General features: G+C 40.5%; 56 protein-coding genes (2 of these 56 running past the window's edge). 49 read left to right on the top strand and 7 right to left on the bottom strand.

The features are described from left to right. Both nrdE and nrdH read right to left on the bottom strand, forming a co-directional pair. Window positions 1–1,050: the 5' portion of a class 1b ribonucleoside-diphosphate reductase subunit alpha gene (nrdE, locus tag H7T99_RS01530; RefSeq protein ID WP_002890676.1), read on the bottom strand. The gene continues 1,110 nt to the left of window position 1, outside the view; the window shows 1,050 of its 2,160 coding nt (coding positions 1–1,050); its start codon is at window positions 1,048–1,050; its stop codon lies off the left edge, out of view. A gap of 90 nt (window positions 1,051–1,140) precedes the next feature. After that, on the bottom strand, window positions 1,141–1,365 hold the full coding sequence (nrdH, locus tag H7T99_RS01525) for a glutaredoxin-like protein NrdH (RefSeq protein WP_004182714.1): 225 nt from the start codon (window positions 1,363–1,365) through the stop codon (window positions 1,141–1,143). A 333-nt stretch (window positions 1,366–1,698) separates the two neighbouring features. Between nrdH and acnA the strand changes: the two genes are divergently transcribed. The 9 genes from acnA to H7T99_RS01480 all read left to right on the top strand — a co-directional run bounded on the left by acnA (window position 1,699) and on the right by H7T99_RS01480 (window position 13,532). Next, window positions 1,699–4,362 carry an aconitate hydratase AcnA gene (gene acnA, locus H7T99_RS01520; RefSeq protein ID WP_037600946.1) on the top strand — a complete coding sequence of 888 codons (2,664 nt, stop codon included), beginning with the start codon at window positions 1,699–1,701 and terminating at the stop codon, window positions 4,360–4,362. 1 nt (window position 4,363) lies between these two features. After that, window positions 4,364–5,488 (top strand): citrate synthase, encoded by a 1,125-nt coding sequence (locus tag H7T99_RS01515; RefSeq protein WP_002890679.1) that lies wholly within the window; start codon window positions 4,364–4,366, stop codon window positions 5,486–5,488. 13 nt (window positions 5,489–5,501) lie between these two features. Then, complete coding sequence (gene icd, locus H7T99_RS01510; protein WP_037600949.1) at window positions 5,502–6,677, top strand: NADP-dependent isocitrate dehydrogenase; 1,176 nt, start codon at window positions 5,502–5,504, stop codon at window positions 6,675–6,677. 261 nt (window positions 6,678–6,938) lie between these two features. Further along, window positions 6,939–7,202: a phosphocarrier protein HPr gene (locus H7T99_RS01505; RefSeq protein ID WP_002884015.1), complete on the top strand. Its 264-nt coding sequence runs from the start codon at window positions 6,939–6,941 to the stop codon at window positions 7,200–7,202. Window positions 7,203–7,206: 4 nt separating this feature from the next. Beyond that, window positions 7,207–8,940, top strand: a complete 1,734-nt coding sequence (gene ptsP, locus H7T99_RS01500) for a phosphoenolpyruvate--protein phosphotransferase (protein ID WP_037600952.1) — start codon at window positions 7,207–7,209, stop codon at window positions 8,938–8,940. Window positions 8,941–9,158: 218 nt separating this feature from the next. Further along, on the top strand, window positions 9,159–10,592 hold the full coding sequence (locus H7T99_RS01495) for an NADP-dependent glyceraldehyde-3-phosphate dehydrogenase (RefSeq protein ID WP_002890682.1): 1,434 nt from the start codon (window positions 9,159–9,161) through the stop codon (window positions 10,590–10,592). A 115-nt stretch (window positions 10,593–10,707) separates the two neighbouring features. Further along, entirely contained in the window at window positions 10,708–11,535 is an 828-nt protein-coding gene (locus H7T99_RS01490; RefSeq protein ID WP_004182709.1) for an alpha/beta hydrolase, read from the top strand. Window positions 11,536–11,581: 46 nt separating this feature from the next. Then, the gene (locus H7T99_RS01485; protein WP_002884014.1) at window positions 11,582–12,322 is read left to right on the top strand and encodes an esterase family protein; all 741 of its coding nucleotides are present in this window, start codon (window positions 11,582–11,584) and stop codon (window positions 12,320–12,322) included. 46 nt (window positions 12,323–12,368) lie between these two features. Beyond that, window positions 12,369–13,532, top strand: a complete 1,164-nt coding sequence (locus H7T99_RS01480) for an ATP-grasp domain-containing protein (RefSeq protein WP_037600955.1) — start codon at window positions 12,369–12,371, stop codon at window positions 13,530–13,532. A gap of 52 nt (window positions 13,533–13,584) precedes the next feature. Here the strand turns inward: H7T99_RS01480 and H7T99_RS01475 are convergent, their stop codons facing one another. Beyond that, window positions 13,585–14,667, bottom strand: coding sequence for a DEAD/DEAH box helicase (locus H7T99_RS01475; RefSeq protein WP_037600958.1), 1,083 nt, complete (start codon window positions 14,665–14,667; stop codon window positions 13,585–13,587). Window positions 14,668–14,758: 91 nt separating this feature from the next. Here H7T99_RS01475 and udk point away from each other — a divergent pair, with 91 nt between their 5' ends. The 6 genes from udk (at window position 14,759) to mprF (ending at window position 22,650) form a co-directional block, all read left to right on the top strand. Continuing rightward, window positions 14,759–15,394 (top strand): uridine kinase, encoded by a 636-nt coding sequence (gene udk, locus H7T99_RS01470; RefSeq protein WP_037600961.1) that lies wholly within the window; start codon window positions 14,759–14,761, stop codon window positions 15,392–15,394. Window positions 15,395–15,430: 36 nt separating this feature from the next. Beyond that, window positions 15,431–17,350: an ABC-F family ATP-binding cassette domain-containing protein gene (locus H7T99_RS01465; RefSeq protein WP_037600964.1), complete on the top strand. Its 1,920-nt coding sequence runs from the start codon at window positions 15,431–15,433 to the stop codon at window positions 17,348–17,350. Window positions 17,351–17,439: 89 nt separating this feature from the next. After that, window positions 17,440–17,700 carry a YiaA/YiaB family inner membrane protein gene (locus H7T99_RS01460; protein WP_002883990.1) on the top strand — a complete coding sequence of 87 codons (261 nt, stop codon included), beginning with the start codon at window positions 17,440–17,442 and terminating at the stop codon, window positions 17,698–17,700. Window positions 17,701–17,891: 191 nt separating this feature from the next. Then, window positions 17,892–18,923, top strand: a complete 1,032-nt coding sequence (locus H7T99_RS01455; RefSeq protein WP_037600513.1) for a hypothetical protein — start codon at window positions 17,892–17,894, stop codon at window positions 18,921–18,923. A gap of 455 nt (window positions 18,924–19,378) precedes the next feature. Then, complete coding sequence (locus H7T99_RS01450; protein ID WP_037600967.1) at window positions 19,379–20,098, top strand: alpha/beta fold hydrolase; 720 nt, start codon at window positions 19,379–19,381, stop codon at window positions 20,096–20,098. Further along, a complete protein-coding gene (mprF, locus tag H7T99_RS01445; RefSeq protein WP_037600970.1) occupies window positions 20,095–22,650 on the top strand; it encodes a bifunctional lysylphosphatidylglycerol flippase/synthetase MprF in 2,556 nt (851 codons plus the stop codon). Before H7T99_RS01450 ends, mprF begins: the two co-directional genes overlap by 4 nt. A 54-nt stretch (window positions 22,651–22,704) precedes the next feature. On the opposite strand, the gene gatD is transcribed toward mprF, so the two are convergent. Further along, on the bottom strand, window positions 22,705–23,493 hold the full coding sequence (gene gatD, locus H7T99_RS01440; RefSeq protein WP_037600973.1) for a lipid II isoglutaminyl synthase subunit GatD: 789 nt from the start codon (window positions 23,491–23,493) through the stop codon (window positions 22,705–22,707). After that, on the bottom strand, window positions 23,493–24,836 hold the full coding sequence (murT, locus tag H7T99_RS01435) for a lipid II isoglutaminyl synthase subunit MurT (RefSeq protein ID WP_037600975.1): 1,344 nt from the start codon (window positions 24,834–24,836) through the stop codon (window positions 23,493–23,495). The genes gatD and murT overlap by 1 nt, the downstream gene beginning before the upstream one ends. 101 nt (window positions 24,837–24,937) lie before the next feature. Between murT and cdaA the strand changes: the two genes are divergently transcribed. The 32 genes from cdaA (at window position 24,938) to H7T99_RS01275 (ending at window position 53,532) form a co-directional block, all read left to right on the top strand. Continuing rightward, complete coding sequence (gene cdaA / locus H7T99_RS01430) at window positions 24,938–25,789, top strand: diadenylate cyclase CdaA (RefSeq protein ID WP_037600978.1); 852 nt, start codon at window positions 24,938–24,940, stop codon at window positions 25,787–25,789. Then, window positions 25,786–26,751, top strand: a complete 966-nt coding sequence (locus H7T99_RS01425; RefSeq protein ID WP_002890696.1) for a YbbR-like domain-containing protein — start codon at window positions 25,786–25,788, stop codon at window positions 26,749–26,751. Before cdaA ends, H7T99_RS01425 begins: the two co-directional genes overlap by 4 nt. Window positions 26,752–26,971: 220 nt before the next feature. After that, window positions 26,972–28,324: a phosphoglucosamine mutase gene (gene glmM, locus H7T99_RS01420; protein ID WP_037600981.1), complete on the top strand. Its 1,353-nt coding sequence runs from the start codon at window positions 26,972–26,974 to the stop codon at window positions 28,322–28,324. Between the two features lie 2 nt (window positions 28,325–28,326). After that, window positions 28,327–28,767: a GtrA family protein gene (locus H7T99_RS01415; RefSeq protein WP_013990768.1), complete on the top strand. Its 441-nt coding sequence runs from the start codon at window positions 28,327–28,329 to the stop codon at window positions 28,765–28,767. Window positions 28,768–28,865: 98 nt separating this feature from the next. Next, on the top strand, window positions 28,866–29,552 hold the full coding sequence (locus tag H7T99_RS01410) for a tRNA (adenine(22)-N(1))-methyltransferase (protein WP_037600982.1): 687 nt from the start codon (window positions 28,866–28,868) through the stop codon (window positions 29,550–29,552). Beyond that, a complete protein-coding gene (locus tag H7T99_RS01405) occupies window positions 29,542–30,330 on the top strand; it encodes a Nif3-like dinuclear metal center hexameric protein (protein ID WP_037600985.1) in 789 nt (262 codons plus the stop codon). Before H7T99_RS01410 ends, H7T99_RS01405 begins: the two co-directional genes overlap by 11 nt. 12 nt (window positions 30,331–30,342) lie before the next feature. Further along, a complete protein-coding gene (locus H7T99_RS01400; protein WP_037600988.1) occupies window positions 30,343–31,170 on the top strand; it encodes a ZIP family metal transporter in 828 nt (275 codons plus the stop codon). A gap of 66 nt (window positions 31,171–31,236) precedes the next feature. Continuing rightward, window positions 31,237–32,325, top strand: a complete 1,089-nt coding sequence (locus H7T99_RS01395; RefSeq protein ID WP_037600990.1) for an NAD(P)/FAD-dependent oxidoreductase — start codon at window positions 31,237–31,239, stop codon at window positions 32,323–32,325. A 188-nt stretch (window positions 32,326–32,513) separates the two neighbouring features. Further along, window positions 32,514–33,860: an acyl-CoA thioester hydrolase/BAAT C-terminal domain-containing protein gene (locus H7T99_RS01390; RefSeq protein ID WP_037600993.1), complete on the top strand. Its 1,347-nt coding sequence runs from the start codon at window positions 32,514–32,516 to the stop codon at window positions 33,858–33,860. Between the two features lie 213 nt (window positions 33,861–34,073). Next, window positions 34,074–34,943 (top strand): glucose-1-phosphate thymidylyltransferase RfbA, encoded by an 870-nt coding sequence (gene rfbA, locus H7T99_RS01385; RefSeq protein ID WP_002883992.1) that lies wholly within the window; start codon window positions 34,074–34,076, stop codon window positions 34,941–34,943. Next, window positions 34,943–35,536, top strand: a complete 594-nt coding sequence (locus H7T99_RS01380; RefSeq protein ID WP_037600997.1) for a dTDP-4-dehydrorhamnose 3,5-epimerase family protein — start codon at window positions 34,943–34,945, stop codon at window positions 35,534–35,536. Before rfbA ends, H7T99_RS01380 begins: the two co-directional genes overlap by 1 nt. A 202-nt stretch (window positions 35,537–35,738) precedes the next feature. Beyond that, window positions 35,739–36,785, top strand: coding sequence for a dTDP-glucose 4,6-dehydratase (gene rfbB, locus H7T99_RS01375; RefSeq protein WP_037601000.1), 1,047 nt, complete (start codon window positions 35,739–35,741; stop codon window positions 36,783–36,785). 64 nt (window positions 36,786–36,849) lie between these two features. Beyond that, on the top strand, window positions 36,850–37,926 hold the full coding sequence (locus H7T99_RS01370) for a hypothetical protein (RefSeq protein WP_037601002.1): 1,077 nt from the start codon (window positions 36,850–36,852) through the stop codon (window positions 37,924–37,926). A gap of 201 nt (window positions 37,927–38,127) precedes the next feature. Beyond that, on the top strand, window positions 38,128–38,868 hold the full coding sequence (locus H7T99_RS01365; protein WP_037601005.1) for a hypothetical protein: 741 nt from the start codon (window positions 38,128–38,130) through the stop codon (window positions 38,866–38,868). 95 nt (window positions 38,869–38,963) lie between these two features. Then, window positions 38,964–40,100, top strand: a complete 1,137-nt coding sequence (gene hemW, locus H7T99_RS01360) for a radical SAM family heme chaperone HemW (RefSeq protein WP_013990758.1) — start codon at window positions 38,964–38,966, stop codon at window positions 40,098–40,100. Continuing rightward, window positions 40,101–40,844, top strand: coding sequence for an acyl-ACP thioesterase domain-containing protein (locus tag H7T99_RS01355; protein ID WP_037601009.1), 744 nt, complete (start codon window positions 40,101–40,103; stop codon window positions 40,842–40,844). It abuts the gene before it with no gap. 1 nt (window position 40,845) lies between these two features. After that, entirely contained in the window at window positions 40,846–41,619 is a 774-nt protein-coding gene (locus tag H7T99_RS01350; protein ID WP_037601011.1) for a TIGR01457 family HAD-type hydrolase, read from the top strand. Next, entirely contained in the window at window positions 41,609–42,253 is a 645-nt protein-coding gene (locus tag H7T99_RS01345; RefSeq protein WP_037601014.1) for a TIGR01906 family membrane protein, read from the top strand. The genes H7T99_RS01350 and H7T99_RS01345 overlap by 11 nt, the downstream gene beginning before the upstream one ends. Before the next feature lie 8 nt (window positions 42,254–42,261). Continuing rightward, a complete protein-coding gene (locus tag H7T99_RS01340; RefSeq protein ID WP_037601184.1) occupies window positions 42,262–42,996 on the top strand; it encodes a PHP domain-containing protein in 735 nt (244 codons plus the stop codon). A 161-nt stretch (window positions 42,997–43,157) separates the two neighbouring features. After that, the gene (locus tag H7T99_RS01335; RefSeq protein ID WP_037601015.1) at window positions 43,158–44,081 is read left to right on the top strand and encodes a phosphodiester glycosidase family protein; all 924 of its coding nucleotides are present in this window, start codon (window positions 43,158–43,160) and stop codon (window positions 44,079–44,081) included. Next, entirely contained in the window at window positions 44,062–44,451 is a 390-nt protein-coding gene (locus H7T99_RS01330; RefSeq protein WP_037601018.1) for a hypothetical protein, read from the top strand. The genes H7T99_RS01335 and H7T99_RS01330 overlap by 20 nt, the downstream gene beginning before the upstream one ends. Before the next feature lie 750 nt (window positions 44,452–45,201). Next, entirely contained in the window at window positions 45,202–46,254 is a 1,053-nt protein-coding gene (gene hisC / locus H7T99_RS01325; protein ID WP_037601020.1) for a histidinol-phosphate transaminase, read from the top strand. After that, on the top strand, window positions 46,251–47,231 hold the full coding sequence (locus H7T99_RS01320) for an ATP phosphoribosyltransferase regulatory subunit (protein ID WP_037601023.1): 981 nt from the start codon (window positions 46,251–46,253) through the stop codon (window positions 47,229–47,231). The genes hisC and H7T99_RS01320 overlap by 4 nt, the downstream gene beginning before the upstream one ends. Further along, window positions 47,224–47,874, top strand: coding sequence for an ATP phosphoribosyltransferase (hisG, locus tag H7T99_RS01315; protein WP_037601026.1), 651 nt, complete (start codon window positions 47,224–47,226; stop codon window positions 47,872–47,874). Before H7T99_RS01320 ends, hisG begins: the two co-directional genes overlap by 8 nt. Next, window positions 47,871–49,154, top strand: coding sequence for a histidinol dehydrogenase (gene hisD / locus H7T99_RS01310; RefSeq protein ID WP_037601029.1), 1,284 nt, complete (start codon window positions 47,871–47,873; stop codon window positions 49,152–49,154). Before hisG ends, hisD begins: the two co-directional genes overlap by 4 nt. Before the next feature lie 19 nt (window positions 49,155–49,173). Further along, window positions 49,174–49,758: an imidazoleglycerol-phosphate dehydratase HisB gene (gene hisB / locus H7T99_RS01305; RefSeq protein ID WP_008534357.1), complete on the top strand. Its 585-nt coding sequence runs from the start codon at window positions 49,174–49,176 to the stop codon at window positions 49,756–49,758. Beyond that, window positions 49,755–50,363, top strand: a complete 609-nt coding sequence (gene hisH / locus H7T99_RS01300; protein ID WP_008534358.1) for an imidazole glycerol phosphate synthase subunit HisH — start codon at window positions 49,755–49,757, stop codon at window positions 50,361–50,363. Before hisB ends, hisH begins: the two co-directional genes overlap by 4 nt. Window positions 50,364–50,410: 47 nt before the next feature. Then, entirely contained in the window at window positions 50,411–51,130 is a 720-nt protein-coding gene (hisA, locus tag H7T99_RS01295; protein ID WP_037601187.1) for a 1-(5-phosphoribosyl)-5-[(5-phosphoribosylamino)methylideneamino]imidazole-4-carboxamide isomerase, read from the top strand. 1 nt (window position 51,131) lies between these two features. Further along, window positions 51,132–51,890, top strand: a complete 759-nt coding sequence (gene hisF / locus H7T99_RS01290; RefSeq protein WP_037601033.1) for an imidazole glycerol phosphate synthase subunit HisF — start codon at window positions 51,132–51,134, stop codon at window positions 51,888–51,890. Continuing rightward, window positions 51,887–52,225, top strand: coding sequence for a phosphoribosyl-AMP cyclohydrolase (gene hisI / locus H7T99_RS01285; protein WP_037601036.1), 339 nt, complete (start codon window positions 51,887–51,889; stop codon window positions 52,223–52,225). Before hisF ends, hisI begins: the two co-directional genes overlap by 4 nt. Before the next feature lie 8 nt (window positions 52,226–52,233). Further along, on the top strand, window positions 52,234–52,548 hold the full coding sequence (hisE, locus tag H7T99_RS01280; protein ID WP_002884043.1) for a phosphoribosyl-ATP diphosphatase: 315 nt from the start codon (window positions 52,234–52,236) through the stop codon (window positions 52,546–52,548). A 207-nt stretch (window positions 52,549–52,755) separates the two neighbouring features. Then, window positions 52,756–53,532 (top strand): hypothetical protein, encoded by a 777-nt coding sequence (locus H7T99_RS01275; RefSeq protein WP_080702555.1) that lies wholly within the window; start codon window positions 52,756–52,758, stop codon window positions 53,530–53,532. Between the two features lie 135 nt (window positions 53,533–53,667). Here H7T99_RS01275 and H7T99_RS01270 read toward each other — a convergent pair whose 3' ends face one another. Then, a complete protein-coding gene (locus H7T99_RS01270; RefSeq protein WP_037601039.1) occupies window positions 53,668–54,351 on the bottom strand; it encodes a DUF4956 domain-containing protein in 684 nt (227 codons plus the stop codon). Beyond that, complete coding sequence (locus H7T99_RS01265; RefSeq protein ID WP_037601043.1) at window positions 54,344–55,123, bottom strand: polyphosphate polymerase domain-containing protein; 780 nt, start codon at window positions 55,121–55,123, stop codon at window positions 54,344–54,346. Before H7T99_RS01265 ends, H7T99_RS01270 begins: the two co-directional genes overlap by 8 nt. Window positions 55,124–55,446: 323 nt before the next feature. Here H7T99_RS01265 and H7T99_RS01260 point away from each other — a divergent pair, with 323 nt between their 5' ends. Both H7T99_RS01260 and H7T99_RS01255 read left to right on the top strand, forming a co-directional pair. Next, complete coding sequence (locus H7T99_RS01260; RefSeq protein WP_037601045.1) at window positions 55,447–56,745, top strand: carbohydrate-binding domain-containing protein; 1,299 nt, start codon at window positions 55,447–55,449, stop codon at window positions 56,743–56,745. 33 nt (window positions 56,746–56,778) lie between these two features. After that, window positions 56,779–57,671 carry the 5' portion of a glycosyltransferase gene (locus H7T99_RS01255; protein ID WP_037601048.1) on the top strand. 130 nt of this gene lie beyond the right edge of the window, so only the first 893 of its 1,023 coding nucleotides appear in the window; its start codon is at window positions 56,779–56,781; its stop codon lies beyond the right edge, outside the window.

The raw sequence follows: 57,671 nt of genomic DNA, 5'->3' as shown, positions 1-57,671 counted from the left end.
TTTAGAAATTTCAGTTTCTAGCTCACGTGCATTAATCTTGGTTTTTGTAATATTGGGATTGGCAACCAACTCATCATACATAGCTGTAATATCAATGTAGTTATATGGTTTACCATACTCTTTTTCGACTGAGTAAGGGCTGAAGAGGTACATATCTTCATTATTACGTGCCAACTCGTAGAATTTATCTGGAACTGTAACACCAAGTGATAGTGTCTTAACACGCACCTTCTCATCGGCATTCTCTTTCTTAGTAGAAAGGAAGGCAAGGATATCTGGGTGGAAAACATCCAGGTAAACAACACCAGCACCTTGACGTTGGCCAAGTTGGTTTGAGTAAGAGAAGCTATCTTCGAAAAGCTTCATAACAGGTACGACACCAGAGGCTGCCCCAGCATAACCTTTGATAGGAGCACCAGCTTCACGTAGGTTAGATAGGCTAATACCTACCCCACCACCAATACGTGATAACTGGAGGGCCGAGTTGATAGAACGTCCGATAGAATTCATGTCATCAGTTACTTGAATAAGGAAACATGACACGAGTTCACCACGACGGCTACGTCCAGCATTTAGAAATGAAGGAGTAGCAGGTTGGTAACGTTGATGAATCATTTCGTTAGCAAGGTCACTAGCAAGGTTTTCATCACCATCAGCAAAGTAAAGGGCGTTGAAAAGAACGCGATCTTCAATACTTTCGAGGTAAGACTCGCCATCGTTTGTTTTGAGAGCATATTGTTGGTAGAACTTGTAGGCTGCCATGAAAGATTGGAAGCGGAATTTTTGAGAATGAATTTCTGCAGACAACTTTTCGATGAAAGCAGGTTCGTATTTACCGATGAATTCAGACTCGATATAATCGTTCTCAATCAAATAATTAATTTTATCTGTGATGCTGTTGAATGCCATTGAATTTGGCTTAACGTTTTCAAGGAAGAAGGCACGAAGTGCTTCTTTGTCCTTATGCAAAGGAATTTGACCGTTAACAGGACGGTTAATTTCGTTGTTGAGGCGGAAGTATGAGACATCGCCAAGATTTTTTAAAGACATAATACAGATACCAGGCTCAGTTTAATAGTATATTAAGGTTAAAATATTAAACTAAGCAAACAAGTTCCTTTCTATTTAAAAACTTGATAATTAAAGGATTTCTTTAAGTTTAGTCGGTTGAAAACCTGAAAAGACGATATCGCCTGCTTCAATAACTGGAGCAGCAGTGAAACCAAGACTTTTTACGTAATCGATTTTTTCTGGTTGTTCATCAATGTTGATTTCTTCGAAATCAGCACCTTCCTTTTCCAAGAATTTTTTAGTCATTTTACACTGCATGCAGTTGTTTTTAGAAAACAATGTAATCTTTGCCATTGCAAATACTCCTTTATAAAAAGATTTTAAGTGGCCAAGAGAGCCACTTTTTCAACTCTAATAGAATACCCAAAATATTGGGAAAAATCAAGCTAAATATCTTAAGGAAATACAATATTTTGTGTTTAGTATTGAAACACAACCCTATATCTTGTGTTTCAAAGGCTTTTTTAAGTTCTCTAAATTGAATAGAATTTGTTTATGAAAATGGCTAAAAAAGAAATATCTCACTATAAATGTTATGTAATATAACATCAAAATGCCGATTCTATTTGTTTTTTCAAAAATAACAGTGTAGAATAAAGAAAATTTTTAACTAATGGAGGTTCAAGTATGCAAGAATACTGTTCAAATCTAACTGTAAATGGTAAGACATTCTCTTTCTATGATCTCGAAAAAGCAGCAAAATCTCATGATGTTAAGGTCGGAGAACTACCTTATAGCATTCGAATACTACTTGAAAGTCTCCTTCGAAAAAAAGATGGTGTCGATGTTAAGGAATCTCACATTTCTGATCTAATAAAATTTCCGAATTTTCCAACAGTTTCTGAAGTACCTTTTAAACCAAGTCGTGTTATCTTACAGGATTTTACAGGGGTTCCTGTTGTTGTTGATTTAGCTTCCATGCGTGATGCTATAGTGGCTAATGGTGGTAAAGCCGAATTTATTAATCCCGAGATTCCAGTAGATTTGGTCATCGACCACTCTGTCCAAGTTGATTCATATGGATGTGATACTGCTCTTGAAGATAATATCAATCTAGAGTTTAAACGTAATAACGAGCGCTATGAGTTTCTTAAGTGGGCCGAACAGTCTTTTGAAAATTACCGTGCTGTTCCACCAGCAACAGGTATTATTCATCAGGTTAATATTGAATTTTTGAGTGATGTCATTATTGAAAATGATGGGCTCCTATATCCTGACTCTATGTTTGGTACAGATAGTCACACGACTATGATTAATGGTATTGGCGTTCTTGGTTGGGGTGTTGGTGGAATTGAAGCTGAAGCAGCTATGCTAGGTGAAGCGTCTTATTTCCCAATTCCAGAGGTTATTGGTGTACATCTGACAGGAGAGCTGCCTAAAATTGCCACAGCAACAGATTTGGCTCTCAAGATTACTCAGGTGCTTCGTTCTGAAAATGTGGTTGGTAAATTTGTTGAGTATTTTGGACCTGGCTTGAAGAGTTTATCTCTAGCTGACCGTGCTACTGTCGCTAATATGGCACCGGAATATGGTGCGACTTGTGGTTATTTTCCTATTGATGACGAGACTCTTAACTACATGCGTTTAACTAATCGTGATGAGGAACATATCCAAGTCACTAAAGCCTATACAAAAGCCAATCATCTTTTCTATGATCCAAGTAAAGAAGCCAAGTATACTAAGATTGTTGAAGTCGATTTGTCATCTATTAAACCTTCTATCTCAGGTCCTAAACGTCCACAAGATTTGATTCTCTTATCTGATGCTAAGCAAGAATTTCAAGATGCAGTGGTACGTGAAGCAGGTGTCCGTGGTTTCGGTTTGGATAATGAAGAGTTAGCAAAAACTGCAAAAGTTGATTTTGAGGATCATTCAGAAACAATTCAAACAGGTCATGTTGCCATTGCAGCAATCACATCATGTACCAATACCTCAAATCCTTACGTTCTTATGGCAGCCGGTCTTTTAGCCAAAAAAGCGGTTGAGAAAGGATTAAAAGTATCTCCAACAGTCAAGACATCTTTGGCACCGGGTTCTAAGGTTGTTACTGGTTATCTCAAAGCTTCAGGCTTGCAAACCTATCTAGATAAGCTTGGCTTTAACTTGGTAGGTTATGGTTGCACAACTTGTATTGGTAACTCAGGAGATTTACGTCCTGAAGTGGCTAAGGCTATTGTAGACAATGATCTCTTAGCGAGTGCTGTGTTATCAGGAAATCGTAATTTTGAAGGGCGTATTAATCCACTTGTTAAAGCGAATTTCTTGGCTAGTCCACCATTGGTTGTTGCTTATGCCTTGGCTGGTAACACGAATATTGATTTGACAACTGAGCCTCTAGGCTTTGACGACAATGGTCAAGCTGTTTATTTAGAGGAGATTATGCCATCTCGTGATGACATTGAGACTTATGTTGATAAATACGTCACCCGTCAACTCTTCCAAGATGAATATGCCAGTGTCTTTTCTGATAGCGAGAAGTGGAATGCGATTCCTACTGAACAAAGTCAAAATTATAAATGGAATCAAAACTCTACCTATATTCAAAACCCACCTTACTTTGATGCTTTAGGAGATGATTTGAGTATTAAACCATTGAATGATTTGAAGGTTTTGGCTAAATTTGGAGATACGGTTACAACAGACCATATTTCTCCAGCGGGTAATATTGCCAGAAATAGTCCAGCAGCTCGTTATTTGACTGAGAATGGTGTTGATTATCAAGAATTTAATTCTTATGGTAGCCGTCGTGGAAATCACGAAGTCATGATGCGAGGAACTTTTGCTAATATTCGTATCAAGAATGAGCTAGCAGATGGAAAAATTGGTGGATATACTAAATATGATGGTGATATTCTACCTATATATAATGCTGCTATGAAATATAAAGAAGCTAATCAAGATACGCTTGTAATTGCTGGTAAGGATTATGGTATGGGCTCTAGTCGTGACTGGGCTGCTAAAGGTGCAAATCTCCTTGGTGTAAAAGTAGTGCTTGCTGAGAGTTTTGAGCGTATTCACCGTTCAAATCTAGTTATGATGGGAATTTTACCAGTACAATTTATGGAAGGGGAAAATGCTGAAAGTCTTGGATTGACAGGACATGAGACCTTTAGCTTTGATCTTTCAGAAAAACCAGGTGTTCATGATGTTATCACTGTTACAGCTTCAACACCTGAACAAACCAAAACCTTTAAAGCCTTGGTACGCTTCGATGCAGATGCTGATATTCGCTACTATAAAAATGGTGGTATCTTACCAATGGTTGTAAGAAAAAAATTGAAGGGAGCCTAATATGACAACAGTTGAAATTAATGGACTTAAGGATATGATTGCCTGTAATACTAGGATTTCATCTATTATTGATGACCATTTATCCTATGCAGGATATGATATTTCCGAGTTTATGGAAAATAAAGCGTCTTTTGAGGAAGTGATTTATCTCTTATGGAATGGCCATCTTCCTACGCAAATGGAACTCAAGTATTTTGAAGCTGAGTTGCGTAAGAACTATGACATTTCAGATGCTGTAGAACAATGTATTCTTATCCAATCTCGTCCACATTTGCACCCAATGAGTGTTTTACGTTCAACAGTTTCACTTCTTGGGGTATACAATGTGGATGCTGAGGAGAAATCCATGGAAGCCGTTTATCAGCAAAGTATTGAATTGATGGCTAAATTGCCAACAATTATTACGACTTTTGCACGCTTACGCACTGGTAAAATGCCCCTCAAACCAAGAGAAGATTTAGGTTTTGCTGCTAATTTTCTTTACATGCTGAATGGTGTTGAACCTTCTGAAATTGAAGTTGAGGCTATGAATAAGGCCTTAATTTTACATGCTGATCATGAGTTGAATGCTTCAACTTTTGCAGCGCGTGTTTGTGCTTCGACTCTGACAGATATTTATTCTTGTGTTACAACAGCTATTGGTGCTCTAAAAGGTCCTCTGCATGGTGGGGCTAATGAACGCGTCTTTGATATGCTTAAAGAAATCCGCGAATCAGGTGATGTTTATGCTTACTTGCAGGAAAAACTTGACTCTAAAGAGAAAATCATGGGATTTGGGCACCGTGTATACAAGAAACAGGATCCTCGTGAAATTTTCTTAAGAGATATGGCTAAAAAGTTGACAGAGGGTACCGAGAATGAAGAATTCTTTAATATGTCTCAAGAAATTGAAGAGTTCATGAAAGATAAGAAGGGATTAATTCCCAATGTAGACTTCTATTCAGCCACCGTATACCATACTCTAGGAATTGACAGCGATATCTTCACACTTATCTTTGCAATGAGTCGTGTTGCCGGCTGGATTGCTCATATTCAAGAGCAGCAAAAAAATAACAAATTGATTCGTCCTCGCTCACAGTATATTGGACAAGAAAATATGACCTATATTCCTTTAGAAAAACGCTAGGGAGGAAAGCTATATGGCAGAAAAAATCGTAATGACAAATGGACAACTTCAAGTTTCTGATAGTCCAATTATCCCTTTTATTGAAGGGGATGGTGTTGGACATGATATCTGGAAGAATGCCCAAGCAATCTTTGATAAAGCAGTAGAAGTAGCCTATGAAGGAAAGCGTCATATTGAGTGGCAAGAGCTCCTAGCTGGTAAGAAGGCTTATGATAAAACAGGAGAATGGTTGCCGAAAAAAACATTGGAGACTATTCGAGAAAGTTTAGTTGCTATTAAGGGTCCGCTTGAGACGCCAGTAGGTGGAGGGATTCGTTCTTTAAATGTAGCTTTACGTCAAGAACTTGATCTCTACGCTTGTGTTAGACCGGTTCGTTACTTTGAAGGAGTAGCAAGTCCGCTTAAGGAACCAGAAAAAACGAATATTACTATTTTTCGTGAAAATACTGAAGATATTTATGCGGGAATTGAATGGGAAGCGGGAACAGCAGATGTTAAGCGCGTGATTGAGTTTCTCCAAACAGAAATGAATGTTAGTAAAATTCGCTTCCCAGAATCAAGTAGCATCGGAATCAAGCCGATTTCAATAGAAGGAAGTAAACGTCTCATTCGCTCGGCTATTGACTATGCTCTCAAGAACAATCTAAAAAAAGTGACCTTGGTTCATAAGGGGAATATTCAAAAATTTACAGAAGGTGGCTTCCGTAAATGGGGTTATGAAGTGGCTCAGGAAGAATATAAAGAAGAATTGCTGACTGGTCGTTTAGAGATTAATGATATAATCGCGGATAACTTTCTACAACAGATTCTTTTAAATCCAGAAAAATTTGATGTTGTTGCCTTAACCAACTTGAATGGTGATTATGCCAGTGACGCCTTAGCTGCACAAGTTGGCGGTATCGGCATTTCCCCTGGAGCCAACATTAACTATCAAACAGGCCATGCTATTTTTGAAGCAACACATGGAACAGCTCCGGATATCGCAGATCAAGATAAGGCTAATCCTTGCTCAGTTCTATTATCTGGCTGCATGCTTCTAGATTATATTGGTTGGACTGAGGCAGCTCAACTGATTACAAGTACTATTGAAAAGACATTTAAAGCTGATATCTTTACAGCTGACTTAGCATTTGGAAAACAAGCTTATTCAACGAGTGCCTTTAGCAATCAAATTCTTTCAATTATGTGATTGTTTTTGCTCGAAAATGAAAATTAACGATTGAAAACACCATGAAAGAAATTTTCTGAAAATGTTGTAAATAACTAGAGACTAGTATTTGCTTATGTTTTAAAAAATGAAAATGAGCAGTAAAATGAGAGACAGGCTTTTGAAAAACTTGTAGAAAGTACGTTTTAACCTTGATAATCTCAATTAGCTATGTTATAATTCTAAATTGTAAGGGTTATCATTGATAACTCAAATATTCCAAACTAAGAAGGAGAATCCATTATGGCTTCTAAAGATTTCCACATTGTTGCAGAAACAGGTATCCACGCACGTCCAGCTACTTTGCTTGTTCAAACAGCTAGCAAATTTGCTTCAGATATCACTCTTGACTACAAAGGTAAAGCAGTTAACCTTAAATCAATCATGGGTGTTATGAGCCTTGGTGTTGGTCAAGGTGCTGACGTAACTATCTCTGCAGAAGGTGCTGATGCTGATGATGCAATCGCAGCAATCGCAGAAACAATGACAAAAGAAGGATTGGCATAAGAATATGACAGAAATGCTAAAAGGAATCGCAGCATCTGATGGTGTTGCAGTTGCTAAGGCATATCTGCTTGTTCAACCGGACTTGTCATTTGAAACTGTAACAGTTGAAGATACAAGTGCAGAAGAGGCTCGTCTAGATGCTGCTCTAGCGGCGTCACAAGACGAGCTTTCTGTTATCCGTGAAAAAGCAGTTGAAAGCCTTGGTGAAGAAGCGGCAGCCGTTTTTGACGCTCACTTGATGGTTCTTGCTGACCCAGAAATGACTGGTCAAATTAAAGAAACTATCCGTGCTAAACAAGTTAATGCTGAAGCTGCTTTGACAGAAGTAACAGACATGTTTATCGCTATTTTTGAAGGTATGGAAGACAACCCATACATGCAAGAACGTGCAGCGGATATTCGTGACGTTACAAAACGTGTGCTTGCTAACTTGCTTGGTAAGAAATTGCCTAACCCAGCAACAATCAACGAAGAATCAATCGTTGTTGCTCATGACTTGACACCATCTGATACAGCTCAGTTGAACAAAAAGTACGTAAAAGCCTTTGTTACTAACATCGGTGGACGTACAAGTCACTCAGCTATCATGGCGCGTACACTTGAAATCGCAGCCGTTCTTGGAACAAATAACATCACAGAACTTGTCAAAGATGGTGATGTTTTGGCTGTTTCAGGTATTACTGGCGAAGTTGTTATCAACCCAACTGAAGAGCAAATTGCTGAGTTCAAAGCAGCTGGTGAAGCTTACGCTAAACAAAAAGCTGAATGGGCTCTCCTTAAAGATGCTCAAACAGTTACTGCTGATGGAAAACATTTCGAATTGGCTGCTAACATCGGTACACCTAAAGACGTTGAAGGTGTAAATGATAACGGTGCAGAAGCTGTTGGTCTCTATCGTACAGAATTCTTGTATATGGATTCTCAAGATTTCCCAACTGAAGATGACCAATATGAAGCATACAAAGCAGTTCTTGAAGGTATGAACGGTAAACCTGTTGTCGTTCGTACAATGGATATCGGTGGGGATAAAGAACTCCCTTACTTCGATCTTCCTAAAGAAATGAACCCATTCTTGGGTTACCGTGCTTTGCGTATTTCTATCTCTGAAACTGGTAATCAAATGTTCCGTACACAATTGCGTGCATTGCTTCGTGCATCTGTTCACGGTAAATTGCGTATCATGTTCCCAATGGTTGCTTTGTTGACGGAGTTCCGTACTGCTAAAGGTATTCTTGAAGAAGAAAAAGCTAAATTGGTTGCTGAAGGTGTTGCCGTTGCAGACGATATCGAAGTAGGTATCATGATTGAAATCCCAGCTGCAGCTATGCTTGCTGACCAATTTGCTAAGGAAGTTGATTTCTTCTCAATCGGTACAAACGACCTTATCCAATACACAATGGCTGCTGACCGTATGAACGAACAAGTTTCATACCTTTACCAACCGTATAACCCATCAATCCTTCGTTTGATTAACAATGTTATCAAAGCGGCTCATGCTGAAGGTAAATGGGCTGGTATGTGTGGTGAAATGGCCGGTGACCAAACTTCTGTTCCACTTCTTGTTGGAATGGGCTTGGATGAGTTCTCAATGTCAGCGACATCTGTTCTTCGTACACGTAGCTTGATGAAGAAACTTGACACAGCTAAAATGGAAGAATACGCTAACCGTGCTCTTACTGAATGTGCAACAATGGAAGAAGTTCTTGAACTTTCAAAAGAATACGTTAACGTAGACTAATCATAAAAAGTGGAGGCTTAGGCTTTCACTTTTTTTATATCTAAACGGAGACAAAATAATTGACTCATTCTTTAGTTAGGAGTAGAATACGGCTAACCTAGGTTAATAATTTTAACTATTTTTTGTCAAAATTTTCTGAATAATTCTCGTTTAAATCTTGGAATATTTCTAAAAAAATGATAAAATAGGTCTTATAATAGATAAAAGGAGTTACTATCTTGGCTAAACAATACAAAAACTATGTCAATGGTGAGTGGAAAACATCTGAAAACGAAATTACTATCTATGCACCTGCAAACGGTGAGGAACTTGGATCAGTTCCAGCAATGAGTCAAGCTGAAGTAGACGAAGTCTACGCAGCAGCTAAAGCAGCACTCCCAGCATGGCGTGCGCTTTCATATGCTGAACGTGCAGCATACCTTCATAAAGCAGCAGATATCTTGGAACGTGATGCAGAAAAGATCGGTCAAGTTCTTTCTAAAGAAATCTCTAAAGGTTTGAAATCAGCAATCGGTGAAGTTGTTCGTACTGCTGAAATCATCCACTATGCAGCTGAAGAAGGTTTGCGTTTAGAAGGTGAAGTACTTGAAGGTGGTGCCTTTGACGCTGGTAGCAAGAAAAAAATCGCTGTTGTTCGTCGCGAACCAGTAGGTCTTGTCCTTGCTATTTCACCATTTAACTATCCAGTAAACTTGGCTGGTTCTAAAATTGCTCCTGCCTTGATTGCTGGTGACGTTGTTGCCTTCAAACCACCAACACAAGGTTCTATCTCAGGTCTTCTTTTGGTTGAAGCATTTGTTGAAGCTGGTATCCCTGCAGGTGTCTTGAACTCTATCACAGGTCGTGGTTCTGTTATCGGTGACTACATCGTTGAACACAAAGCAGTTGATTTCATCAACTTCACAGGTTCAACACCAGTTGGTGAAAACATCGGTCGTTTGGCAGCTATGCGTCCAATCATGCTTGAACTTGGTGGTAAAGATGCCGCTATCGTTCTTGAAGATGCTGATCTTGACTTGACTGCTAAAAACATTGTTGCTGGTGCCTTTGACTATTCAGGTCAACGTTGTACAGCTATCAAACGTGTCCTTGTAATGGATAGCGTTGCAGATGAATTGGTAGAAAAAGTAACTGCTTTGGTAGGTAATATCACTGTTGGTATGCCTGAAGAAAGCGCAAGCGTTACACCGCTTATCGATACAAAAGCTGCTGATTTCGTTCAAGGTTTGATTGATGATGCCGTTGAACAAGGTGCTACTGCTAAAACTGAATTGAAACGTGAAGGTAACCTTATTTACCCAGCAGTCTTTGACCATGTAACAACTGATATGCGTCTTGCTTGGGAAGAACCATTTGGTCCAGTATTGCCATTCATCCGTGTATCTTCAGTTGAAGAAGCAATCAAGATTTCTAACGAATCTGAATTTGGACTTCAAGGTGCTGTCTTCACACAAGACTACCCACGTGCATTTGCAATTGCTGAACAACTTGAAGTTGGTACAGTTCACATCAACAACAAAACACAACGTGGTACAGATAACTTCCCATTCCTTGGTGTTAAAGGATCTGGTGCCGGAACTCAAGGTGTGAAATACTCTATCGAAGCTATGACTCGTGTGAAATCAACAGTATTTGATATCGCAAACTACTAAGAGTGTAGCTATTCAATCATTAAAAAAGTGTAAAGAGTCCCAATAATAGGGGCTCTTTTTCTTTTAAAATATGGTATAATAGAACTAAATTTCGAATATAGAGAGTTTTCTGACAATGAATAAATCTTATTTTTACTTGGTTATGAAGACGCATGAGTTAGAGGTACCATACACTGGTCAACTTCGTCGTGTGCGTGTTCTTCTACCTAAGAACTATGAAACGGATACAGATCGTTCTTACCCTGTCGTGTATTTCCATGATGGTCAGAATGTTCTTTATAGTAAGGAGTCGTTTTCTGGCTATTCTTGGAAGATTATCCCAACAATCAAGCGTAATCCTGATATTTCGCGCATGATTGTTGTAGCCATTGATAATGATGGTCCTGGCCGTATGAATGAGTATTCAGCGTGGAAGTACCAAGAATCTAATATCCCTGGTGTCCAGTTCGGAGGTAAGGGTGTAGAGTATGCAGAGTTTGTCATGGATGTGGTTAAACCCTTTATTGATAAGGAATACCGTACTCTCTCTGACCGTCAGCATACAGCTATGATTGGTTCATCTCTCGGTGGTAATATCACTCAGTTTATGGGGCTTGATTATAAGGAGCAGATTGGTTGTCTAGGGGTATTTTCTTCAGCTAACTGGCTGCATCAGGATGCTTTTGATCGTTACATGTCGCGTCAAAAGCTCGATTCAGATCAACGTGTCTACATATATGTAGGAACTGAGGAAGCTGATGATACTGACAAGACCTTGATGGCTGGTAATATTAAGCAGGCTTATATAGACTCTTCATTGAGCTATTATCATGATTTGATTGCTCGTGGGGTTGATTTGGAAAATATCAAGATTCACATTCAATCTGGTGCTGAACACAATGAAGAAGCTTGGGCTGAGAATTTACCAGACTGTCTTCGCTTTTTCGCTGAAAAATGGGACTAGTCTTTATTAATGCAAATTAATTTTATTTAGGAAAAGGAATATAAATATGAATATCGAACATCTTAGCCACTGGAGTGGTCAACTTAACCGTGAAATGTATGTTAACCGTTATGGGCACGCTGGTATCCCTGTTGTGGTTTTTGCCTCATCAGGTGGTAGCCATAACGAATACTATGACTTTGGTATGATTGATGCTTGTGCACGTTTTATCGAAGAAGGACGCGTACAATTCTTTACACTTTCAAGTGTTGATAGTGAAAGCTGGCTTTGTGATTGGAAAAACCCACATGATCGTGCTGAAATGCATCGCGCTTATGAACGTTATGTTATTGAAGAAGCTATTCCATTTATCAAACACAAAACTGGTTGGTTTGATCCAATGATGACAACAGGTTGTTCAATGGGGGCATACCATGCGCTTAATTTCTTCTTGCAACACCCTGATGTTTTCAATAAAGTAGTAGCCCTTAGTGGTGTCTACGATGCTCGTTTCTTTGTGGGTGAGTTTGGAGGGGACGAAGCTATTTACCAAAATTCCCCATCAGATTATATCTGGAACCAAAATGATGGTTGGTTTATCGACCGCTACCGTCAAGCTGAGATCATCGTATGTACAGGTCTTGGTGCTTGGGAACAAGATGGTCTTCCATCTTACTATAAACTCAAGGAAGCCTTTGAACAAAAGAATATTCCAGCTTGGTTCTCTGAGTGGGGTCATGATGTCGCTCACGATTGGGAATGGTGGCGTAAACAAATGCCTTATTTCCTTGACAATATGAACCTATAATTTCTTTGTCCATCCTATCTAAATAACTATAAAAGAGGAATTACTAATGAATTATCTTGTTATTTCACCATACTATCCACAAAACTTCCAACAGTTTACAGTTGAACTTGCTAATAAGGGCATCACTGTTCTTGGTATTGGTCAAGAGCCTTATGAACAATTGGATCAACCTTTGAAAGAGGCTTTGACTGAGTACTTCCGTGTAGACAATCTGGAAAACTTGGATGAAGTTAAACGTGCGGTAGCCTTTCTTTTCTATAAACACGGATCAATTGACCGAATCGAATCTCATAACGAATACTGGTTGGAATTGGATGCTGCTCTTCGTGAACAGTTCAATGTTTTTGGTGCTAAGCCAGAAGATCTTAAGAAGACTAAATTTAAGTCTGAAATGAAAAAACTCTTCCAAAAAGCTGGAGTTCCAGTTGTACCTGGTGCTGTCATTAAAACTGATGAAGATGTGGATAAAGCTGTGAAAGAAATCGGTCTTCCAATGATTGCTAAGCCAGATAATGGGGTTGGTGCAGCTGCAACCTTCAAACTTGAAACAGAAGATGATATCAATCACTTTAAGGCTGAGTGGGATCATGAAACAGTTTATTTCTTTGAAAAATTTGTAACTTCAAGCGAAATCTGTACTTTCGATGGTTTGATTGATCATGATGGTAATATTGTCTTCTCGACAACTTTTGATTATGCCCACACACCACTTGACTTGATGATTTACAAGATGGATAATTCTTACTACGTTCTTAAGGAAATGGATCCTAAGTTACGTAAGTATGGTGAGGCAATTGTCAAAGAATTTGGTATGAAGGAACGTTTCTTCCATATTGAGTTCTTCCGTGATGGTGACGATTATATTGCTATTGAATATAACAACCGTCCAGCAGGTGGTTTCACAATCGACGTGTATAACTATGCTCACTCTTTCGATTTGTACAAGGGGTATGCGGATATCGTTGCTGGCGAACCATTCCCAGCTTCTCAGTTTGAGCCACTTTACTGTTTGGCGACTTCACGTCGTGCAAGCTCTCACTATGCTTATTCAGAAGAAGAACTTTTTGATAAGTATCGTGAACAACTTAAAGTTAAGAAAATCATGCCTGCAGCCTTTGCAGAGTTGCAAGGTGACTTCCTCTATATGTTGACAACTCCAAGTCGTGAGGAAATGGAACAAATGATTGAGGACTTTGGTAAAAAAGCCTAGTCTGTATATGTTAAAAGCACTTCAGAGTAAACTGAAGTGCTTTTGTAATGCCTTATTTTTCGTGAAGTTCTTGATTTTTAAGAACCAGTTCTGAAACTTTGGCGAATTTTTTAAGTTTTTTGAGGTCTTCTGGATGGGTTACAAAGCTAATGACGCTGCCTTCATTTCCCATACGACCAGTACGTCCTGCACGGTGAGTATAGGCTTCGCGATCTCGAGGAATATCGAAGTTGATGACTACCTCTAGATTTTCAATATCGATGCCGCGTGCCAAGAGGTCAGTACCTAGTAAGAGTGAAATCTCATGATTCTTGAATTTTTCCAAGATAACTTTACGGAATTTGACGTTGATGTCACTAGCTAATGATACCGCTGAAGCCCCGTTAAATTGGAGGCGTTCTTCAGTAGCCCCAAGGTCAGATAGACTGTTAAAAAAGACAAGACTACGGAAGTCAGGTATATTGGAGAACTTACGGAGAAGTTCGACACGGTTGCGTTTATCAACACTGATAAAATAATGTTTGATGGTGTCAAGTTCTTGATCAGATAGGTCATAAACGATGGTATTTTCGACAAGATTTTGATCATCAATTTTGTTGGTTGCCGAAATATAGATCATTTGATGGTCACGAGGAACATGGTGGCTGATTTTTGTCACAAAGTGGTATTGGCTATCACTGAGAAGCTCATCAAATTCATCTAGGACGATGGTGTTGACATTCATCATCTTGATCTTTTTGAGTTTAATCAGCTCAAAGACACGGCCAGGTGTTCCGATGAGAATTTCCGGTCCTTTCTTCAGGCGTTCAATTTGTCTCTTTTGACTAGAGCCAGAAAGGAAGAGTTGGGCAGTGAGTCCTAGTGGCTCAGCCCATTGTTTGGTCACATCAAAAATCTGTCCAGCAAGCTCTGAATTGGGTGCTAGGATAAGCAATTGCTGAGATTTTTTGGGCTTGAGTGAGAGGAGCAATGGGAGAAGGTAGGCTAGAGTCTTACCTGTTCCTGTAGGACTGATACCTAGGATATTGTCTCCTTCAGTGATTGGTGCAAAGAGTTCTTTTTGAATGGCAGTCTCTGTAGTGATTCCTTTTTCTTTAAGGAGGTCTTGCCATTGTTCAGGAAAGTTTTTAAACATAAAAGTCTCATTTTCTATATGGATTTGCTTTTATTATATCATGATTTAGTGTAGAATAAATAAGAAAGACTATATTAGATAGGAATTTACCATGCCTAAAAAACCGATTATTATTGGGGTTACGGGTGGCTCTGGTGGAGGTAAGACCAGTGTTTCTCGTGCCATTCTATCAAATTTTCCAGATGAGAAAATTGCTATGATTGAGCATGATTCTTATTATAAGGATCAGTCACATTTGACTTTTGAAGAGCGTGTATCAACTAACTACGACCATCCCTTTGCCTTCGATACAGATCTTATGATTGAACACATCAATGAGCTGATTGCTGGGCGTCCAGTGGATATTCCGATTTATGACTACACCCAACACACTCGTAGTGAAAAGACTTATCGTCAGGAACCACAGGACGTCTTCATTGTTGAAGGGATTTTGGTACTTGAGGATAAACGCTTGCGTGATTTGATGGATATCAAGCTTTTTGTAGATACTGATGATGACATTCGTATTATCCGTCGTATCAAGCGTGACATGGAAGAGCGTGGCCGTAGCTTGGATAGTATTATTGAGCAATATATCAGTGTGGTTAAACCTATGTACCACCAGTTTATCGAACCTACGAAACGCTACGCAGATGTGGTGATTCCTGAAGGTGTCACAAATACTGTTGCTATCGATTTGATTAATACTAAGGTAGCAAGCATTTTGAAAGAAAGTCAGAAAGTCTAAGCAGGAGCTTGGCTTTTTTGGTATAATTGAAACGTTATGATTATTTTACAAGGAAACAAGATTGAGCGCTCTTTCTCAGGGGATGTGCTCTTTGATAATATTAATATTCAGGTAGATGAACGCGATCGTATTGCCCTTGTTGGACGTAACGGTGCTGGGAAATCAACCCTATTGAAAATTTTGGTTGGAGAGGAAGCGCCGACAAGTGGTGAAATCAACACAAAACGTGATTTGAATTTGTCTTACTTAGCTCAGGATAGTCGCTTTGAGTCTAGCAATACCATCTATGCGGAAATGTTAAATGTTTTTGCAGGTCTTCGTGCAGACGAAAAACGCCTTCGTGACATGGAAATGAAGATGGCTGAGTTAACTGGGTCAGACTTGGACAAGTTAATGACTGACTACGATCGCCTTTCTGAGGATTTCAGACAGCGAGGTGGTTTTACCTATGAATCTGATATCAGAGCCATTCTCAATGGTTTTAAGTTTGATGAAAGCATGTGGGAGATGCCTATTTCAGATCTTTCTGGAGGGCAAAACACGCGCTTAGCTTTGGCGAAAATGCTGCTTGAGAAGCCTGAACTCTTGGTACTGGATGAACCGACTAACCACTTGGATATCGAAACCATTGCCTGGTTGGAGAATTACCTGGTCAATTATCAGGGAGCTCTAGTCATTGTCAGTCACGACCGTTATTTTTTGGATAAGGTGGCGACAGTAACCCTGGATTTGACCAAACATAGTTTAGATCGTTATGTCGGAAACTATTCAAAATTCATGGACCTTAAGGCTGAAAAGTTGGCCACTGAAGCAAAGAACTTCGAAAAACAACAAAAGGAAATAGCTAAGTTGGAGGACTTTGTTAATCGTAATATTGTCCGTGCTTCTACAACTAAGCGTGCTCAAGCCCGTCGTAAACAGCTAGAGAAAATGGAACGTCTGGATAAGCCAACAGAAGGCCAGAAGTCAGCTAATATGACTTTTCATGCGGATAAGGTCTCTGGGAATGTGGTCTTGACAGTTAAGGATGCTGCTATCGGTTATGACGATGAGATTCTCTCAGAGCCTATTTCCCTGGATGTTAAGAAGATGGATGCCATTGCCATCGTTGGTCCAAATGGTATCGGGAAAACAACCTTTATCAAGTCGGTAGTGGGTAAATTGCCTTTTATCAAGGGAACGTCAACCTATGGTGCTAATGTTGAAGTGGGGTATTATGATCAAACCCAATCTGCCTTGACACCGTCGAACACAGTCCTTGATGAGTTGTGGAATGATTTTGCGACAACTCCTGAAGTTGAGATTCGTAACCGTCTGGGAGCCTTTCTCTTCTCAGGTGATGATGTCAAAAAGTCGGTTTCCATGCTTTCTGGTGGTGAGAAAGCTCGTCTGCTCCTAGCTAAATTATCAATGGAAAACAACAACTTCCTCATCCTAGATGAGCCGACCAACCACTTGGACATTGATAGTAAGGAAGTCTTGGAAAATGCCCTCATTGACTTTGATGGAACGCTTCTCTTTGTCAGCCATGACCGTTACTTTATCAACCGTGTGGCAACCAAAGTGATGGAAATTTCTGAGGATGGGGCAACTATTTACCTTGGAGATTATGATTACTACCTTGAGAAAAAGGCGGAGCTTGAAGAGTTAGCACGTCTTGAAGCAGAGGAAAATCAAGTATCAGAGGAAGTCCAAGTAGCTTCAGCGGGTGCTAGTGATTATCAAGCTCAAAAAGCCAATCAAAAAGAGATGCGTAAATTAAGCCGACGCATTGAGCAAATTGAAAATGAGTTAGAGACGATTGAAGAACGATTGGAGGAAATCTCTGCTGCCATGCTTGAAACAAATGACGTGGCAGAATTGTCTGACTTACAGAAAGAGCTGGATGACTTATCAGTCAATCAAGAAGCTCTGATGGAAGAGTGGAGTGCCCTATCAGAACAATTGGAAGGTTAAGGGATGATGAGAACCTTTTCATGTTTTGAGCTGTGAAAGGCTTACATTGTTGGTATAATAGTCTTAGTATATAAAAGGAGACTAACTTTATGAACAAAGTAAAGAAAAAAGTGTATCGTAACACAACATCTTTCAACATGATGGCATGGGGATCATTTGCCTTCTTCGTAATCTTGATGTTGGTAGGCCTCTATACCCTTAAAGAGCCTTTGATGGTTAAGGGTTACTACCTCATGGGATGTGTTGGTTTGATTTCATCTTCATTTACAGTATCTAAGGTTGTCCGTGATAACCAAGAAGATGAAGAAAACTATAATAAGCTCATCGCTCAACAAACTTTCGAACAATAAGAGGAGAAGCCTGAAAAGGCTTTTTCTTTTTGTCAAACTCTAATTTATTATTTGATACATACTTTACTCAAATAATAAAAAGTCCTTAAATAAGCAAAATATTAAAATTAAATAAAAATTAAAGAATACGTTGACACTTTATTTCTTTTAAAATATACTGATGATATCAAATTAATTTGGAGTTTAATATAATGAAATTACGTAGTATGACTTTTCTATCATTACTTATAATTTTTTCGATAGCAGTGGCGCATGTTAATGCAGATTCGAAAGTTGAAAATGAAGTAAAGACTCCTATATCTTCTAAAAACTTAGATGAAGAGTATTATGATGATTTAGTGACTGATTTTAAAAAAGCAGGATTTACAGATGTTGTAGTCAAGAAAGATGAAGATCTTATTTTTGGATTTGTACATTTCGATGGAGAAGTAGAAGAAGTTCAAGTAGGAAAGACTACGAATTTTAAAAAGGGAGCATCTTTTTCAAAGAATGACAAAGTTACTATAACTTATCATACATATTCAAATAGAGATCAGAAAATTCTAAAATTGGAACTCGATAGAGAGTTTACGGCTGATGAAAATGGCAATGTTGAGGTTAATGGTATTACAGAAAAGGGAACACAAATATCATCTTCAGATGAACAGAGTATAGATGCAAAAGACGATGGTAAATTCAGTATGTCATTTAAACTGAAAGATAAGAATGATTCTAAAATTAGACTTGATTTAAAAAATGGTAAAAAGAATCGAGTTAAATACATAACATTACATCAGAATAAAAAGGTAATTGAAAGAATTGAATCTTCTGAAGAAGCTAGTGCATCATCAAGCATAGCAGCATCAGAAAATGCAGCTAGAGAAAAACAGAAGATAGATGATTATAATAAAAATCATATTGCATATAAGATTGATTTTTATGATTATAAAAAGTTTTATGTTTTAGATACCCAAAATCATCAAATTTTTGAGATAACAAAATATGATAATGAAGAGAGTGCAGTAGTCACTACTGCTTCTTATACAGGAGATATGAATACAGCGATTGATTTTACATTTGATTTTGGTGAAGGTGGTAGCTACTCAATGCATGCATACAATAAGTACAATGGTTTACCTAAATCTGGTGCAATTTTTACAGGTGTAAATGACGGAATTAGTAATAAAGCTAGCTATTTGGAAGACTCTTATGGTATTGCAAAAAAATATTTAGGTATTGAGTGATAAACAATTCTCATACTAGAAAAAAAGTATAATTTAGCCTTAAGTGATTTATCAATCGTGGCAATAAATACAAATAAATTCTTCAAGAAGTAATTAAATAAAGCTAGATGAGACTTCCTGTTGTGAGAAAAGTGGCTGAATCTTTTTAGTACCAGCCACTCGGAATTTTTGAGACTTTAGGCTCAAAAATTAGTCATGGAACTTCGAAGAAGGTCGCTGACGTCCGTACTCACTTAAAGGAAGTCTCAAAAAGATTATATTTAAAGAAGCCTGAAAAGGCTTTTTCTTTTTGCAGAAAATGCACAAATATTCTGACTCTTGCCTAGTGGAAGTGTTATAATGGAGTGAAGGGGGTTAGATGATTTTGGAATGTGATAAGTCCAATTCATCAGCCCTAATGCCTTATAAGACTAATTATCGTATAAGAATGCGTTAGTGAAAAGGTAGGTAATATTATGGAATTCAAAGTGAAAGATGGTCAAATCATCTATTATCGTGATCTCGGTAAAGGCTTTCCAATTGTTTTTTTGCATGGCAATAATTTGTCAGGGAATTACTTTGGTAAGCAAGGAATTCTGTATCGAGACTATCGTTTAATTTTCATTGATAGTCGTAATCACGGCAGGTCCAGTCGTCAGAGTGTCAAGATGACCTTTGAACAGATGGCTGCCGATTTGGAGGAAATTTTGCAATATTTGAATATTAAGAAGGCCTTATTTGTCGGTCATAGTGACGGTGCTAATTTGGCTATGGTTTATGCTAGTCGTTATCCTGACCGGATTGCAGGGCTCTTGCTTAATGCGGGAAATATGACCTTTAATGGGTTGACGAGACGCTCAAGATTCGCGGTCTATATACAATATCTTTGCTTAAAAGCCTTGTCACCATTTTCATCTAAAATGGATATCATGGCTCAGGTAACGGGTCTGATGCTTCATGACTTGCCACTAGATAGGGAACGTCTACATCAGGCTGCCTATCCTGTTTGGGTAGTTATGGGGCAAAGGGATGTTATCAGTATTAGGCATTCTAGAGAGATTTCAGAGCTCTTTCCGATTCATAAGCTCTATGTCCAACGTCGTGAAGGGCATCGTCTAGCTCAACGTAAATATAAGGTCTTTAATCATATGATTCGTGAGCTTGTGAGAATTAGTCGAAAAGAGGTGGTGGCATGAAGCGTTTTTTAGAGAGACTTCAACCTTTAAAAGCAGCCGTTAAATCCATCTTCTTTATCTCGATTACGGTCCTTGTCGTCATAGAATTGGTTCGTCTAAAACGGACCATCACTTTAGAGTCACTGGAGTCAGCTCTGTCCGGTTTGTCTATTTGGCATCTTGTTTTGATGGCTGTCATCGGACTAGTCGCTGTCTCCCCCATGCTCTTTTATGACATTATACTGAATAAGGAGCTAGAAACGGATTATTCCAAATCCTATATCTTAGAAACAAGTTGGGCTGTCAATACCATTAATAACTTGGCTGGTTTTGCTGGTTTGGTCGATGTGGGACTACGATATTCCTTTTATTCTGAGGATGGGCAGGAAAAGACAGGTGTTAAGGCACTTTCTCGTTTATTACCTTATTTTATGTCGGGCCTATCCCTTTTAAGTGGTTTGGTATTCGCTGTCTTTTGGTTCTTCCCTCTCAGTCCAGACTTAAGAAAATATTGGTTACTCTTATTGGGTATTTTCCTTTATCTGCCTTTTATTTTCTTTGTTTCTAGTCGTGAAAAGTTAACCTATTTTGGTCAAGTACCGTTGAAAACGAGGCTAAGTCTTCTTTTAGCTTCGACAGCTGAATGGGGAACGGCCCTGGGGAGCTTTGTCAGTGTGGCTTATTTAATGGGCTTACATGTTCCCCTTTATAATCTGGTTCCACTTTATTTCCTAGCGGTTATTATTGGTATCTTCTCTATGATTCCGGGTGGGATTGGTAGTTTTGATTTGATTGTGATTACCGGTCTGACCTCTATGGGGGTTAGCAATGCTCTTGCGGTTAGTCTGCTCTTGCTCTTTCGTTTAACCTACTACGTTATTCCCTTCTTGCTTGGTGTTATCTTCTTTTTCAAACACATGGGAGGACGTATCAACGAGAAATACTTCAAACTTTCTTCACGTGTATTTGGTGGAAGTCTCCACCGCTTTCTCGTCTATTTGCTACGTTTTTTAGGGATTTTCTTGATTTTGTCTGCCCTAATCCCTGAACGCTTGGCTAATGTCTACTTTATTAGCCGTTTTGATCCTATTCAGGAACAGTTGATTTGGCAATTCCCAAGTATCCTATTTGGTACCCTATTCATTTTCATGGCTCGTCTTATTAGACGTCGGGTTAAGGGAGCTTTTGTTGCCTCCTTGATAACCTTTGTCTTGGCCTTAATTTATGTCAATCTCAATGGTATTTCATGGGCCATGTCTTTCCTAATTTTACTCTCTTTGGTGCTTATGTTGATCATCAGAAAGAGGTTGTATCATCGTTACTTTGTTTATAGTTGGGAAGACAAAACCAAGGATTTCCTTTTCCTAGCCTTTACGATTCTGGTTCTTCTTGTTCTGGGTGGCAGCGGTTTTTGGTCTCATTTATTGCCACCTAAGAATCGGGATGTTCTTGGACATTTTGTTCATATTTGGTTTGATATTTTACTGGCATCAGTTATCATTGCAACCATAGTTTGGGGAGTCTTGAGAATTTTGGCACCCCGCAGGCCTTTTGGTCAAAGCATGGATGATGAGCGCTTCACAGCTCTCCTTGAGAAATATGGAGGTGCATCAGAAAGTGCCCTGGCTTATTTACATGATAAACGCCTCTTTTGGTATCGTGTTGATGGACAAGACCAGGTTGTTTTCCAATTTGCACAAACCAGTAACAAGTGTGTGGTTATGGGAAATCCGATAGGTAATGAAAACTATTACCGAGCAGCTTGGGAATCTTTCTTGAAGACCTTATCGGATTGGAATTTACAAGCCTTGTTTTATGAGGCAGATGAGAGTATTACCCTGATGCTTCATGATTATGGCTTTGATTTTATGAAATTTGGGGAAAATGCCATGGTTGATTTGACGTCATTTTCTGTTGATGGTAAGCATGGTAAGAAGTTCCGTAAGCCAACCAATCGTGTTGAAAAAGCAGGTTTCCAGTTTAGGTTACTTGATCCTCCATTTTCAGAGACTCAGATGCAAGAAATGAAGGCTGTCTCAGATATTTGGCTTAACGGTCGTAAGGAGAAGGGCTTCTCTCTTGGTTTCTTTGATGTAGCCTATTTGCAGCAAGCACCGATTGCTATTGTTGAGAGTGAGGAGGGAGAAATTGTAGCCTTTGCCAATATCATGCCAACCAAAAACAAACGGGTGGCGACGATTGACCTTATGCGTTATGACTTTGAAAAGGCACCTGAAGGCATCATGGATTACCTCTTTGTGAAACTCTTCCAGTACTTCCAAGCAGAAGGAAAGCAGTACTTTGATATGGGAATGGCTCCACTCGCGAATGTGGGTACTGAAGAAGATAGTTTTTTGGAAGAGAAGGTTGCCAATTTGGTCTATGTCTTTGCGCAGCGTTTTTACTCTTTTAGTGGGCTCCAACGTTATAAGGAGAAGTTCTCTCCAATTTGGTCTCCCAAATACATTGTTTATCCTAAACGAACTTGGCTCTTGTTTGATATGATTGCCATTCTAAGGATTGATAATCGAAAAATTGAAGACAGATTGAAGAAAAGACGACTTTGGAAATAGATATGAAAAAATAGCGAAACCCTAAGGGTTCCGCTATTTTGCTATGTCATAGAATTATTTTCCAAATTCTGCTTTTGATTTAGTATCTGCGTATTCTTCAGCGACTTCGCTTGAAAGAATGTCATTGTAACTTGGCAATTTAATGTCTTGGCCATATTTGTTACGAAGGGCAGTAGTGACCAAACGGTAGGCCAGGTTGGCATTACGAGAAAGAATTGGTCCATGGAAGTAGCTACCATAAACATTTTTATAGTGGACACCCTCAGAACCGTCTTCCTTGTTATTACCATTACCGTAGACCACTTTTCCAAGTGGTTTTTCATCATCAGAGAGGAAGGTACGCCCTTGGTGATTCTCAAAGCCATAGTAAGTTTCATCGAACTCTTCGTTATGGATCTTAATGTCACCAATATAACGATTATTTTCTTGATTAAGGGTGTAGTGGCCCATAACACCGATACCATCAATGCGGACACCATTAGCCTGGATGTAATATTGACCAAGAAGTTGGAAACCACCACAGATGGCAAGAATTACTTTGTTATCTTGGATGAATTGACCAATAGCCTCACGCTTAGTTGGGAGGTCTTTAGCAACGATGGATTGTTCGTAGTCTTGACCACCTCCAAAGAAGACCATGTCGTAGTGGTCCTTGTCGAAGTCATCACCAACTGAAACGATGTCGAAGGTCATCTTAGCACCAAGTTTTTCACCCACGTATTTGATCATAAGGACATTTCCGTTGTCACCGTAGGTATTGAGTAGATTACCATAAAGGTGGGCAACATTTAGGTCATAGGTGTAGTCACGATTTTCTGGAGATTTGAGTGAAGTATAAGTCATTAGTTCATCTCCTTTCCGACAGCATGACGTTGGGCAAGAATATCACGGAATTCAAGCATGGCAGTATAGGTCGCTAAGATATAGGCATGATCGCAATCTTGTTTTTCAATCAAGGCCATAATATCTTCAAGTTTTTCTGCTTGCGTAATCTTTTCTTCTGGATAGCCAGTTACACGAAGACGGCGGGCAATTTCAGAATGGCGAACACCACCAGCGTTAATCTCAGGGATATCCATCTCGAGAATGCTTTCGAAGTTGGCATCCCAAATCCAACTGGTGTCAATACCATCAGCATAGTTGGCGTTAAGAAGGACTGACAAGCTAAATGGATAATCTGCAAGTTTAATCATATCCAGAGCTTGGCTAGCTCCCACAGGATTCTTAATTAGTACGAGAGTACATGATTTGTCACCAATCTTAAAGGTTTCTTGGCGTCCAAAGACAGCACGACTCTTATCAAAACCAGCTTTGATTTGCTCTGGAGCCACTCCGAAGAATTCAGCGACAGAGACGGCAGCAAGGGCATTGTAGATGTTATAAAGACCACCGACATTAATCTTGTAATCTTGTCCATCAATGACAAATTCAGAAGTAGTGTTAGTGATTTTAGTCAACTCTGTTAGCTTATAGTCTAATTCTGGACGGTGGAAGTCACAGTTGAGGCATACATAGTCACCCAGATTAGCATAAGTATTGAGGCGATACTGAAGAATGCTCTCACATTTAGGGCAGACAATTCCTTCGGTATTATAATGTGCCAGCTCTGGAGCGTGTTTTTCAGTGTCAAAACCATAGAAGCGTACAGGATTGACCACTTCTTTAGAATTAAAGAGAGGACTGTCCCCATTGGCCAAAATAGTGGCCTCAGGTGCCTTAGCAGCACCATCTAAAATCATCTGATAAGTGGTATAGATTTCACCATAGCGGTCCATTTGGTCACGGAAAATATTTGTGAAGACAAAAAGACTTGGAGTGATGTATTCAGTGATTTTTGGAAGGCTAGCCTCGTCAATTTCTAAGACAGCGATTTTCTTACCAGACTTGGCTTTTTTAGCTGTTAGGAAAGTAGAAGTGATTCCTGTGATCATGTTGGCCCCACTAGGATTGGTCACAATCTCACCAAAAGCTTCTTTAAGAATTCCTACTGTTAAAGCTGTTGTCAGAGTCTTACCATTGGTTCCAGTGACAACGACAATCTCGTAGTCCTTGGCTAAAGTGTCTAAAATATCTTTGTCAAATTTAAGGGCGATTTTTCCAGGCAGGGTTGAGCCACGTCCCAATTTTGAAAGGACGAAATGGCTAGCTTTTCCCGCTAGAATTCCCATGGTAGTTTTCATAGTCATGAATTTATTTTATCACAAAAAGTAGTGATTGTAGTCTCAAAATAGTTAGAATTCGTGGTATAATAGAAACTGTTTAAAAATTAAAAGAAAGTGTGATATGTATGGGATTACTTTCGTCCATTGATATTGATTTTTGGCGGTCACTCTTTGATAGTCCGCTGAAAGTTATCGTCAATAGTTTGGACATATTGATTGTTACTTTTTTAATTTATCGCTTTATTAGGGCCCTACGAGGGACAAAAATTATGACCCTTGTTCAAGGGGTTGTCTTATTTATTTTAGTCAAACTGATTTCTGATTTTATAGGCTTCACGACGATTTCTTATTTGATGAATCAGGTTATCAACTATGGCGCCATTGCGGCGGTTGTAATCTTTGCGCCAGAGCTTCGTTCTGCACTTGAAACCTTTGGACGTACGCCTCAGCATTTTTTGCAAAATAAAGAGGTTAGCTCAGATGAGAAGTTGGTTCAAGCCTTCGTTAAAGCTGTTAAGTACATGAGTCCTCGTAAGATTGGGGCGCTGGTTTCTATTGAACAGACTCAGACCTTACAAGAGCAGATTGCGACAGGTATTCCACTTGATGCAGTGGTGACTGGGGAACTGTTAATTAATATTTTCATCCCAAATACACCGCTTCATGATGGGGCTGTTATCATCAGAGATAACAAGGTTGCGACGGCTTGTTCTTATCTGCCATTGACGGAATCTAATAAGATTTCCAAAGAGTTTGGGACTAGACATAGGGCTGCTATTGGTCTTTCAGAACAGACAGATGCACTGACCTTTGTTGTGTCTGAGGAAACTGGTGCGATTTCAATTGCTTACAAGGGAAATTTCATCCATGATCTCTCTGTTCAAGAATTTGAACAAGAGTTGAGTCTTATCTTGTTGAAAGAACAAGAACCACGTCAGTCATTCTTCCAACGTTGGATGGGAGGTAGCAAAAAATGAAGCGTTTCGTAAATTTCTTTAAAAACGATCGTTTATGGCAGATGCTAGTTGCTCTCTTCTTTGCTGTGGTACTCTTTTTCACGGCATGGTCGGGAAATACGCAAAATAAAAACAATAGTTCAAGTGCATCTAATACCTTTACACAAACCGTTGAGTCGGTTCCTGTGGATATTAAATATGATAGTGATAAGTACTTTATCAGTGGTTATTCCTATGATGCCGAAGTCTATTTGACAGCGACAACACAGCTGGCTTTAACGACAGAGACAAGTAGTGATACGCGTCACTTTAAATTAGTTGCTGATTTGTCGAATCTGGGTCAAGGAACCAGTCGAGTACCTATTCAGGTTAAGGATCTTCCAGCTGGAATGTCTGCACAAGTATCGCCATCAACCTTGACGGCGACTATTGGTAAAAAAGCCAGCAAGACCTTTGACGTCGTAGCTAACATCACATCAGATAAGTTAGCAAATGGCTATGAAGTTAAAAAAGTTAGCCTGGATGCAACCAAGGTAGAGGTGACGTCAAGTGAAGATATCATTAACCAGATTGATCATGTTCAAGCAGTATTGGAAGGCGATTCCAACCTGTCTGAAGATTATGATGGGAACTTGGTCCTTCAAGCAGTTTCGACCAATGGAACAGTCCTAGCAAGTTCAATCTCACCAGCTAAGGTGCATGCCAAGATTAGTTTGCGAAAATTAAGCAAATCTGTTCCTGTCAAGGTCGAACTGACTGGAGATAAGGCTAGCAATGTGTCTAGTATCAGCTATAGCTTTAATCGTGGACATGTGACTATTGTTGGTAGCCAAGAAGCTATGGATAAGATTGATAGCATTACAGTCCCTGTGGACATTAGCCAAGTGACTAAGGACACTTCAAAAACAATAGACCTTAAGGCAGAAGGTGTTACGGTTCAGCCTGGCACTGTTAAGGTTAACTTAAAAGTTACGCAAAAATAGGGGAGTTACATTTTTCCTAAATTCATGTATAATGGATGGGATTGAGAGGGACTAATCTCATAAAAATGTAACCAATTAAAAATGTTTAAAATCAAGGGTTGAAAATATTGGCGAAATCTTATAAAGTTAGATTGTCTAGATAGATTTCACTAGATTGACTCTTGCTAAACAGCATCACAGTTTAAGGAGGATTTAGTGCTCAAGCACTAATAATAAAATTATGGGTAAATATTTTGGAACAGACGGTGTTCGTGGAGAAGCAAACGTTGAACTTACGCCTGAATTGGCCTTTAAATTAGGTCGTTTTGGTGGTTATGTGCTTAGCCAACATGAGACTGGCCGTCCTAAAGTTTTTGTGGCACGTGATACACGTATCTCTGGTGAGATGTTAGAATCTGCCTTAGTAGCAGGTTTGCTCTCAGTGGGTATTGAAGTCTACAAACTTGGAGTACTTGCGACACCTGGTGTCTCATATTTGGTTCGTACAGAAAATGCAAGTGCCGGTGTTATGATTTCAGCCAGCCATAATCCAGCTCTTGATAATGGTATCAAGTTCTTTGGTGGCGATGGTTTTAAATTGGATGATGCGCGTGAAGCGGAAATTGAAGCCCTTCTCGATGCTACAGAAGATACGCTTCCACGCCCTTCGGCTGAAGGACTTGGAACACTTGTGGATTATCCAGAGGGTCTTCGTAAATACGAAAAATTCTTGGTGGCTACAGGTGTTGACCTTGGTGGTATGAAGGTTGCCTTGGATGCGGCTAATGGTGCAGCTGCGGTATCCGCACGTAATATTTTCCTTGATTTGAACGCAGAAATCGCTGTAATTGGTGACCAACCTGATGGCCTTAACATCAATGCTGGTGTTGGTTCGACACACCCAGAGCAGTTGCAAGCCTTGGTTAAAGAAACTGGCTCAGCTATCGGTCTTGCTTTTGATGGTGACAGTGACCGTCTCATCGCTGTTGATGAAAATGGTGATATTGTTGATGGTGATAAGGTGATGTATATCATCGGTAAACATTTGTCTCAAAAGGGCGAGTTGGCTAAAAATACCATTGTGACAACAGTTATGTCAAACCTTGGTTTCCACAAGGCACTTGACCGTGAAGGCATTAACAAGGCAGTGACTGCTGTTGGTGACCGTTATGTTGTCGAAGAAATGCGTAAAAATGGCTACAACCTTGGTGGTGAACAATCTGGACACGTTATTATCATGGATTACAACACAACTGGTGATGGTCAATTGACAGCAATCCAATTGACTAAAGTCATGGTTGAAACAGGTAAGAGCTTGTCTGAATTGGCTTCAGAAGTGACCATCTATCCACAAAAATTGGTTAATATCCGTGTGGAAAATAGCATGAAAGATAAGGCTATGGAAGTTCCTGCAATTGCCGCCATCATTGAAAAAATGGAAGCTGAGATGGCTGGAAATGGACGTATCTTGGTTCGTCCAAGTGGTACCGAACCTCTTCTTCGTGTTATGGCAGAAGCCCCAACAGATGATGAAGTGAACTACTATGTTGATACGATTGCCGATGTTGTTCGTGCAGAAATTGGATTGGACTAAGTATGATAGCTAAGCTCAGAGCCTTCATGGCCACCGAAGTTTTCAAGTACCTTTTCTTTGGTGTCTTGGCAACGTTGGTCTATATGGTCAGTCGTACTTTGATTTTCCAGTTTACCCAACAAGGAACACTTTCAGCAGTCTTAGCAAATGCGATTGCCATTATCTTTGCCTTTTTTACAAATGACATGTTTGTCTTTAATCAGGAAAAGACAGGTATGGTTACGCGCTTTGTTAAGTTCGTGGGTGCTCGCCTATTGACCTTGGTCTTGGATTTGGCTCTGGCCTATTTCTTGGTCGATACCTATCCAGAAATTATTGGTCAATTTGTTGGTCATAGTCATGCTTGGGTAAACGGTATCGAGAGCCTCTTCTCTCAGGTCCTTATCATTGTATTGAACTATATTATTTCTAAATTCTTCGTCTTTACAGGCGAGAAAGTATAAGCAAAAAGGAAGTTGTTAGGAAATGTGTTAAAAGCATTTCTTACCAACCTCCTTTTTTGATATAATTGAAGAGACTTAAAAAAATAGAAAGATGAAACATGTACGTACAATTATCTCAACGCCTTAAGGATGTAGCAACCTATGTTCCCAAAGGCGCAAAACTCTTGGATGTAGGCAGTGATCATGCCTATCTTCCGATTTATTTACTTGAAAAAGGCCTGATTACTTCAGCTATTGCTGGAGAAGTGGTAAAAGGGCCCTATGAATCTGCTCTTGCTAATGTCTCAGCTTCTGGTTTCCAAGATAAAATCGAGGTGCGCTTGGCTAATGGCTTGGCTGCCTTTGAGCCTGCTGATGACGTAACCACTATCACGATTTGTGGTATGGGAGGACGTCTTATTGCGGATATCCTTGATGCTGGAAAGGACAAACTTAAGGGCGTAGACCGTCTGATTTTACAACCAAATAATCGTGAAGATGATCTCCGTATGTGGTTGATGGAAAATGGTTTTGAGATTATTGCAGAGTCTATCATGACTGAAAATGGCAAATACTACGAAATCATGGTGGCAGAAGCTGGACACATGAGCCTTTCGGACAAGGAAGTGCGTTTTGGTCCTCATCTCATGAAAGACCAATCTCAGGTTTTCCAGATCAAATGGCAACGTGAAATCAATAAATTAGAGATTGCTTTAGGATCCATTCCACTGGCCAATCAGGCTGATCGTACAGCTATTGAAGATAAAATTCAAACCATTAAGGAGGTTTTGAATCATGTTAGCTAGTGAACTTATTAAGACTTATGAAGAATTTTGTCCACAGGAGCTTTCTATGGAAGGTGATGTGGTTGGCTTGCAGATTGGCAGTCTGGACAAGGAAATTCAGAAGGTCATGGTTACCTTGGATGTTCGTGAAAATACGGTAGCCGAAGCCATTGAAAAAGGTGTGGGCCTCATTATTGCTAAACATGCTCCAATTTTTCGTCCAGTTAAGGATTTGGTGTCTTCGCCTGACCGAGATATTTTACTTGACCTGGTTAAGCATGATATTGCAGTCTATGTGAGTCATACTAATATTGATGTCGTTAATGATGGACTTAATGATTGGTTCTGTGACTTACTTGACATTAAAGACACCACTTATTTAACGCAGACTTCTGAAAATCATGGAATCGGTCGAGTGGGTGATATCGTGCCTCAGACTATTGAAGAACTTGCTCTTAAAGTCAAGTCTGTTTTTGCCTTAGATAGTGTTCGCTTAGTTCGTTATAATCATGACAATCCTCTAGTTAGCCGTGTGGCTATTTGTGGGGGTAGCGGTCAAGGATTTTACCAGGATGCTTTGAAAAAGGGCGCACAAGTCTTCATCACTGGTGATGTTTACTACCATACAGGACAGGAAATGATTACTAATGGTCTCTTGGCAATTGATCCCGGGCACCATATCGAAGCCCTTTTTATCTCAAAGATTGCTGAGAAACTTGAGGCTTGGAAACTTGAGCATGATTGGAATGTGACCATACTTGAAAGTCAGTCCTCAACCAATCCTTTTGACCATTTGTAGGAGGATGTGTCTGTGACTTGGCTTTTACATCAAAATGTGGTCTTTTTGGCCTTGCTTGCTGGTCTTTTTACTTGGGGCTGTACCATTGTCGGATCGGCCATTGTTTTCTTCTTCAAGAATATTAGCCGTAAATTACTAGATATCATGATGGGCTTTGCGGCAGGTGTCATGATTGCAGCCTCTTTTTGGTCGCTTTTGGACCCCTCTTTAACTTATGCGACTCAAAATGGCTATGGGAAGTGGTCATGGTTCCCTGCGGCAGCTGGTTTCTTGCTTGGAGGTGTTGCCCTTCGTTTGATTGATGCCGTCGTTCCCCATTTGCATTTGGGGAATGACATCTCTAAAGCAGAAGGTATTCAACCTCGTAAGAAAAAGTTGTCCAAGACAGCCCTGCTCTTTTTGGCTATCACCATTCATAATTTTCCAGAGGGATTAGCAGTCGGTGTGACTTTCGGAGCCTTGGCTGGTGGCAATATGACATTCGCGGGTCTTATGGGAGCCATTGGTCTAGCTATAGGTATTGGTTTGCAGAATGTCCCTGAAGGTGCAGCCCTCTCAGTTCCTATTCGAGCAGATGGAAAATCTCGTATCAAGGCCTTTTATTGGGGATCTATGTCAGCCATCGTGGAGCCTATAGGGGCTGTTATGGGAGCTGCCCTTGTCATGTTGATGATGGCAATCATTCCTTATGCTTTGGCCTTTGCGGCTGGTGCCATGATTTTTGTGGTAACGGAGGAATTGATTCCTGAATCACAAACCAATGGTAATACTGACGTAGCAACCTTGGGGCTCATGGTTGGCTTTGTCGTCATGATGGTCATGGACGTGGCCTTGGGGTAAAAGAATAATAAAAAGCTGTGCCTATTGATATAGGACTCAGCTCTTTTCAAATAGATGGAGTAAAAAATGAAAATTGCAATCGTTGGTGCAGGTATCGTCGGTTCAACGGCTGCCTACTACTTATCAAAAGAAAAAGGCGTAGAAGTTACAGTATTTGATCATGGTCTTGGACAAGCAACCAAGGCAGCAGCAGGGATTATCAGCCCCTGGTTTTCCAAGCGTCGTAATAAGGCTTGGTATCGCATGGCCCGTTTGGGAGCCGATTTTTACCAAGATTTAGTTTCAGATCTTGAAAAAGATGGTTATGACACGAGCTTCTATGATCAGTCTGGTGTAGCCCTTCTCAAGAAAGACGATAGTAAATTGGACGCTTTGTACCAGCATGCAAAAACGAGACTAGAAGAATCACCCATTATTGGTGAACTCTCTATAAAAAATGCTGAGGATCTCCCTGAATTCACTGGATTTGACCATTATCTCTATGCTTCTGGAGGAGCCAGAGTGGAAGGAGCAGAGTTGACAGCGACCTTGATTGAGGCCTCTGGTTTTGTAAAGGTGGAAGGACCAGTTACACTCTCTCCTCTTGACAATGGCACTTACGAGATTAATGCTCAAACTTTTGATAAGGTCATTCTCGCTTGTGGTGCCTGGCTAGGTCAAACGCTTGAACCCCTTGGTTTTGAAGTAGATGTTCGCCCCCAAAAAGGTCAATTACGTGACTATTTCTTTGAGGGGTTAGATACTGGTAAGTTGCCTGTTTTGATGCCAGAGGGCGAACTAGATGTCATCCCCTTTGCAGGTGGAAAGATTTCGGTAGGGGCCAGCCACGAAAATGACCAAGGCTTTGATTTGACAGTTGATGAGACTGTACTTGCAAGTCTGGAGGAAGAGGCTAAGACCTATTTCCCTGACTTAAGTACGGCCAAGTCCTTCTCAGAACGTGTGGGAACGAGAGCCTACACGAGTGATTTCTCTCCTCTCTTTGGAGAAGTTCCAGAGCTTGAGAGTGTCTTTGTTGCTTCTGGTTTAGGATCTTCAGGGCTCACGACAGGGCCACTGATTGGAAAAAATCTGGTTGATTTGGCCATGAATCGACCTGGTAGCTTGGATAGTGCGGACTATCCAGTGCCTCAGTACATTAAGAAAAAAGACTAATAGTATTAAAGTTCTTCTAGATATTTAGACTCAAGAATCAGCTGGCTATTTCTCTCTATTGAGGGATGTTGGCTGATTCTTTTTTTATTAGAGTTATTTACATCTATTTCTTATTTGATTAGAAAATGATAAAATAGTAACTGTTCATCGATTGTAGGTGAATACTAATAAAAAAATGGGGAGGGACTATGTTCCAAAAAGTTAAAGTATATGTGACAGTCTTTGTTTCCTTGTTAGCCATAAGTTTAGGCTTGTCTGTCAAAGCAGGGGCAGCAGAAGACTTGGCAGTGACAAAGACAAAAATTGTCCTAGAGAGTTATGAGTTTGGTCCTGCTGTAACCAAAGTCATTTTTGAATTTAATCAGAAGGTCACGCCAGAGGTTGTCCACAGCTCAACCCAGGTTACAACAGCAGGAGTTAGTCGTCAGGTGACGAATTCTTATGTGTCCGACGATCAGGGGCATGTGGTCTATTATGATAACAGCAAGTACGTGACGCTTGAATTGAGCCTACCTTCTTATAATCGCTACAACATGGGTGGAAATGCTGAACCTATGTATTTTAACCTTTCTACTTGGACTAACCAATGGCTGGAAAGTTATATGGTATCAATGAAAGATTTGTCAGTAGTGGCAGAAGGTAGTAGTCAGTCGCAAATGGTGTCTTCTGAGCAAGATGCCATCAATAATCGTTTGATGCCAACAACGGAGGTTTTCGATGAGCGAGGGCAGGTAGGTAACATGCAGTATGCGGCTTATAGTGCCCAGACCGGTACGGGAAATAGCACCAAACCTTTGATAGTCTGGCTACACGGCATTGGTGAAAGAGGGACAGATATGAATATTCCGCTTCTTTCAAATGACGTTTATGCGCTTACCCAGTCTGATATTCAAGGTCATTTCTTAACAACCGGTGATCAGGCGCGTGGGGTCAATGTGCTTGCTGTTCAAACGCAGACACCTTGGGGGTCGGATAATGCAGCACAACTCAAAGAGACCATTGATACATACCTAGCTAATCACCCAGAGGTAGATAAGGGACGAATTTATCTTGCAGGGGTTTCCAATGGTGGTGGTATGGTCTTGACCATGGGAGCAACCTATCCAGATTATTTTGCAGCTCTCATTCCAATTGCTGCTCCCTTAACTGTTGACCAATCTGGGATTGATAAACTGAAGGACCAGCCTATGTGGTTGATTCACACGAAAGCAGACGCAACAGTTCAACCAGAAAATAGTGTCTTGCCTCTATACAAGAGTTTGATTACCTCTGGAGCTTCTAACAAATGGTTTTCATACTTTGAAACAGCTACCGGGACTGATCTTCCTGGTACAGAGTATGATGGGCATTGGGCTTGGATTTATTTCTTCCATGACCAGGTGATTGGCGTTCAGCATCCTGAAAATACGAAGAATTGGGATGGTTATAGTGGTATGGTAGCCACTGACCCAACCTATGGCGGTGGCTCTCGAGCTAGTGTCAATGGGCAAACCTATAACAGTATCTTTGACTGGATGAGTGCACAAAGGCACTGAAGAAGATGATGATTACGCTTTCTAAGGAAAGTGCTACAAGAGATTATCTTCAATCTAAAAGGGTTTCAATCGAAATCCTTTTTTCATTGGATTAAGAAAATGGACACTTGTGATTTTCTTAATGAAAGCTTAAGAACATAGGGTTTACCGTGACAAGAGGGCTGAAAAATGCTAAAATATAGGTAATATATTAGAGAAAAAAGGAGCCTTCTTATGAAAGGTATTATTCTTGCAGGCGGTTCAGGGACGCGTCTGTATCCATTGACTCGTGCTGCATCAAAACAACTGATGCCGATTTACGATAAACCAATGATTTATTACCCACTATCAACGCTTATGTTGGCTGGTATTAAGGAAATCCTCATCATCTCAACCCCACAGGACCTTCCACGTTTTGAAGAGCTCCTTGGTGATGGTTCTGAGTTCGGTATTTCCCTGTCTTACGCAGTACAACCAAGTCCAGATGGATTGGCTCAAGCCTTTATCATTGGTGAAGACTTCATTGGTGATGATAGTGTTGCCCTTGTTCTTGGGGACAATATTTTCCATGGCAATGGTCTCTCTGCCATGCTTCAACGTGCTGAAGCTAAGGAAAAAGGAGCTACAGTCTTTGGTTATCAAGTTAAGGATCCAGAACGTTTTGGTGTTGTTGAATTTGACGACAATATGAATGCCATCTCAATCGAGGAGAAACCTGAGCATCCAAAATCAAACTTTGCTGTAACTGGACTTTATTTCTATGACAATGATGTTGTGGAAATTGCTAAAAATATCAAGCCAAGTCCTCGTGGCGAACTTGAAATCACGGATGTTAACAAGGCTTACTTAGAACGTGGTGACCTCTCTGTTGAACTTATGGGACGTGGCTTTGCTTGGTTGGATACAGGCACTCACGAAAGTCTCTTGCAAGCTGCTCAGTACATTGAAACAGTTCAACGTTTGCAAAATGTTCAAGTGGCTAACCTTGAGGAAATTGCCTATCGCATGGGCTACATTACTAAAGAGCAGGTCCTCGAATTGGCACAACCACTTAAGAAGAATGAATACGGGCAATATTTGCTCCGTTTGATTGGAGAAGCATAATGACTGAACAATTTTTTGGTAAAGAATTAGCTGCACGTAAGATTGAAGCCATCCCAGGTTTACTTGAATTTGATATTCCAGTACATGGAGATAACCGTGGATGGTTCAAGGAAAACTTCCAAAAGGAAAAAATGTTGCCGCTTGGTTTTCCAGAATCATTCTTTGCAGAAGGAAAATTGCAAAACAATGTTTCTTTCTCACGAAAAAATGTTTTACGTGGTTTGCACGCTGAGCCTTGGGATAAATACATCTCAGTAGCAGATGAAGGAAAGGTTCTTGGAACATGGGTTGACCTTCGTGAAGGCGAAACGTTTGGAAATACTTACCAAACAGTCATTGATGCCTCAAAAGGAATCTTTGTTCCTCGTGGTGTTGCCAATGGTTTTCAAGTTTTGTCTGACAAAGTATCCTATAGCTACCTTGTGAACGACTACTGGGCACTTGAGCTTAAACCTAAATACGCCTTTGTCAATTACGCAGACCCAAGCCTTGATATCAAGTGGGAAAACTTGGAAGAAGCAGAAGTCTCAGAAGCAGATAAAAACCACCCATTACTCAAAGACGTTAAACCCCTAAAAGCAGAAGATTTGTAAGAATGAGTCTTGCATAGCAGTATCGCGACTGCAAGGAGCGTTATAAGATCGTTCCTGCCCTAGTGGGAACAAGATTCCCTAAGGGAATCTTGTAGGGAAATCCGGAGACTTAGGCTCCGGATTTAGCCATGAAACCAAAGGGTTGCTGGCGTCCCTCACTAGCTAAAGGAACGGTCAAGGAACTAAGAAATTTGGAGAAAAAATGACTGAATATAAAAATATCATCGTAACTGGTGGCGCAGGTTTCATCGGTTCAAACTTCGTACACTATGTCTACAACAATCATCCAGACGTGCATGTGACTGTCCTTGACAAGCTCACTTACGCTGGTAACCGTGCTAACATTGAAGAAATCCTTGGTGACCGTGTTGAATTGGTTGTTGGTGATATTGCTGACGCTGAATTGGTTGATAAATTGGCTGCTAAGGCTGATGCTATCGTTCACTACGCGGCTGAAAGTCACAATGATAATTCATTGAACGACCCATCACCATTTATCCACACAAACTTTATTGGTACATACACACTTTTGGAAGCTGCTCGTAAATATGATATTCGTTTCCACCACGTGTCAACAGACGAAGTGTATGGTGACCTTCCATTGCGTGAAGATCTCCCTGGACATGGTGAAGGTCCTGGTGAAAAATTCACAGCAGAAACCAAATACAACCCATCATCACCTTATTCATCAACTAAGGCTGCTTCAGACCTTATTGTTAAGGCATGGGTGCGTTCATTTGGTGTTAAGGCAACTATTTCAAACTGCTCAAACAACTATGGACCATACCAACACATCGAAAAATTCATCCCACGTCAAATCACCAATATCTTGTCAGGGATTAAACCAAAACTTTACGGTGAAGGTAAAAACGTCCGTGACTGGATTCACACTAATGACCACTCAACTGGTGTTTGGGCCATCCTTACTAAGGGCCGTATCGGTGAGACTTACTTGATTGGTGCTGATGGTGAAAAGAATAACAAGGAAGTGCTTGAACTCATCCTTGAAAAAATGGGTCAACCAAAAGATGCTTACGACCGTGTAACAGACCGTGCTGGTCACGATTTGCGTTACGCGATTGATTCAACAAAATTGCGTGAAGAACTTGGTTGGGAACCACAATTCACAAACTTCGAATCAGGTTTGGAAGAAACGATTAGGTGGTATACAGATCACCAAGATTGGTGGAAAGCTGAAAAAGAAGCTGTTGAAGCTAACTACGCTAAGACTCAAGAAGTGCTTAAATAATTGAAAAATCTATCACTTCCAAGCTAGTGATAGATTTTTCTGTTAAGAACTGTTAGGAGAGATGATGAATAGAAAAGAATGGATTGAATATTTTGAAGCGATTAATAATCGTAAGCCCACTATTCAGGAGTGTCAGCAGGCCCTTCTAAATGGTGAATTTGTTATGGAAGGAAAACAAGTTAATTTTTCCAACAATGGAAATTCCGTGACTGCAGGAACCATGCCTTTACCAAATCAAATAGTTAACCAACCTTATGCACAGCAAATGGTCTTTGTTAAGAAGAAAAAGTTTGGGAAGAAGACTTTTATTGGTCTTGGTATTGCTTTATTTCTTATTGTAGCAACAAGTCTTGGCCTCTTTTTGTTTTCTTCCAAAGGAACAAACTTGGGTGGTTTGTGGGTAACTAGTGATAATGCTGGTTTGGTTTATGAGTTAAGTGGGAAAAAGTCAAAACTTGTTGCAGGCCATAGGGAAGAAGAAATCAAAGAAATCTCTATTGGTCAGAAAGTAAGACAGAAGTTTGAAAAAAACTTAGAGGACGTCAGTGATTCAAAACTAAAAACGATTGCTGATTTTGACAAGAAATACCAATTACAGACAAAAGAGATCATCCTGGTAAAGACGGAAGTGTTTGGATACTATAATCTGATTCAGAAAGATGGGACAAACTTAGTTCTAGATTTATTCTTATCAGACCTCCACTACGGATCAAGAAGTACCAAAGATTTAAAAAAGACATGTCTTTTTCATAAGGCAGAGGTTCCAAAAGTTTTTGTTGGGCAATGGAAAAAATTTGATTCTGATGATGATTCAGAAGTAGAAGGGACTATCTCTGAAAATGGGGTTGTTACTACAGATTCTGATGGTAAAGATATCTTAATTGCTAAGCCTTTAAAAGAATATCTGGTGGATCAATCAGGCAGCGTAGATAATGGTAAGGTGCAAAAAGAGTTTGCTAAAATACAGAAGTCTCTTAAGTCACATGGTTATCATGCTAAGAGTGTTAATGACATCTACCACGATGCGAGCAAGTCATACTATTATGTCCTTGTAGATGGTGGTAAGCGCATTATTCTCTTAGAGGATAGCTTTAACCTTCTCTCTTATAAAGGTTATCTTGAAAGAGAAGAAAAGCACTAAACAGGATACCTTTCGCAGATGAATCGTTCTTAAATAATAGTCCAAAGTCTATCATTCCTATGGGAATGATAGACTTTTTTGCTTACACAGACATGTTAACTTAAGACAGGGATACAAACAATGACGTAAATGTTACAAAATTACAAATAATACTTGATTTTTGTAACAAAAAATATATAATAGACATATAGAAAGAGGTTTATGAAAATGAAAAGAAAAGTTATCCGTGTTTGCTCACTTGTATTGTTGTCAGTTGCTGTTTCTACAACCCTTGTTGGATGTAGCTCTAAGTCAGAACAAGACACTGCATCATCATCTACAACGTCAACTTCTAAAGTAGTGAAGTCATCTGCAAGAACAAAAACTTCTGAAAAGAAGTCTGATAAAAAGGCTAAGACAGAAGCTTCAGCTTCAAAGGATTCTCAAGGTCAAGAAGAAGCGAGTGCTCCTGAAGCTAGCTCTTCAAAAAATCAAGCCTCAGCTGGAAATGATGCTCAAGCAGGGACAAATAGTAGTGCTGCTTCTGAGTCAAACAAGTCTAGTCAAGCAACAGCTGATACCCAAAGTGATGCTCCTGTCCCAGCAGCTTTGGTAGGAACTTGGACTGGTACGAGTCCTCAAGCAACAGACATTAGTTTTACAGTTGATGCTGATGGCAACATCACTTCAAAGGCAAATTTCAATGTCGATTACGAACCCTATCGTCAAAGCTCTACAACTGCAACAGCTGTTCAAATTTCTGGTAATCTCTACGTTTGGGAGGGTGGCGATTTTTCTACCTTGCTTCCTGGGATTACAGGAATAGGGGGAGCTGGTTTCCAAGCTAAGCCTGGCTTTATTCTTGAAAATGGAACTTACACGCCAGTTCAATTTATCTCTGACTTGGGACCAACCTTTGATTATAGCAACTATAATGCTTTCCCATTCTCATTAACAAAATAAAGTATAGAAGCTATCTGAAGAGATGGCTTCTTTTTTGGCTCAAACTCTTATCATTCGAGGTCTCATTTCTGCTTAAAAAATGGTAGAATAGTTACATGCAAACAAAACCAACGTCAGCCTATGTGCACATTCCATTTTGCACACAAATTTGTTATTATTGTGACTTTTCCAAGGTCTTTATTAAAAATCAGCCCGTTGATGACTACCTACGGGCTTTGATTCGTGAGTGGGAGCTTTTAGATATCAAGGAGCTTCGCACCCTTTATATTGGTGGTGGGACACCGACAGCTATTTCTGCGGAGCAATTGGACTACCTTTTAAGCAATCTTCAGAAAAACTTGGATTTGTCTAAGTTGGAGGAGTTTACCATTGAGGCCAATCCTGGGGATTTGACGGTTGATAAGATTGAGGTGCTCAAAAAATCAGCTGTTAATCGCGTATCTTTAGGGGTTCAGACCTTTGATGACAAGCACTTGCGTCAAATTGGTCGCAGTCACAATCAGGCACAGATTTACGAAAGTATTGATAGCTTAAAGGCTGCTGGTTTTCATAATATTTCTATTGACCTCATTTATGCACTACCTGGTCAAACCATGGATCAGGTCAAGGAAAATGTGAGAAAGGCACTGGAACTGGATATTCCACACCTAAGTCTCTATAGTTTGATATTGGAACATCACACGGTCTTTATGAATAAGATGCGTCGAGGTAAGCTCAATCTCCCAACGGAGGACTTGGAAGCAGAGATGTTTGACTATATTATCCAAGAGTTGGAAAACAATGGTTTTGAGCACTACGAGATTTCAAACTTTACCAAACCTGGGATGGAGAGTCGTCACAATCTCATGTATTGGAATAATGATGAGTATTATGGTGTGGGTGCTGGAGCCTCTGGTTATGTCAATGGTGTTCGTTATCGCAATAGAGGCCCTATCCAGCATTACCTAAAGGCTATAGCTGAGGATGGCCATGCTAGACTTCACGAAGAACATCTGACTAAGGCGGAGATGATGGAAGAGGAGTTCTTCCTTGGTTTGCGTAAAAAGTCGGGTGTGTCTATTAAACGTTTTGAAGAGAAGTTTGGCTTGTCATTCGCGGATACTTATGGAGACATTGTAAAAAAACTACAGGAAGATGGGCTCTTGGTCAAGGATCCAGAGGTGGTTCGTATGACAAAACGAGGACTCTTTCTGGGAGATAGTGTCGCTGAGCAATTTATCTTGGAGGATTAGATGGGATTGAAATTTAGCATTCCTTACCAGATTCCGTTTTATGAGACGGATATCACGCATCAGGTGAAGTTACCACATTTATTGGCTTTTTCATTGCAAGTATCTGGTATGCAGTCAGAGTCTCTGGGTAATACGGATAAGGAAGTTTTTGATAAATATGGTCTAGTTTGGATTGTGACAGACTATGCGATTGAGATTGACCGTTTGCCTCGTTACAATGAAAAGGTGACCATTACAACGGAAGCCGTTTCCTATAATAAGATTTTTTGTTACCGTAATTTTTACATCACGGATGAAACTGGTCAACAAATCATGCTCTTTAAGACTACTTTTGCTCTTATGGATTATGAAACGCGTAAGGTAGCCGAAGTGCCAGATGAGGTGGTAGCACCTTATGGGGCTGATAAGATTAAAAAGTTGCTTAGAGGGCCTCGTTATAAGGCTTTGGAAAATCCAATTGATACGCTTTATCGAGTGCGTTATTTTGACCTAGACATGAATGGTCACGTTAATAATAGCAAGTACTTGGAGTGGATGTTGGATGTTTTCGATTTGGACTTTTTGACCAAGTATACACCAGCCCATATTGACCTCAAGTATGTTAAGGAAATTCATCATGGATCAGAAATTTATTCAGGTTACGAGTTTGACCAAGAAAGTTTGAGCAGTCAACACCAGATTTGTGTGGATGGCAATATTCATGCTCAGGCTATTATCCAATGGAAAGAAATAGGAGACGAGTAGGATGACATATAAAGGTTATTTGATTGATTTAGATGGAACTATTTACAAGGGGAAGGACCGCATTCCTGAGGGAGAAGCCTTCGTTAAGGAGTTGCAGAAGCGTCAGATTCCCTATCTTTTTGTGACTAATAACAGTATGCGTACACCAGAGATGGTCCAAGAGCTTTTGCGTAATCAGTGCGAGTTGGAAACGCCTCTTGAGACCATTTACACAGCTACTTTGGCGACAGTTGACTACATGAACGATATGAATCGTGGCAAGACGGTTTATGTTATCGGTGAGACTGGGCTTAAATCTGCAATTGCGGAAGCGGGATATACGGTAGATGAGGAAAATCCTGCCTATGTTGTGGTGGGCTTGGATCGTGAAGTCACTTATGAAATGTTGGTAAAGGCAACTCTTGCTATCCACAAAGGGGCTATATTTATTGGAACTAACCCAGATTTGAATATCCCAACAGAACGTGGTCTTCTTCCAGGTGCTGGTTCCCTCTTGGCCCTTATTGAGGCGGCTACCCGTGTGAAACCAATCATTATCGGTAAGCCTAAAGCTATTATCATGAATAAGGCTCTTGAAATCCTTGGGACAGAACGTAGCCAAACTATTGTGGTTGGTGACAATTACTTGACTGATATTACAGCGGGCATTAAAAATGACTTTCCAACACTACTTGTGACAACTGGCTTCACCAAGGCGGAAGAGGTTGCAGGTCTACCTGTCAAACCAGACCACGTACTTGCTAGTCTAGCGGAGTGGGATTTTGATGCGAACTAAGATTGAAGCTGTACTGACTCCGATTTGGCTCCTGGCCCTGTCTATCCTAGTGACGATTTATCTGGCATGGGGATTCTATTATTTTGATATTGACTGGATGCATCTTATGGACTATGTCATTATCGGAAAGACGGAGCTTTGGCATAATTTCAATGTCCTCATGCAGTACCTGACCTTTCCTTGGGTTGGTCATCTGGCCATGCCTGATTTTCCATCGTCGGAGAGTGGGCTAAAGCATTTTCATGATGTCAAGTGGCTCTTTCATTTGGTACAGGGGCTTGTTATTCTACTGGCTTATCCCGCAGCAACTTCTCTTTGGCGAAATGTGAAGAAGGGCACCTTTGGTCTTTATCGTAGGCTTTATCTGAGTCTGGCTGTTTTGCCAATTCTTATAGGGACTATAGGACTATTTCTTGGTTTTGATGAGTTTTTCACGCTCTTTCATGAAGCCCTCTTTCCTGGAGATAGCAGTTGGCTCTTTAATCCAATCTTGGATCCGATTATCAACGTTTTACCAGAAGAGTATTTCCTTCAATGTTTTGTGATTTTCTTTATTATTTATGAGGGGTTGATGGTGAGTTTGACCTGGTTGGCCCATAAGCAGCTTACAATGTATTTGAAAAATAAGGAGTAGTTATGTCTATTCGTGATAACCATTTGCATACCCATCATTCCTATGATTCGGATGCGAACTTTACTGACTATTTGACACATTTTGATGGCGAAATTGTAACGACTGAGCATTACGATCTCTCTAATCCTTATACCAAACAGGACGATGTGCCCGAGTACGAGGCTTATAGTCACGAAATCGAAAGTCTTAACCTCAAGTATGGCAATCGTATTAAACGTGGCATCGAGATTGGTTATTACCAGCCTAGAGAAAGCGATATTTTAGACTTTTTGGATGGGAAGGACTATGATCTCAAACTGCTTTCTGTTCACCATAATGGGGTCAATGATTATCTTGATGATGAGGTAGCTGATATGGACAAGGCAAGCATTATTCAAGAGTATCTGGACAAGTTGGAGTACGCTATTGGTCGTGTGGACGCAGATGTTCTGGCCCATTTTGACTATGGTTTCCGCCTGTTTGACGTGACTATTGATGAGTTAAAAACCTATGAGGAGCAGCTCAAACGTATTTTCCAGAAAATGATTGCTAATGATTTGGCTTTTGAGCTGAATGCAAAGAGTATGTATCTCTATCATCACGAAGATCTTTATCGTTATGCCTTGGGCCTTGTTAAGGATCTGGGATGTTGCAAGTATTCTATCGGCTCTGATGGGCATAAGTTAGAGCATTTTCGTCTGAACTTTGATAAGATTCTGGTGCTCTTGAGAGAATTTGATATTACTGAAGATATGATTATATAGCAAAGATGGCTTCAACTGAAGCTGTCTTTTTCTTAAGGAAAACTTAAAGGAAAAGCGTGGTTGTGGGATTTATAGAAGATTTTAAGCTTTGCTTGTTATGCTAATGTCAAGTAAAAGGAACTTATGGTTTCAATCTTATCTTTCAAAATTGGAGGTCTTCTATGAAATTTCTCAAAAGGCATGCCTATGCCTTACTCTTTACCCTTTTTCTGATGGGGGCAAATGTCTACTCTCTCTTAAAGGTCTTTGTCATCCCTTCTGCGGTGTCGACGGTTTCAGCCAATACGACTAGCTCAAGCACAGCTTCGTCGACAGCATCTACCAGCACTGGTAAGGTGACTAAGACGGATACAACTTACAAAGATGACAACATGGATATCAAAATCACAACAGGTAAAACTAGTGATACCACTTACTATGTGGCAGATATCAAGCTTTCAAGTGCAGATTACCTTAAAACGGCTTTGGCACAAAATACCTATGGGACCAACATCACCGAGACTACTTCAAGTATTGCCCAGCAAAATAATGCTATCTTTGCCATAAATGGTGACTATTATGGGGCTAATCAGTCAGGTTATGTGATTAAGAATGGTCAAGTCTATCGTGATACTGATCGAAACAGTGATTACGAGGACCTTGCCGTTTACTCAGATGGTAGCTTCAAGACCTTTAAGGAAAGCGATACAACGGCTCAAAAATTGGTTGATTCAGGTGTGGTGAATACCTTTGCCTTTGGTCCAACCTTGGTTGAAAATGGCAAGGTAGCTGTATCAGAAAATGAAGAGGTTGGTCAAGCCATGGCTGACAATCCACGTACAGCTATCGGCGTTATCGAAGAGAGTGACGGCAGTGTGCACTATATTGTCATTGTCTCTGATGGTCGTACCAGTGAGTCGTCAGGATTGACTCTTTATGAAATGGCAGAGTTGATGAAATCTTATGGTGTGACGACAGCCTATAACCTTGACGGTGGTGGCTCATCTACCATGTACTTCAATGGTCAAGTCATTAACAAGCCAACCACAAACGGAAACAAGATCTCAGAAAGGGCGGTGAGTGATATTGTTTACATCGGTTACTAAAAAATCAGCTAGCAAACACTTTTTCACCTACATCGGTCTAACCATTTTTAGTCTAGTCTTTACCTTTGTTTATGAACGCTTTTCTTATGGCGAATCATCCATGTTTATGCGCATGATGTTCTTTGCACCATTGGCTGGAGCACTTATTTATCTACTTACTGGACTGGGGATGTCTTGGGTGAGAAATCGTGCCTCAAAACTTCTCTTTAATTCAGCCATCGCTGTTGTCGCTAGTGCTTGTTTAGTTAAAGGCATTGTTGAAGTCTCAGGACGTACAACTAGTGTAGATATGCCCTATTGGTATGTGGCAGCTGGACTACTTTGTTTGAGTCTCCTAACGGGATTTATCAGACCTAAAAGACTGGCTTAACCATGAGAGCTTGGAGCTGTGCTTCAGGCTTTTTGTCTTGCTTTGAAAAATTATTTAGGATAAATATACAAATTATATTATGAAGAAATGATTTCAATTTGGGAAATAGTAGAAAGAAATTGTCATAAAAAATAACTGAGCAAGATTTTTTGTGATAGGAATTTAGATAGAACGAGATCTTCTGTAGTGATGAAAGTACTTGAAAAAAGTAGTGGTTTCCAGTTAAACTATCACAGTCAGAAGTCTCTTTAGGGATCCACTTGGTTTGTAAAAAGATACCGCATCAACTTTTTATTTATTTGAACTCAATTTCACAGCAGTTTGTTTTGGCTATTAAATATACAAGGAATTCAAGTTTTTATAAAAATATACAAAAAAGACTTGCTTTGTTCTGAATTTTTAGGTAAAATGAACTAAAATCTAAATCGTTGATAGAAAAAGTCAGATCGTTTCACAGAGAATGCGGGAAGCTGAGAACGCATGAGATCAAAGACGACACATTCTTGAGAGCGTATGCGAACTCTGGATGACAGTAGTGTACGACGGGTGGTTCCGTTAGAGACTAGGAGTTACAAGAGAGATTTTGTGACTTCATGAGGAAGAGGGGGCGACCCCTGTTCGAATTAAGGTGGAACCACGTGCCAACGTCCTTGCAAAAGTTGTTTTTGTGAGGGCGTTTTTTGTTACCCTTGCTTTTAGCATTTGTAGCTAGTAGTACAATTGGTCGGAGTTGAACAGAAAGGATAAACTATGGAAATCAAAGGATTACGAAAGATTGAACCCTATGTAGCGGGTAGTCAGCCTGCTGAGAAAAATATCATTAAGTTGAATACTAATGAAAATGCCTATGGACCAAGTCCAGCAGTCCATCAAGCTTTAGCATCCTTTGATGTCTATCAGTTACGCAAGTATTCGACTTTGGATCAAGCAGCTTTACGTCAGGCTTTGTCTGAACAGTTGGGTGTGCCTGCCGATCAAGTGATTATCGGAAATGGCTCAGACGATATCCTGTCAATGGCTTTCCTAGCTTTCTTTAATAGCGAGGAAGAAGTTTTGTTTCCAGATTTGACCTATGGTTTCTACAAGGTTTGGGCAGATTTGTACCACATCCCTTTTAGAGAAGTGCCTTTGAGCTCTTCGTTTGAGATAGCTACTCAAGATTATCTGGAGGAAAATGGTGGGATCGTCCTTACTAATCCGAACGCGCCAACAGGTATTTGTAAACCGCTCGATCAAATTGAGGAGATTGTAAAGGCTAACCAGTCGGTTGTTGTGATTATTGACGAAGCCTATATTAACTTTGGTGGGGAGACGGCCTTACCACTCCTAGAAAAGTATGACAATGTGTTTATCACTAGGACCTTTTCTAAGGATGCCTCCCTTGCTGGTCTGCGTGTCGGCTATGGCATCGGAAGTCCTAAACTAATGGCTGTAATCAATGCCGTCAAAAATTCGGTCAACCCCTATAATGTGGATAGCATTGCGGAAGTCTTGGCGACTGCAGCGGTTAAGTCATGGGACTACTATGAGGACACTTGCGCAAAGATTATGGCAACACGTGACTGGTTTAGCCAAGAATTGCAGGCGATTGGTTTTGATATCCTACCTTCAAAAACTAATTTTGTTTTGGTCAAACCTCACGGAGTGACTGCAGGTCAATTGTTTGACTACCTCCAAAGTAAGAAAATTTATGTCCGTTATTTTCCAAAAGTGGAGCGTATTTCAGACAGACTACGCATTTCTATTGGGACGCAGGATGAGATGGAGCACGTATTAATGACAATACAGGAGTTACAAGCATGAAAAAAACGACATTAGCCTTAGGAATGCACGATAAACTTTTCAAACGTGCCCGTACCATGTATCAGATTGAACACCGTATCTGTGACTTGTTGATGACAAAGGGCTTTCTTCGGATTGAGACACCAACCTTAGAGCATTTCGAAGTCTTTAGTGATCTTGTGGACAATGGAAACTATAATTTCTTTGACAAAAATGGAGATCTTGTTAGTTTACGTCCTGATATTACCAGCCAAATTGGGCGTGTGATTGCTTCGACTCAAGTTCATACACCGATCAAATTTTCTTACTCTGGAAAAGTCTTTAACTACAATGAGGAGATGCGTGGCTTGTCCAATGAGCATACGCAGGCTGGTGTGGAAATCATTGGTTTTCCAGTTCATCAGGCATTGGAAGAAGCAATAGCTTCTGCTAAAGAGGCTCTAGATGCTGCAGGGGTCAAAAATTACAAGTTTGAATTTTCACATGCCCGCCTCCTACAACTCATTTTTGAAGAATTAAACCTTCCAGCTGTAAAAGAAGCAGAGTTGGCGGCCTATATCCGTGACAAATCGATCACCGGTCTTAAGGAGTTCACCAAAGAAAATCCAAGTCAATATGACAAGGTCTTGGAGCAGTTACCCTTCTTGTTTGGTGAGACAAATGCTGTCTTGACCAAGGCTAGACAGTTAACAGACAGTGAAGCCTTTTTGACGGCCTTGGATAGTTTGGAAGTTTTAACTAATCGTTTATCAGATAGTCTCCCAGAGACGACGCTTGATTTGGCTCAATTGCCAGCAGTGCCTTACTACACGGGCATGATGTTTAAGGTCTTCGGTGACAAGGTACCAGATGCCTTTGTATCAGGTGGCCGTTACGATAAACTATTTGAACGCTTTGGAGCTACCGAGTTAACAGCGGTTGGCTGGGCCATTGATATCGACTCAGTTTATCAAGCAGTACATGACGATGTGGAATTTGGAGGTGACTTGGATGACTAGCAATCAAATCACAATTGCCTTGACCAAGGGACGTATTGAGAAAGATACGGTTAAATTACTGGAAAAAGCTGGCTTTGATATGTCTTTCATGGCCGATAAAGGACGTAATTTGATTTTCGAGAGTCCTGACAACCGGTTCCGTTTTCTCTTGGTCAAAGCTCCAGATGTGACTACCTATGTTAGACACGGCGTCGCAGATATTGGGATTGTCGGTAAGGATGTTTTGGTCGAACATCCGACAGGCTATTTGGAAATGTTAGACCTTAATTTTGGTCTTTGTAAATTCTCTGTAGCATCAACAGGAGACTATAACCCTGATGACCATAAACGTAAACGTATTGCGACCAAGTATCCAACCATTGCTACGGATTATTTTAATCAAAAGGGTGAGGATGTCGAGATCATTTCGATTCAAGGGAGCGTTGAGATTGCCCCCGTCATTGGTCTAGCAGATGCCATTGTCGATATTGTAGAAACTGGGAATACCCTTGTTGCAAATGGCCTAAAAGTTTATGAAGATATTTGCCGTATTTCAGCACGAATGATTGTGAACAAGGCTTCTTTGAAAAATAACAAGGAAGTCCTGCCATTCATTCGCAAGATTGAATCACTTGTAGGGAACGAGGAGGTACCGTTCGAATGAAACGATTAACTGGAACAAATAAAGAAATTGCTGAGCTTCTTTATCAGGAGCAATTGGAACTTTCAAAAGAAAATAGAGACGTTGAAAGCACGGTTCAAGCCATTATTGAGGATGTCAAAAAACGAGGAGACGAGGCCCTTCGTGACTATTCAGCTAAATTTGATAAGGTTGACTTGACTGATTTTGAGGTTGGACAGGATTTGATTGATCAAGCCTTTAAAGAGATTGATCCAGAGGTTTACCAAGCCCTAGTTAATGCCAAAGAAAACATTGAATCTTACCACAAGCATCAGTTGGAGGCTGGTTTTGAGGACCAACCAAGTGAGGGTGTTATTCGTGGTCAATTGATTCGTCCCATCAATCGTGTAGGTGTTTATGTGCCTGGAGGAACTGCGGCTTATCCATCATCAGTTCTTATGAATGTCATCCCTGCTAAAATTGCTGGGGTTAAAGAGATTATTATGATTACGCCGCCACAAGAACACTTTGTTCCTGCAATTCTAGTAGCCGCAAAATTGGCTGGTGTGGATAGCATTTACCAAGTCGGTGGGGCTCAAGGGGTTGCGGCCTTGGCTTTTGGTACAGAAACGATTCCAAAGGTTGACAAGATTACAGGTCCCGGAAATATTTTCGTAGCGACTGCTAAGAAGCAAGTTTACGGTATTGTCGGTATTGATATGATTGCAGGACCATCAGAAATCGGTGTTATTGCTGATAGTAGTGCTAATCCAACCTATGTGGCAGCCGATCTCTTGTCTCAAGCAGAGCACGATACACGTGCACGCGCCATTTTGGTAACAGATTCTCAAGCCTTGGCTGATGCAGTTGAAAGTGAGATTGAACGTCAACTCAAGCTTTTGCCACGTGAGGCGATTGCTCGTCCATCTATCGAAAATAACGGCCGAATTATTATTGCCAATGATACAGATGCTATGTTTGAACTCATGAACTTGGTTGCGCCAGAACATTTGGAAATTGCTATGGACAAGGCCTATGATTACCTAGAAAAAGTGGAGAATGCTGGTTCCGTCTTTCTTGGTCACTTTACCAGTGAACCAATTGGTGACTACTATGCTGGTGCCAATCACGTTCTTCCAACGACAGCAACCAGCCGATTTTCATCAGCTTTAGGTGTGCACGATTTTGTCAAACGTATCCAATATACGCAGTATGACAAAGCAGCAGTCAATAAGGCTCAACACGATATCACAACCTTGGCTTACGCGGAAGGTTTGCAGGCCCACGCTAAGGCTATTGAAGTCAGAAACGACAATAATTGAGAGAGTAGAGGAAGAAGTTATGAGACAAGCAGAAATTGAACGTAATACCTTTGAAACCAAAATTAAGTTAAGCCTCAATTTGGATGCTCAAGAACCGGTAGATATTCAAACAGGTGTCGGATTTTTTGACCACATGTTGACCTTGTTTGCCCGTCACGGCCGTATGTCTTTGGTGGTGAAGGCTGATGGCGACCTTTGGGTTGATAGTCACCACACCGTTGAAGATGTCGGTATTGTCCTTGGTCAAGCTCTTAAAGAGGCCTTGGGCGATAAAGCAGGTATCAATCGTTATGGAACGGCTTTTGTACCTATGGATGAAACCCTTGGAATGGCAAGTTTAGACTTGTCTGGACGTAGCTACTTGGTCTTTGATGCTAGTTTTGATAATCCAAAATTGGGTAATTTTGACACAGAATTGGTAGAAGAATTTTTTCAAGCCTTGGCTTTCAATGTTCAGATGAATCTCCACCTCAAGATTCTCCACGGAAAAAACAATCACCACAAGTCAGAAAGTCTCTTCAAGGCAACAGGACGTGCCTTGCGTGAGGCTATCACAGTTAATCCTGATATTCATGGTGTAAACTCAACAAAGGGGATGCTATGATTATCGTCATTGATTACGATGCGGGGAATACCGCCAATGTTTTGCGTGCCCTTGAAAAGATCGGTGTGACTGCAGAATTGTCTGCCGATAAAGAAAAAATCCTAGCTGCAGATGGTTTGATTTTGCCTGGTGTGGGTGCTTATCCAACAGCCATGGCAGAGCTTGAGCGAAGAGGCTTGGTAGCTGTTATCAAAGAGGCCGTCGCACAGGGAGTTCCACTTTTAGGAATCTGCTTAGGCATGCAGATTTTAACGGAAAAAGGACTGGAACATGAGGAAACAAATGGTCTTGGCTTTATTCCAGGTGTTTGCCGTGCTATTCCAGCCAGCAAGGAGCAACCTGTCCCACATATGGGGTGGAATGATTTGGCTGTTAAGCAAGCCAGCCCTTTGACAGATGGTTTAGACGGCCAAGCTGTCTACTTCGTTCACAGTTATTTCACGGATGTCCCTAGCCAATATATTGATGTTACCGCAGATTATAGTATCGAGGTGCCAGCCATGATTCATAAAGACAATGTTTATGGAGCTCAATTTCATCCCGAAAAATCAGGTGATATTGGTTTAGGTATTATTGAACAATTTGTAGGTTTATGCAAAGCCTAAAAGCTCTTGAGAGCAAAGTTTTTCACTTAGAAAGGATGGTAGGGGAGATGCAAATTCTACCAGCAATTGATATAAAGGATGGACAGGCAGTTCGTCTCTTCAAAGGAGATTTCAACCAACAAACCATTGTTAATCCAGACGTTATTGAGCAAGCAAAGACCTTTAAGGATGCGGGCATTCAATTTATTCACGTCGTCGACTTGGACGGTGCCCTTGATGGTCGTGCCACTAACCGTGACTTGATTGCAAATGTCAAGAAGGTTTCTGGACTTGGCATCGAAGTTGGTGGCGGTATCCGTACCTTGGAGCAGATTCGTGATTATTTGGCAGTTGGCATCGACCGTATCATTATCGGTTCAATGGCCGTTAAAAATCCTGACTTCGTTAGAGCAGCTTTAGAGGAATTTGGTGCTGATAAAATTGTCGTAGGTATTGATGCTAAGGCAGGATTTGTCGCTACTGAAGGCTGGTTGGAAACCAGCAATGTGGACTATATTACCTTGGCCAAGGAAATGGAAAAGATGGGCGTAACCCTCTTTGTCTATACTGATGTTGATCGAGATGGCACACTGACAGGACCCAATCTTGATCACTACAAACGTTTGGTATCTGAACTCACAACCGCCAAAGTCATCGCTTCCGGTGGGATTGCAGAAGTAGCCGACTTAGATCACCTACAAGAGATTGGTGTGGCAGGAACCATTGTCGGTAAAGCTTACTATAACGGCAATATCACATTAGACCAACTCAAGTCTTTCGGAGGTTAATATGCTTAAAAAACGTATTATTCCTTGTTTGGATGTCAAGGACGGTCGTGTCGTTAAGGGGGTTAATTTTGTGAATCTGACAGATGTTGGTGATCCTGTTGATTCTGCACGTGCTTACTATGAGGCTGGCTGTGATGAACTCGTTTTCCTAGATATCACAGCGACTTCAGACAATCGTGAAACAACGGTTGACATGGTGCGACGCGTTGCCGATCAGGTCTTTATCCCCTTCACAGTTGGTGGTGGTATCCGTTCAGTTGAAGACATGAACAAGATGCTCAAAGCCGGTGCTGACAAGGTTGCGGTCAATTCCTCAGCCCTTGCCAACCCGCAGCTAATCGCTGATTGTGCCCAAAAATTTGGGAATCAGTGTGTAGTGGCTGCGATTGATGCTAAAAAGATGGCTGATGGGAGCTGGCATGTTTTTGTGGCGGGTGGCCGTAAGGATACAGGTAGGGACCTCATCCAATGGGCTCAAGAAGTCGTCGCCTTGGGGGCTGGAGAAATTCTCTTAACCAGCATGGACAAGGACGGCACTAAGTCTGGTTTTGATTTGGAAATGCTAAATCGTGTGGCGGAAGTCGTTGATGTTCCGATTATCGCTTCTGGTGGTGCGGGAAATATTGAGGACATTGTAGAGGTCTTTGAAATGACAACAGCGACTGGTGCACTAGCAGCCTCTATCTTCCACTTTGGTGAGGTAAATATAGGCGAAACCAAACAAGTCTTGGCAAATGCAGGAATTGAGGTGAGACGATGACAGAGGTTAAACTTGATTTTGATAAACAAGGGGGACTTGTACCAGTCATTGTGACAGACTACAAGACGGGACAGGTGCTCATGTTGGCCTATATGAATGAGGTGTCCTATCAGTTGACCCTAGAGACCAAACAAATGCATTACTGGAGCCGTTCTAGAAATGAGCTTTGGCATAAGGGAGCCACATCTGGTCATTTCCAACATGTTAAAAGCATCAAGACTGACTGTGATCAGGACACCTTGCTTATCGCCGTGGAACAAGAAGGAGCAGCCTGTCATACAGGAGCCTACAGCTGTTTCTTTACGGATATATATAATGACAGACAAGACAGATAGGAGTAGCTATGTTAGAAACACTTTATAAGGAAGCCTTAGATCGTAAAAAGAATCCCAAAGAAGGGTCTTATACCAATTATCTTTTTGACAAGGGGCTAGACAAGATTCTTAAAAAGGTTGGCGAAGAAGCGACAGAAGTTGTGATTGGGGCCAAAAATGCTGATAAAGAAGAAATTGCCAACGAGACAGCAGACGTCCTCTATCACCTAGCCGTTATGCTCGTTGAAACAGGGGTCAGCCCTGAAGACGTTGAAGCCGTACTTAAAGCACGTCAGGGCAAGCAAAGCAATGTCCATGACCGAAAAGAAGTAACGGATTATTGAGGATTATCTCAACTGATTGAGACTAAAAAGAAATGCCTGAAGTGATGATTCAGGCTTTTTTGCTAGAGGAATTCTAATGATTTTGTCCCTCTAACTACCATGAGAAAGCGCTTTAAAATGCTATAATAGGAGTGAAGAAAGCTCGTTTTATTTGAAGGATTTGGTGTGCTTATTTATACAAATCATTGAGGAAAGGAAAGATGTCCTATGAAGAAAAATACTCCTAATATTTTAAAGCTTTCTCGCTTAGCTATTCTTCTCCTTTGTTCTATTCTTTTAGTTCGTTGCACAGTGCTACTTCCAAATGCTTACTCAAAAGCCAGGGAAAAAACGCAAAAAATCTTGGCTCATAATGGTTTTAAGGGAAAGGTCCAAGTTAAGAATATCAAAAAGGTGATTCTAGATAGTGCAGGCATTTATGTCGATTATACCTATTCAGAGGAAACCTACGACAATCAAACTATATCATTAGATTCAAAAATTACTTTTAATCTTGACTGGACAGTTAATGGTGAAGAATATGTGACCCCAAGTCATTATTGGGAAAGCTACTTACAACAAAAATCTGTAAAAAAAGAAGAGCAGAAACTCTTTAAGGAGCTTAAGAAGCAATCTTTAGGCCTTGATATCGAAGATTTCTCCTTCAGAGATCATACTACGATAGATCAAGAGGCTGGTAATCGTAAAAAGCATCTAGCTGAGGAAAACCGTAAAAATGGCAAGCATGATTTTTATGGATATTATCAAATTCCATACCAAACAATGATTGAAGAACACCTTGTCACTATGGAAATAAAAGTACATGACTCAAAAAATATTAGCAAGAAAGATTTAAAAGAGGCAGCAACTAAACTGGATGCTAGCAAGTTTCCAGACGGAGAGTACGAATTTTATTTTTTCACAACTGATGAAGATAATTACAATCACATTAGCTATACCTTTAATATACAAGATGGTAAGGTTGTCCAAGATGAAGATGATTAGCAGATATTTTACTTTCTGCCGATAATCTCGCACTCCATACTGGCGGCATAGAAGTATAGGTAATAGCTAAGTGAAAACACTAACCTCAAAACATGCAAAAACATCTCCAAAAACTAGTTGGAGATGTTTTTTATCTTACAAATTCTTTTTCTTTTTAGCTTTTTTGGTTAGGGCAAGGTCACAATTTTCAATACTTGAGATAAGGTGATTCGTCAATTGGAAGTCATCCACTTGGGGATTCAAGTCCACTTCGTAGACCAGTTGCATGCTCTCGCCCCCACCAGTGGTGTTAAGAGAAATCAAGTCACATTCGCTGGTGAAATTGAGCAATGTTTTAGTGATTTTTTGATCAATCAAGTCTTGGTAGGAGACGTTAATGGTCAGGAGCCTACGACGTTGGTTGTCGGTACGACTTTGACGATTTTCCAAAAGAAGCCAAACAGCTAAAAGAAAGACGGTAAAGAGGACGGCCAGTAGCAGATAGCCTGTTCCAGATGCCAGACCGATAATCATGGCCATGAAGACGGCGATTAGCTCCCTGGAACCACTAGTCGCTGAACGAAAACGAATGAGACTAAAGGTCCCCGCCACGGCGATAGAGGTCCCCAAACTACCATTGACAAGGAAGATAACTAGGGTCATCAAGCATGGAAGTAGGGTCAAACTGATGACAAATTCTCTGGTGTAGAGGGTTCGATATTTGTAAGTCCAGGTCAAGGCCAAGCCTAAAACAAGGCTGACCAGTAAGGCCAGCATGAGTTGAAGAGGACTGGCAGTTGCAGTCGCATCATTAAAGATAGAATTGAAGAGATTAGACATAGGCAGCAGCTCCTTTTTCTTGAACTGGATGTGGCCCGTAATCTAGACCTTGAGACTTATGATAGGCACAGCTGTATTTTGAGAATTTCTGCTCTTCCAAACCATGTTTGTCTAAGATAGCTTGAAGCCAGTCTGGCTTTTGACCAGGTGCCTTGATTTCCATGATAATCGTATCTTCATCAAGAAGGGGAAACCCATGATTTCCCTTGAAGAGACTGACGTCTTCATCACGGTAAGTCAAATTTTGGTCAAGAGTAACACGAACTTTATTGTAGGCATAGCCTTGGATAGTCTCTTTTTCTTTCATTGAAAAACGGTCGTAGTAGATATACATACGAGGTTTGAGACCTTCATCATAACGCTGGCGTAACTGATGAATGTCTTGCAAGAGCTGACGATCGGTGATTTGGCTATGATTCTTACCGTCTGTCATCAAGTTAGTGATGGCAAGCGGTGTTGAAACGAGACGAAACTTATGACCGATTCCCTCCTCATCTTTAGCTTTGACCTCTAGAAAGACCTTGCTATCAATTTGGGGATTGGCTAGGTAGGTACGCATGCGGATTTTCTCTTGACGATGATTACCATCAAGGGCATCTTGGATGACATCAAAATTATCCGTATCAAAGTAAATATTTGAAATGGTAGATGTCGGATAATCATCTTCTACCAAATACTCCTTGAGATCAGCGAGCAGGTCTTCAAGATTGTCCTTTGAGACCACATATTTTGTTTCAATACGTTTAAAACGTGTTTCCAATTGTTTAACCATGAAAAAACTCCTTTTATAGATAAGATACAAAGCCGTAAAGCAACTCCCAGGAAAATAGGGAATCTGTTGCAGGAACATCTATTTCCAAACAGTCGACTTATTGTTTTAATTCTTTTTTTATAGTAGAAAAGTTGAGAGCAAATGTATTATTTCTATAAAGCACTTACTTGCTCGCCTATTAGTCTATGGAACTTTTCTGAAAGAAGTCCTAAGCTAAACTTTCACCAAACTTAACTTAAGAAAAGTTTTAGTTAACCTTCAGAAATGTTTTAGGGAAGTTCCGTAAACTGTAATCATCAAAACGAACCCGAGAGGAAAAATATATGAAATCAAAAAAACTAAAAAAATGGACAACTTTAGTAACCTGTGCGACAGCCCTAACAGTCATGGCAGCTTGTAGCCAATCAAACAGTCAAGCAACGGGGACGACGTCAAGCACGACATCAAAAACAAGTGCTGTAACCGCAACAACTAGTAAGAAAACGACTAATAACAACAGCAACTATTTCACTTCAAAAGACCCGGACACATCTTATGATGAAAGTTCTGCCTCTAAGATTAAGTTATCAGGCTCATCTGCGGATGTTTCAGGTGATGGCGTAACGGTATCAGATTCAACCGTAACCATCTCCAAAGCTGGGACTTACGTCATTTCTGGAAAATCTGATGGTGTGCAAATCAAGGTGGATGCTGGGGATTCAGATGATGTCCATATTGTTCTAGATGGTGCTACCATGACAAATACAAATGCACCAATCAACGCTACAAAAGCCGGGCATGTCTACCTAACGCTTAAAGATGGAACCACTAGCACCCTCTCTGATTCAAGTTCTAATAGTGATGAAGATGCGGATGCCGTGATTTTCTCTAAGGGAGATTTGACCATTAATGGGTCAGGTACTCTAAACATTGATGCCAAGAAAAACAATGGTATTAAAGCAAATGACAGTCTTCATATGAATGGGGGTACCTATAAGATTACCTCAGTCGGTGATGCCTTCAATGTCAACGATGAACTTAATATCACAGGAACAACCATGACCATTGAAGCGAAAGAAGATGCCGTTAAGGTCGACAATGATGACGACACATCAGTAGGTACCATGTATCTGTCTGACAATACCATGACTATCAAGGCTGGTGACGACGGTATTCATGCCTCAGGTGACCTGATTATTGATAGCGGTACTTACAAAGTTGAAAAATCAACCGAAGGTATCCAAGGAAAATCTGTGACTATTAATGGCGGAAATATCGATGTCTATGCGACAGATGACGGTATCAATGCTGCTAATAGTAATGCCAGTCAAAGTGAGGTTTTCTTCAAGATGACTGGTGGAACCCTAAATGTTGAGGTTGGCGAGGGCGATACAGACCCAATTGACTCTAACGGCGATATTATTGTATCGGGAGGAACGATCAATTTGACTGGTCAGTCTGGCTTTGACTTTGATGGTACAGCGACCTATACCGGTGGTGACATTACTATCAATGGTGAAAAACAAACTAAGATTGAAAACTCAATGCCTGGTGGGGGTGGCCCTCAAGGTGATGGTGGTCCCCAAGGTGATGGTGGTCCCCAAGGTGGTGGGCAACCAGGTGGCTTTAGCGGAGGTCACTAAAGAATCATAGGATGAAACAGAAAGGAAGTGCCTATGTATATTATTATTCCAGCTTATGAACCAGATACTCGCCTGATTCAGGTGGTTCAAGATATTACTTTAAAACTCCTTAAATCACGCATTATTGTTGTCAATGATGGGAGTGGTCCACGCTATAACGACTATTACGATGAAACAGCTCTTTTTGGAGCTACGGTCCTTAAACACCCGATTAATAAAGGAAAAGGAGCTGCTCTAAAGACTGCTTTCGCTTATATCCAAGAAGAAGTGGTCAGCCAACATCTGTCAGCTCAACCTATAGTAACAGTTGACAGTGATGGTCAGCATCTGATTAAGGATATTGTCCGTGTAGTCAAGGCGACTGAGGAAAATCCAAGCCATCTTATCTTGGGTGCGCGTGCCTTTGTTGGTAAAGTGCCAGCACGAAGCCGCTTTGGAAATAAAGTGACTGCGGGGCTCTTTCGTCTAGTAACTGGTCAGAAGGTAACGGATACCCAGACGGGGCTTAGAGGCATGTCAACGGACCTGATTCCATGGTTGCTTAATCTAGATGGCAATCGTTTTGAGTACGAGTTTAATATGTTGCTTGAAGCCAAAAAGTCAGGCCATCAAATCTCTGAAGTCCCTATCGAGACCGTTTATCTGGAGGAAAATAAAAGTTCGCACTTTCGGCCCATTCGTGATTCCATCCGTATTTACAGCCCTTTTTTAAAGTTCTCTGGCACGGCCGTTTTGGCCTCAGTCATTGATGCAACAGCCTTATTTGTGCTCTTTGCCTTGACGAAGAATCTGCTCCTTTCGGTCGTGCTAGCTCGTGTGATTTCGGCTTCCAGCCAGTGTCTACTGAACGCCAATGTGGTCTTTAATCCGACAAGCTCCCTCTTTAGGTCGAGTGTTCGCTACTTTATGTTGGTCCTGGTCCTCTT

This window comes from Streptococcus sp. 17.1 (genome assembly GCF_016648655.1).
Classification (GTDB): domain Bacteria; phylum Bacillota; class Bacilli; order Lactobacillales; family Streptococcaceae; genus Streptococcus; species Streptococcus salivarius_E.
Note: the sequence above shows the minus strand (reverse complement) of the source record. Positions and strands in the feature narration are given on the sequence as shown.

Coding starts and splice junctions, on each gene's coding strand:
- hisA (WP_037601187.1), top strand. CDS start 50,411: ATGCAAATTCTACCAGCAATTGATATAAAGGATGGACAGGCAGTTCGT.
- H7T99_RS01350 (WP_037601011.1), top strand. CDS start 40,846: ATGACATATAAAGGTTATTTGATTGATTTAGATGGAACTATTTACAAG.
- H7T99_RS01505 (WP_002884015.1), top strand. CDS start 6,939: ATGGCTTCTAAAGATTTCCACATTGTTGCAGAAACAGGTATCCACGCA.
- H7T99_RS01365 (WP_037601005.1), top strand. CDS start 38,128: ATGAAAATGAAAAGAAAAGTTATCCGTGTTTGCTCACTTGTATTGTTG.
- icd (WP_037600949.1), top strand. CDS start 5,502: ATGGCAGAAAAAATCGTAATGACAAATGGACAACTTCAAGTTTCTGAT.
- H7T99_RS01410 (WP_037600982.1), top strand. CDS start 28,866: ATGTACGTACAATTATCTCAACGCCTTAAGGATGTAGCAACCTATGTT.
- H7T99_RS01320 (WP_037601023.1), top strand. CDS start 46,251: ATGAAAAAAACGACATTAGCCTTAGGAATGCACGATAAACTTTTCAAA.
- ptsP (WP_037600952.1), top strand. CDS start 7,207: ATGACAGAAATGCTAAAAGGAATCGCAGCATCTGATGGTGTTGCAGTT.
- H7T99_RS01395 (WP_037600990.1), top strand. CDS start 31,237: ATGAAAATTGCAATCGTTGGTGCAGGTATCGTCGGTTCAACGGCTGCC.
- hisF (WP_037601033.1), top strand. CDS start 51,132: ATGCTTAAAAAACGTATTATTCCTTGTTTGGATGTCAAGGACGGTCGT.
- hisD (WP_037601029.1), top strand. CDS start 47,871: ATGAAACGATTAACTGGAACAAATAAAGAAATTGCTGAGCTTCTTTAT.
- H7T99_RS01460 (WP_002883990.1), top strand. CDS start 17,440: ATGAACAAAGTAAAGAAAAAAGTGTATCGTAACACAACATCTTTCAAC.
- H7T99_RS01480 (WP_037600955.1), top strand. CDS start 12,369: ATGAATTATCTTGTTATTTCACCATACTATCCACAAAACTTCCAACAG.
- H7T99_RS01335 (WP_037601015.1), top strand. CDS start 43,158: ATGAAATTTCTCAAAAGGCATGCCTATGCCTTACTCTTTACCCTTTTT.
- murT (WP_037600975.1), bottom strand. CDS start 24,836: ATGACTATGAAAACTACCATGGGAATTCTAGCGGGAAAAGCTAGCCAT.
- H7T99_RS01465 (WP_037600964.1), top strand. CDS start 15,431: ATGATTATTTTACAAGGAAACAAGATTGAGCGCTCTTTCTCAGGGGAT.
- H7T99_RS01355 (WP_037601009.1), top strand. CDS start 40,101: ATGGGATTGAAATTTAGCATTCCTTACCAGATTCCGTTTTATGAGACG.
- hemW (WP_013990758.1), top strand. CDS start 38,964: ATGCAAACAAAACCAACGTCAGCCTATGTGCACATTCCATTTTGCACA.
- cdaA (WP_037600978.1), top strand. CDS start 24,938: ATGGGATTACTTTCGTCCATTGATATTGATTTTTGGCGGTCACTCTTT.
- hisE (WP_002884043.1), top strand. CDS start 52,234: ATGTTAGAAACACTTTATAAGGAAGCCTTAGATCGTAAAAAGAATCCC.
- H7T99_RS01485 (WP_002884014.1), top strand. CDS start 11,582: ATGAATATCGAACATCTTAGCCACTGGAGTGGTCAACTTAACCGTGAA.
- H7T99_RS01405 (WP_037600985.1), top strand. CDS start 29,542: ATGTTAGCTAGTGAACTTATTAAGACTTATGAAGAATTTTGTCCACAG.
- hisH (WP_008534358.1), top strand. CDS start 49,755: ATGATTATCGTCATTGATTACGATGCGGGGAATACCGCCAATGTTTTG.
- H7T99_RS01260 (WP_037601045.1), top strand. CDS start 55,447: ATGAAATCAAAAAAACTAAAAAAATGGACAACTTTAGTAACCTGTGCG.
- H7T99_RS01270 (WP_037601039.1), bottom strand. CDS start 54,351: ATGTCTAATCTCTTCAATTCTATCTTTAATGATGCGACTGCAACTGCC.
- H7T99_RS01370 (WP_037601002.1), top strand. CDS start 36,850: ATGAATAGAAAAGAATGGATTGAATATTTTGAAGCGATTAATAATCGT.
- glmM (WP_037600981.1), top strand. CDS start 26,972: ATGGGTAAATATTTTGGAACAGACGGTGTTCGTGGAGAAGCAAACGTT.
- udk (WP_037600961.1), top strand. CDS start 14,759: ATGCCTAAAAAACCGATTATTATTGGGGTTACGGGTGGCTCTGGTGGA.
- hisG (WP_037601026.1), top strand. CDS start 47,224: ATGACTAGCAATCAAATCACAATTGCCTTGACCAAGGGACGTATTGAG.
- H7T99_RS01515 (WP_002890679.1), top strand. CDS start 4,364: ATGACAACAGTTGAAATTAATGGACTTAAGGATATGATTGCCTGTAAT.
- acnA (WP_037600946.1), top strand. CDS start 1,699: ATGCAAGAATACTGTTCAAATCTAACTGTAAATGGTAAGACATTCTCT.
- mprF (WP_037600970.1), top strand. CDS start 20,095: ATGAAGCGTTTTTTAGAGAGACTTCAACCTTTAAAAGCAGCCGTTAAA.
- rfbB (WP_037601000.1), top strand. CDS start 35,739: ATGACTGAATATAAAAATATCATCGTAACTGGTGGCGCAGGTTTCATC.
- H7T99_RS01450 (WP_037600967.1), top strand. CDS start 19,379: ATGGAATTCAAAGTGAAAGATGGTCAAATCATCTATTATCGTGATCTC.
- H7T99_RS01390 (WP_037600993.1), top strand. CDS start 32,514: ATGTTCCAAAAAGTTAAAGTATATGTGACAGTCTTTGTTTCCTTGTTA.
- H7T99_RS01425 (WP_002890696.1), top strand. CDS start 25,786: ATGAAGCGTTTCGTAAATTTCTTTAAAAACGATCGTTTATGGCAGATG.
- nrdH (WP_004182714.1), bottom strand. CDS start 1,365: ATGGCAAAGATTACATTGTTTTCTAAAAACAACTGCATGCAGTGTAAA.
- hisI (WP_037601036.1), top strand. CDS start 51,887: ATGACAGAGGTTAAACTTGATTTTGATAAACAAGGGGGACTTGTACCA.
- H7T99_RS01345 (WP_037601014.1), top strand. CDS start 41,609: ATGCGAACTAAGATTGAAGCTGTACTGACTCCGATTTGGCTCCTGGCC.
- hisC (WP_037601020.1), top strand. CDS start 45,202: ATGGAAATCAAAGGATTACGAAAGATTGAACCCTATGTAGCGGGTAGT.
- H7T99_RS01275 (WP_080702555.1), top strand. CDS start 52,756: ATGAAGAAAAATACTCCTAATATTTTAAAGCTTTCTCGCTTAGCTATT.
- H7T99_RS01490 (WP_004182709.1), top strand. CDS start 10,708: ATGAATAAATCTTATTTTTACTTGGTTATGAAGACGCATGAGTTAGAG.
- H7T99_RS01455 (WP_037600513.1), top strand. CDS start 17,892: ATGAAATTACGTAGTATGACTTTTCTATCATTACTTATAATTTTTTCG.
- hisB (WP_008534357.1), top strand. CDS start 49,174: ATGAGACAAGCAGAAATTGAACGTAATACCTTTGAAACCAAAATTAAG.
- rfbA (WP_002883992.1), top strand. CDS start 34,074: ATGAAAGGTATTATTCTTGCAGGCGGTTCAGGGACGCGTCTGTATCCA.
- H7T99_RS01265 (WP_037601043.1), bottom strand. CDS start 55,123: ATGGTTAAACAATTGGAAACACGTTTTAAACGTATTGAAACAAAATAT.
- H7T99_RS01415 (WP_013990768.1), top strand. CDS start 28,327: ATGATAGCTAAGCTCAGAGCCTTCATGGCCACCGAAGTTTTCAAGTAC.
- H7T99_RS01475 (WP_037600958.1), bottom strand. CDS start 14,667: ATGTTTAAAAACTTTCCTGAACAATGGCAAGACCTCCTTAAAGAAAAA.
- gatD (WP_037600973.1), bottom strand. CDS start 23,493: ATGACTTATACTTCACTCAAATCTCCAGAAAATCGTGACTACACCTAT.
- H7T99_RS01380 (WP_037600997.1), top strand. CDS start 34,943: ATGACTGAACAATTTTTTGGTAAAGAATTAGCTGCACGTAAGATTGAA.